This is a genomic window from Agrobacterium tumefaciens, assembly GCF_031801495.1.
In the GTDB taxonomy this organism is placed as follows: Bacteria; Pseudomonadota; Alphaproteobacteria; order Rhizobiales; family Rhizobiaceae; genus Agrobacterium; species Agrobacterium tumefaciens_K.
On record NZ_JAOEGC010000002.1, the window covers coordinates 57,672 to 115,342 of the forward strand.

General features: G+C 58.5%; 51 protein-coding genes and 1 tRNA gene (2 of these 52 cut by a window edge). 32 read left to right on the top strand and 20 right to left on the bottom strand.

Going from position 1 to position 57,671, the window contains the following annotated elements; all coding sequences use genetic code 11:
- From polA to N7578_RS09765, 9 genes are all read left to right on the top strand, one after another.
- Positions 1-2,837, top strand: partial view of a DNA polymerase I gene (gene polA, locus N7578_RS09725; RefSeq protein WP_311112452.1) — the 3' portion only. It extends 157 nt beyond the left edge of the window; the window shows 2,837 of its 2,994 coding nt (coding positions 158-2,994); its start codon lies beyond the left edge, outside the window; the stop codon is at positions 2,835-2,837.
- A 269-nt stretch (positions 2,838-3,106) separates the two neighbouring features.
- The gene (gene rpmF, locus N7578_RS09730) at positions 3,107-3,292 is read left to right on the top strand and encodes a 50S ribosomal protein L32 (protein WP_003514347.1); all 186 of its coding nucleotides are present in this window, start codon (positions 3,107-3,109) and stop codon (positions 3,290-3,292) included.
- Positions 3,293-3,444: 152 nt separating this feature from the next.
- A complete protein-coding gene (locus N7578_RS09735; protein ID WP_311110156.1) occupies positions 3,445-5,271 on the top strand; it encodes a sensor histidine kinase in 1,827 nt (608 codons plus the stop codon).
- Positions 5,268-6,614 (top strand): sigma-54 dependent transcriptional regulator, encoded by a 1,347-nt coding sequence (locus N7578_RS09740; protein WP_311110157.1) that lies wholly within the window; start codon positions 5,268-5,270, stop codon positions 6,612-6,614. Before N7578_RS09735 ends, N7578_RS09740 begins: the two co-directional genes overlap by 4 nt.
- A gap of 197 nt (positions 6,615-6,811) precedes the next feature.
- Positions 6,812-7,795: a tripartite tricarboxylate transporter substrate-binding protein gene (locus N7578_RS09745; protein ID WP_311110158.1), complete on the top strand. Its 984-nt coding sequence runs from the start codon at positions 6,812-6,814 to the stop codon at positions 7,793-7,795.
- A gap of 163 nt (positions 7,796-7,958) precedes the next feature.
- Complete coding sequence (locus tag N7578_RS09750; protein ID WP_311110159.1) at positions 7,959-8,420, top strand: tripartite tricarboxylate transporter TctB family protein; 462 nt, start codon at positions 7,959-7,961, stop codon at positions 8,418-8,420.
- Between the two features lie 9 nt (positions 8,421-8,429).
- Positions 8,430-9,935, top strand: coding sequence for a tripartite tricarboxylate transporter permease (locus tag N7578_RS09755; RefSeq protein WP_311110160.1), 1,506 nt, complete (start codon positions 8,430-8,432; stop codon positions 9,933-9,935).
- A 144-nt stretch (positions 9,936-10,079) separates the two neighbouring features.
- Positions 10,080-10,292 (top strand): SlyX family protein, encoded by a 213-nt coding sequence (locus tag N7578_RS09760; protein WP_311112453.1) that lies wholly within the window; start codon positions 10,080-10,082, stop codon positions 10,290-10,292.
- Positions 10,293-10,302: 10 nt separating this feature from the next.
- Positions 10,303-10,857: a DUF924 family protein gene (locus N7578_RS09765; protein WP_311110161.1), complete on the top strand. Its 555-nt coding sequence runs from the start codon at positions 10,303-10,305 to the stop codon at positions 10,855-10,857.
- A gap of 65 nt (positions 10,858-10,922) precedes the next feature.
- On the opposite strand, the gene dnaJ is transcribed toward N7578_RS09765, so the two are convergent.
- The 3 genes from dnaJ to N7578_RS09780 all read right to left on the bottom strand — a co-directional run bounded on the left by dnaJ (position 10,923) and on the right by N7578_RS09780 (position 14,471).
- The gene (gene dnaJ, locus N7578_RS09770) at positions 10,923-12,059 is read right to left on the bottom strand and encodes a molecular chaperone DnaJ (protein WP_311110162.1); all 1,137 of its coding nucleotides are present in this window, start codon (positions 12,057-12,059) and stop codon (positions 10,923-10,925) included.
- Between the two features lie 90 nt (positions 12,060-12,149).
- Positions 12,150-14,057 carry a molecular chaperone DnaK gene (gene dnaK / locus N7578_RS09775; protein WP_311110163.1) on the bottom strand — a complete coding sequence of 636 codons (1,908 nt, stop codon included), beginning with the start codon at positions 14,055-14,057 and terminating at the stop codon, positions 12,150-12,152.
- A gap of 324 nt (positions 14,058-14,381) precedes the next feature.
- A tRNA-Ser gene (locus N7578_RS09780) sits at positions 14,382-14,471 on the bottom strand.
- A 220-nt stretch (positions 14,472-14,691) separates the two neighbouring features.
- Here N7578_RS09780 and N7578_RS09785 point away from each other — a divergent pair.
- From N7578_RS09785 to deoA, 10 genes are all read left to right on the top strand, one after another.
- The gene (locus N7578_RS09785) at positions 14,692-15,009 is read left to right on the top strand and encodes a hypothetical protein (RefSeq protein ID WP_311110164.1); all 318 of its coding nucleotides are present in this window, start codon (positions 14,692-14,694) and stop codon (positions 15,007-15,009) included.
- Between the two features lie 68 nt (positions 15,010-15,077).
- The gene (msrA, locus tag N7578_RS09790) at positions 15,078-15,728 is read left to right on the top strand and encodes a peptide-methionine (S)-S-oxide reductase MsrA (RefSeq protein WP_311110165.1); all 651 of its coding nucleotides are present in this window, start codon (positions 15,078-15,080) and stop codon (positions 15,726-15,728) included.
- A 214-nt stretch (positions 15,729-15,942) separates the two neighbouring features.
- Complete coding sequence (locus N7578_RS09795) at positions 15,943-16,935, top strand: BMP family ABC transporter substrate-binding protein (RefSeq protein WP_311110166.1); 993 nt, start codon at positions 15,943-15,945, stop codon at positions 16,933-16,935.
- 81 nt (positions 16,936-17,016) lie between these two features.
- Positions 17,017-18,522, top strand: coding sequence for an ABC transporter ATP-binding protein (locus tag N7578_RS09800; protein ID WP_311110167.1), 1,506 nt, complete (start codon positions 17,017-17,019; stop codon positions 18,520-18,522).
- Between the two features lie 7 nt (positions 18,523-18,529).
- Positions 18,530-19,633, top strand: coding sequence for an ABC transporter permease (locus N7578_RS09805; protein ID WP_311110168.1), 1,104 nt, complete (start codon positions 18,530-18,532; stop codon positions 19,631-19,633).
- 6 nt (positions 19,634-19,639) lie between these two features.
- Positions 19,640-20,611: an ABC transporter permease gene (locus N7578_RS09810; RefSeq protein ID WP_311110169.1), complete on the top strand. Its 972-nt coding sequence runs from the start codon at positions 19,640-19,642 to the stop codon at positions 20,609-20,611.
- Between the two features lie 4 nt (positions 20,612-20,615).
- On the top strand, positions 20,616-21,023 hold the full coding sequence (locus N7578_RS09815; RefSeq protein WP_311110170.1) for a cytidine deaminase: 408 nt from the start codon (positions 20,616-20,618) through the stop codon (positions 21,021-21,023).
- Positions 21,020-21,820: a purine-nucleoside phosphorylase gene (locus N7578_RS09820; RefSeq protein ID WP_311110171.1), complete on the top strand. Its 801-nt coding sequence runs from the start codon at positions 21,020-21,022 to the stop codon at positions 21,818-21,820. Before N7578_RS09815 ends, N7578_RS09820 begins: the two co-directional genes overlap by 4 nt.
- Positions 21,821-21,822: 2 nt before the next feature.
- Positions 21,823-22,596 carry a deoxyribose-phosphate aldolase gene (gene deoC / locus N7578_RS09825; protein WP_311110172.1) on the top strand — a complete coding sequence of 258 codons (774 nt, stop codon included), beginning with the start codon at positions 21,823-21,825 and terminating at the stop codon, positions 22,594-22,596.
- A 4-nt stretch (positions 22,597-22,600) separates the two neighbouring features.
- Complete coding sequence (gene deoA / locus N7578_RS09830) at positions 22,601-23,911, top strand: thymidine phosphorylase (RefSeq protein ID WP_311110173.1); 1,311 nt, start codon at positions 22,601-22,603, stop codon at positions 23,909-23,911.
- On the opposite strand, the gene N7578_RS09835 is transcribed toward deoA, so the two are convergent.
- From N7578_RS09835 to cyoA, 9 genes are all read right to left on the bottom strand, one after another.
- Positions 23,904-24,413 (bottom strand): TIGR02281 family clan AA aspartic protease, encoded by a 510-nt coding sequence (locus N7578_RS09835; RefSeq protein WP_311112454.1) that lies wholly within the window; start codon positions 24,411-24,413, stop codon positions 23,904-23,906. The genes deoA and N7578_RS09835 overlap by 8 nt on opposite strands.
- 131 nt (positions 24,414-24,544) lie before the next feature.
- Complete coding sequence (upp, locus tag N7578_RS09840) at positions 24,545-25,174, bottom strand: uracil phosphoribosyltransferase (protein ID WP_311110174.1); 630 nt, start codon at positions 25,172-25,174, stop codon at positions 24,545-24,547.
- Between the two features lie 101 nt (positions 25,175-25,275).
- The gene (locus N7578_RS09845) at positions 25,276-26,253 is read right to left on the bottom strand and encodes an adenosine deaminase (RefSeq protein ID WP_311110175.1); all 978 of its coding nucleotides are present in this window, start codon (positions 26,251-26,253) and stop codon (positions 25,276-25,278) included.
- Entirely contained in the window at positions 26,250-27,470 is a 1,221-nt protein-coding gene (locus N7578_RS09850) for a phosphopentomutase (RefSeq protein ID WP_311110176.1), read from the bottom strand. Before N7578_RS09850 ends, N7578_RS09845 begins: the two co-directional genes overlap by 4 nt.
- Before the next feature lie 101 nt (positions 27,471-27,571).
- On the bottom strand, positions 27,572-28,342 hold the full coding sequence (locus N7578_RS09855) for an SURF1 family protein (protein WP_311110177.1): 771 nt from the start codon (positions 28,340-28,342) through the stop codon (positions 27,572-27,574).
- Positions 28,343-28,464: 122 nt separating this feature from the next.
- Positions 28,465-28,875 (bottom strand): cytochrome o ubiquinol oxidase subunit IV, encoded by a 411-nt coding sequence (gene cyoD / locus N7578_RS09860; RefSeq protein WP_311110178.1) that lies wholly within the window; start codon positions 28,873-28,875, stop codon positions 28,465-28,467.
- Positions 28,875-29,501 carry a cytochrome o ubiquinol oxidase subunit III gene (gene cyoC, locus N7578_RS09865; protein WP_311110179.1) on the bottom strand — a complete coding sequence of 209 codons (627 nt, stop codon included), beginning with the start codon at positions 29,499-29,501 and terminating at the stop codon, positions 28,875-28,877. Before cyoC ends, cyoD begins: the two co-directional genes overlap by 1 nt.
- Before the next feature lie 4 nt (positions 29,502-29,505).
- The gene (gene cyoB, locus N7578_RS09870) at positions 29,506-31,512 is read right to left on the bottom strand and encodes a cytochrome o ubiquinol oxidase subunit I (RefSeq protein WP_311110180.1); all 2,007 of its coding nucleotides are present in this window, start codon (positions 31,510-31,512) and stop codon (positions 29,506-29,508) included.
- Between the two features lie 62 nt (positions 31,513-31,574).
- The gene (cyoA, locus tag N7578_RS09875; RefSeq protein WP_311112455.1) at positions 31,575-32,642 is read right to left on the bottom strand and encodes a ubiquinol oxidase subunit II; all 1,068 of its coding nucleotides are present in this window, start codon (positions 32,640-32,642) and stop codon (positions 31,575-31,577) included.
- Positions 32,643-32,971: 329 nt separating this feature from the next.
- Between cyoA and N7578_RS09880 the strand changes: the two genes are divergently transcribed.
- From N7578_RS09880 to N7578_RS09890, 3 genes are all read left to right on the top strand, one after another.
- Positions 32,972-34,297: an MFS transporter gene (locus tag N7578_RS09880; RefSeq protein ID WP_311110181.1), complete on the top strand. Its 1,326-nt coding sequence runs from the start codon at positions 32,972-32,974 to the stop codon at positions 34,295-34,297.
- A gap of 406 nt (positions 34,298-34,703) precedes the next feature.
- Positions 34,704-40,211: a glutamate synthase-related protein gene (locus N7578_RS09885; protein WP_311110182.1), complete on the top strand. Its 5,508-nt coding sequence runs from the start codon at positions 34,704-34,706 to the stop codon at positions 40,209-40,211.
- On the top strand, positions 40,208-41,977 hold the full coding sequence (locus tag N7578_RS09890; RefSeq protein ID WP_311110183.1) for a sulfite reductase subunit alpha: 1,770 nt from the start codon (positions 40,208-40,210) through the stop codon (positions 41,975-41,977). Before N7578_RS09885 ends, N7578_RS09890 begins: the two co-directional genes overlap by 4 nt.
- Before the next feature lie 59 nt (positions 41,978-42,036).
- Here N7578_RS09890 and N7578_RS09895 read toward each other — a convergent pair whose 3' ends face one another.
- From N7578_RS09895 to fabA, 5 genes are all read right to left on the bottom strand, one after another.
- Positions 42,037-42,633, bottom strand: coding sequence for a TadE/TadG family type IV pilus assembly protein (locus N7578_RS09895; RefSeq protein ID WP_311110184.1), 597 nt, complete (start codon positions 42,631-42,633; stop codon positions 42,037-42,039).
- A complete protein-coding gene (locus N7578_RS09900; protein WP_311110185.1) occupies positions 42,630-43,226 on the bottom strand; it encodes a TadE/TadG family type IV pilus assembly protein in 597 nt (198 codons plus the stop codon). Before N7578_RS09900 ends, N7578_RS09895 begins: the two co-directional genes overlap by 4 nt.
- Before the next feature lie 202 nt (positions 43,227-43,428).
- Positions 43,429-44,235 carry an enoyl-ACP reductase FabI gene (gene fabI, locus N7578_RS09905; RefSeq protein ID WP_311110186.1) on the bottom strand — a complete coding sequence of 269 codons (807 nt, stop codon included), beginning with the start codon at positions 44,233-44,235 and terminating at the stop codon, positions 43,429-43,431.
- Positions 44,236-44,241: 6 nt separating this feature from the next.
- Entirely contained in the window at positions 44,242-45,465 is a 1,224-nt protein-coding gene (fabB, locus tag N7578_RS09910; RefSeq protein WP_311110187.1) for a beta-ketoacyl-ACP synthase I, read from the bottom strand.
- A gap of 76 nt (positions 45,466-45,541) precedes the next feature.
- The gene (gene fabA / locus N7578_RS09915; RefSeq protein ID WP_138794211.1) at positions 45,542-46,057 is read right to left on the bottom strand and encodes a 3-hydroxyacyl-[acyl-carrier-protein] dehydratase FabA; all 516 of its coding nucleotides are present in this window, start codon (positions 46,055-46,057) and stop codon (positions 45,542-45,544) included.
- 304 nt (positions 46,058-46,361) lie between these two features.
- On the opposite strand from fabA, the gene irrA reads away from it, so the two are divergent.
- Positions 46,362-46,781, top strand: coding sequence for an iron response transcriptional regulator IrrA (gene irrA / locus N7578_RS09920; protein WP_311110188.1), 420 nt, complete (start codon positions 46,362-46,364; stop codon positions 46,779-46,781).
- A 55-nt stretch (positions 46,782-46,836) separates the two neighbouring features.
- Here irrA and N7578_RS09925 read toward each other — a convergent pair whose 3' ends face one another.
- Positions 46,837-47,475 carry a trimeric intracellular cation channel family protein gene (locus tag N7578_RS09925; RefSeq protein WP_311110189.1) on the bottom strand — a complete coding sequence of 213 codons (639 nt, stop codon included), beginning with the start codon at positions 47,473-47,475 and terminating at the stop codon, positions 46,837-46,839.
- 77 nt (positions 47,476-47,552) lie between these two features.
- Between N7578_RS09925 and N7578_RS09930 the strand changes: the two genes are divergently transcribed.
- Positions 47,553-48,071, top strand: a complete 519-nt coding sequence (locus tag N7578_RS09930) for a hypothetical protein (protein ID WP_311112456.1) — start codon at positions 47,553-47,555, stop codon at positions 48,069-48,071.
- A gap of 17 nt (positions 48,072-48,088) precedes the next feature.
- On the opposite strand, the gene N7578_RS09935 is transcribed toward N7578_RS09930, so the two are convergent.
- Positions 48,089-48,793: a YoaK family protein gene (locus N7578_RS09935; RefSeq protein ID WP_311110190.1), complete on the bottom strand. Its 705-nt coding sequence runs from the start codon at positions 48,791-48,793 to the stop codon at positions 48,089-48,091.
- A 225-nt stretch (positions 48,794-49,018) separates the two neighbouring features.
- Here N7578_RS09935 and N7578_RS09940 point away from each other — a divergent pair, with 225 nt between their 5' ends.
- From N7578_RS09940 to N7578_RS09975, 8 genes are all read left to right on the top strand, one after another.
- On the top strand, positions 49,019-49,960 hold the full coding sequence (locus N7578_RS09940) for an ABC transporter substrate-binding protein (RefSeq protein WP_311110191.1): 942 nt from the start codon (positions 49,019-49,021) through the stop codon (positions 49,958-49,960).
- Between the two features lie 66 nt (positions 49,961-50,026).
- Positions 50,027-50,800 carry an ABC transporter permease gene (locus tag N7578_RS09945; protein ID WP_311110192.1) on the top strand — a complete coding sequence of 258 codons (774 nt, stop codon included), beginning with the start codon at positions 50,027-50,029 and terminating at the stop codon, positions 50,798-50,800.
- Positions 50,800-51,585, top strand: coding sequence for an ABC transporter ATP-binding protein (locus N7578_RS09950; protein WP_311110193.1), 786 nt, complete (start codon positions 50,800-50,802; stop codon positions 51,583-51,585). Before N7578_RS09945 ends, N7578_RS09950 begins: the two co-directional genes overlap by 1 nt.
- A 59-nt stretch (positions 51,586-51,644) precedes the next feature.
- Positions 51,645-52,382: a histidine utilization repressor gene (gene hutC, locus N7578_RS09955; RefSeq protein WP_311110194.1), complete on the top strand. Its 738-nt coding sequence runs from the start codon at positions 51,645-51,647 to the stop codon at positions 52,380-52,382.
- Between the two features lie 193 nt (positions 52,383-52,575).
- A complete protein-coding gene (gene exbB, locus N7578_RS09960) occupies positions 52,576-53,730 on the top strand; it encodes a tonB-system energizer ExbB (RefSeq protein ID WP_311110195.1) in 1,155 nt (384 codons plus the stop codon).
- Positions 53,731-53,736: 6 nt separating this feature from the next.
- On the top strand, positions 53,737-54,222 hold the full coding sequence (gene exbD, locus N7578_RS09965) for a TonB system transport protein ExbD (RefSeq protein WP_311110196.1): 486 nt from the start codon (positions 53,737-53,739) through the stop codon (positions 54,220-54,222).
- Positions 54,219-55,148, top strand: coding sequence for a TonB family protein (locus N7578_RS09970; protein WP_311110197.1), 930 nt, complete (start codon positions 54,219-54,221; stop codon positions 55,146-55,148). The genes exbD and N7578_RS09970 overlap by 4 nt, the downstream gene beginning before the upstream one ends.
- 138 nt (positions 55,149-55,286) lie before the next feature.
- A complete protein-coding gene (locus N7578_RS09975; RefSeq protein WP_311110198.1) occupies positions 55,287-56,276 on the top strand; it encodes an Ldh family oxidoreductase in 990 nt (329 codons plus the stop codon).
- 740 nt (positions 56,277-57,016) lie between these two features.
- On the opposite strand, the gene N7578_RS09985 is transcribed toward N7578_RS09975, so the two are convergent.
- Positions 57,017-57,671 carry the 3' portion of an AraC family transcriptional regulator ligand-binding domain-containing protein gene (locus N7578_RS09985; protein ID WP_311110200.1) on the bottom strand. It continues 386 nt past the right edge of the window, so 655 of the gene's 1,041 nt are visible here — the last part of the coding sequence; the start codon falls outside the window, past its right edge; its stop codon occupies positions 57,017-57,019.

The following is a 57,671-nucleotide window of genomic DNA, read 5'->3' on the forward strand; positions in this document are numbered from 1 at the left end:
GCAACACCGACGTTGGCGTCACGCCAACCCACTTTGCTGTCATCTTCGACTATTCGTCTAAAACCTTCCGCAACGAGCTGTACGATCAATATAAGGCCAACCGCACAGCTCCGCCGGAAGACCTCGTGCCGCAGTTCGGTCTCATCCGCGAGGCCACGCGTGCCTTCAATCTCCCCTGCATTGAAACGGAAGGCTTCGAGGCTGACGATATCATCGCGACCTATGCCCGGCAGGCAGAGGCCGTCGGCGCGGATGTGACCATCATCTCGTCCGACAAGGATCTGATGCAGCTCGTCACGCCCAACGTCCATATGTACGATGCGATGAAGGACAAGCAGATCGGCATTCCCGATGTCATCGAAAAATGGGGCGTGCCGCCGGAAAAGATGATCGACCTTCAGGCGATGACCGGCGACTCCACGGATAATGTTCCGGGCATCCCCGGCATCGGTCCGAAGACTGCGGCGCAGCTTCTGGAGGAATATGGCGATCTCGATACGCTTTTGTCGCGTGCTGGCGAAATCAAGCAGCAGAAACGCCGCGAAAACATAATCGCCAATGCTGAACTCGCCCGTCTTTCCCGGCAGCTTGTAGCGCTCAGGACCGATGTGCCACTCGATCAGGCGCTGGAGCAGCTGGTTCTGGAGCCGCAGAACGGCCCCAAGCTGATCGCCTTCCTGAAGGCCATGGAATTCACGACGCTGACGCGCCGCGTTGCCGAGGCAACCGACACCGATGCGTCCGCCGTCGAGGCTGCCGATGTCCCGGTGCAGCGGGGCGACGATGCCCACGGCCCCGATCTTGATGCGCCAGTAACGGCAGAAGCAGACACCAAAGCCGGGCCGCAGCAGCCGTCAACCTCCGCACCGGCAAAGAAGGCCGCTGGCGAAGGCAGCACGCCGCAGGAACTCTCGGAAGCGCGAGCGACGATTTTCACAGGCGTGAAGATCAATACGGAATCCTACACGACGATCCGCGATCTCGCTGAACTCGATCACTGGATTGCTGCTGCCCGTGAAACGGGTCTGGTCGCCTTCGATACGGAAACGACCTCGCTCGATCCCATGCAGGCGGAGCTGGTCGGATTTTCGCTGGCGATTGCCGATAACGGCAAGGACGCATCTGGTGCGGATATCCGTGCGGCATATGTGCCGCTGACGCACAAGACTGGCTCCGGCGGCGATCTCTTCAGCGACGGTATCAAGCTCGTTGAGGGGCAGATTCCGGTTGCCGAAGCGCTGCCGCGTTTGAAGGCACTGCTGGAAGATCCGTCCGTTTTGAAAATCGCACAGAACCTGAAGTACGATTACCTGCTCATGAAGCGCCACGGCGTCGTCATGCAGGGGTTCGACGATACGATGCTGATCTCCTATGTCCTTGAGGCCGGCAAGGCGACGCATGGCATGGACTCGCTGTCTGAGCGCTGGCTTGGTCATACGCCCATCGCCTACAAGGACGTGGCGGGATCGGGTAAATCTGGCGTCACCTTCGATTTTGTCGACATTGGCAGGGCAACCGCTTATGCGGCCGAAGATGCAGATGTGACGCTGCGGCTCTGGATGGTGCTGAAACCACGCCTCGTTGCCGAAGGGCTGACCAAGGTTTACGAGCGGCTGGAGCGTCCGCTGGTGCCTGTTCTGGCGCATATGGAAGAGCGCGGCATCACGGTGGACCGGCAGATCCTGTCGCGTCTTTCCGGAGAACTGGCGCAGAAAGCGGCCGCCTTCGAGGAAGAAATCTACGAGCTGGCCGGTGAGCGTTTCAACGTCGGTTCGCCAAAGCAGCTCGGCGACATTCTTTTCGGCAAGATGGGACTGCCGGGCGGTTCGAAGACCAAGACCGGCCAGTGGTCGACATCGGCTCAGGTTCTGGAAGATCTTGCTGCCGAGGGTGCGGAACTGCCACGCAAGATCGTTGATTGGCGCCAGCTTACGAAGTTGAAGTCGACCTATACGGATGCGCTGCCGGGTTACATCCACCCTCAGACCAAGCGCGTACACACGTCCTATGCGCTGGCCTCCACCACGACAGGTCGGCTTTCCTCTTCCGAACCGAACTTGCAGAACATTCCGGTCCGTACCGCCGAAGGCCGCAAGATCCGGACGGCGTTCATCTCGACACCGGGCCACAAGCTTCTGTCGGCGGACTACAGTCAGATCGAACTGCGCGTGCTCGCCCATGTCGCTGACATTCCGCAGCTTCGCAACGCCTTTGAGAATGGCATCGATATCCACGCCATGACGGCATCCGAAATGTTCGGCGTGCCGGTGGAAGGCATGCCCTCGGAAGTGCGTCGACGCGCCAAGGCCATCAATTTCGGTATCATCTACGGTATTTCCGCTTTCGGTCTGGCTAACCAGCTCAGCATCGCCCGCTCGGAGGCCGGTGAATACATCAAGAAGTATTTCGAACGTTTCCCTGGCATCCGTGATTACATGGAGCAGACCAAGGCATTTGCGCGCGAAAACGGCTATGTCGAAACCATCTTCGGACGCCGTGCCTATTATCCCGAAATCCGTTCGTCCAATCCCTCCGTAAAGGCATTCAACGAACGTGCGGCGATCAACGCCCCCATTCAGGGATCGGCGGCGGATATCATTCGCCGTGCGATGGTGCGTATGGATGGCGCGCTTGCCGAAGCGGGCCTGGCTGAACAGGCACGCATGCTGTTGCAGGTCCATGACGAACTGATCTTCGAGGTGGAGGATCAGGTGGTCGAGGCGACGTTGAAGACGGTCACGCACACAATGGAGAATGCGGCCATGCCGGCGATTTCCATGAGGGTGCCGCTGCAGGTGGATGCGCGTGCGGCCGACAACTGGGACGAGGCGCACTGACCCTGCACTTCGTTATTTTTCGGGGCGCGGACATTCGCTTTCAGTGAATTCCCGTGTTATGCGCCACTTCATGCAACGGAAAAGCGTGGAGGGTGATTTGCTATGTGGTACGCCGGATTCTGCTGAATCCGAAAAAATGCGCGTTAGGGCTGGTCAAAGCCCTGAGAGGCATGTATAAGCGCGCCAAATTTCCGATATCGAGACACCCGACATTCGGCCTTTGGTTCTGGCCGGTTCCGTTGTTTCGCCGCTAAAGTGGAGTAACACAAATGGCAGTACCTAAAAGAAAAACGAGCCCTTCCAAGCGTGGTATGCGCCGTTCGGCTGATGGCCTCAAGGCTTCTACCTACGTCGAAGACAAGAACTCCGGCGAACTGCGCCGCCCGCACCATATCGATCTGAAGACCGGTATGTACCGTGGTCGTCAGGTTCTGACGCCGAAGGAAAGCGCATAAGCTTTCTGACGTCGAGAATTTACGAAAACCGGCCCATTCGGCCGGTTTTAGTTTTTGTGCGTCCAGGCCGCTCACTTGGAAAAATCCGGCACACCTCATAAAATCCTTTCTGGAGGCCGGGCATAGAGCCCGAAATGGGAGGGTGGTGGCCGTTGAGATACCGCTGGATAGCGCTGGTGCTTTTGGCTTTTGGTGTGGGTTATGGAGCCTTCACCAAAGGCAGCGATATTATTGCCGAACAATATTTTGCCGAAGTGTCAGATCAGGGACAGACGACGCTGAGGCTGGCGGTATCCGCGCTTGGCGGGCTTCTCAGTCGCTACGAGCCTCTGCCAGCGCTTATCGCCGATCACGATGACATCGAGGAACTTGTCGTGCATCCGCAGGATCTGGCGATGCGTCAGCGCGCCAACGTTTATCTTAAATCCATCAACATCCTGCTGGAATCCTCCGACATTTACATCATGACGCTGGATGGCGAGACGATTGCCGCCAGCAACTATGATGGGCCGGCGAGCTTCGTCGGTCAGAACTTCAGCTACCGCCCCTATTTTCAGGATGCCGCCAAAGGTTTGCAGTCCCGGTTTTTCGCACTTGGCACCACATCCAACAAGCGCGGTTACTATTTCTCCGCGCCCATTCTCTTTGACGAGCAGATCAAGGGCGTCATTGTCTTCAAGGTCGATATCGAGGGCATAGAGGCATCGTTCGGGGATGGTGAGAACCGCATTCTCGTGTCTGATCCCGAAGGCATCATCTTCATGACCGGGACGCCGCAATGGCTGTATTCCAGCCTGATGCCGCTGACGCCGGAACGACTGGCGCGCACTAGTGCGTCGCGTCGTTACTCCGATGCCCAACTCAAGGAACTTCCGCAGAGGACGGGCAGTTTCGGCACGCATCAGCTTATGACCATCCGCCAGAACGAGGACGAAAGGGAGTATCTGGTCCTGTCCCAGTCCATGCCGGAAGCAGGATGGACGGTCAACGTGCTGATCGATACGGGGTCATTGCGGACCCAGGTCAAGACGACGATGGCCGCTATCGTCCTGTGCCTGTGCCTTGCGATCGCGCTCATTGCCGCCATGCTCCAGCGCCGACGACGCATGCGGGAGCGTCTCGTCCATCAGGCCGAGGCACAGGCCGAGCTTGAACGCAGGGTGGAGGAGCGTACCGCTGACCTCGCCCGCGTCAATCGCGAAATCGAGCATGAAGTTGCCGAGCGGCGGCAAACAGAAAAGCAGCTTCGCAAGATGCAGAATGATCTTGTCCAGGCGGGCAAACTTGCCGCGCTTGGCCAGATGTCGGCAGCCCTGTCACATGAGTTCAACCAGCCGCTTGCAGCAGCCAAGAACTATGCGGAGAACGCCGCGCTCCTTGTAGAACGGGGCAGGGTGGATGACGTCACGGAAAATCTCAAACGCATCTCGGGTCTGATCGACCGCATGGCATCGATCAGCAGGCATCTGCGTAACTTCGCCCGCAAGCCCAATGAAAAAACCAGTGCTGTCCTGCTGGAAACTGTTCTTCGCGATACGTTGGAAATTGTCGGCGCAAGGCTGAAGGCTGCGGACGCGGTGCTGGATATCGATCTGGGGGAAATGCCGCTGGCGGTGAAGGCCGGTCCGGTCCGCTTGCAGCAGGTTCTGGTCAACATCATTTCCAATGCCGCCGATGCGGTGGAAGGTCGTAAAGATAGAAAGATCGCATGTGTGGCACGTTTGAATGGCCCTACGGTTTCGATTTTCATTCGGGATCATGGACCGGGCGTGCCTCCGGCAATCGCCGAGCGTATCTTCGATCCTTTTTTCACGACAAAGGGTGTGGGGCGCGGTCTGGGCCTTGGCCTTTCGATATCCTACAACATCATCAAGGATTTCGGTGGTCAGCTCCGTGTCCGCAACCATGATGAGGGTGGGGCGGAATTCGAAATCGAGCTGCCTGCCGCTGTGTATGTCGCGGAGGCCGCTGCCGAATGAATGTCTCCCGCGTTCTGTTGATCGATGACGAAGAGGAGTTGCGTTTTTCGACGGCGCAGGCCCTGGAGCTTTCCGGCTTCAACGTCACCATGCTCACCAGTGCCGAACACGCGCTGGAACTGATCGGTTACAGCTTCGATGGCGTGGTCGTCAGCGATATCCGCATGCCCGGCATGGATGGCATGACACTGTTGCAGAAGGTCCGCGAACTGGATCCGGAGATTCCGGTGATCCTGATGACAGGCCATGGTGACGTCCAGCTTGCCGTCAGTGCCATGCGCAACGGTGCTTACGACTTCATCGAAAAGCCTTTCACGCCGCAATACCTCGCAGGCGTCATCAAGCGGGCGGAGGACAGACGCGCACTTGTGCTGGAAAACCGGCGGCTGAAGGCTGTTGCGGGTAAACGTGACGATCTGGAGACGCGCCTGCCCGGAAGAACGCAGGTCATGGTCGACCTGCGCTACCGGATCCGCGCCATCGGCGCGACGGATGCCGATACGTTGATCGTGGGCGATACGGGAGCCGGAAAGGAGGTCGTGGCGCGGGCGCTGCACGACGTCAGCGCCAGAAGCAACCGGCCTTTTGTAGCGATCAATTGCGCTGCTCTGCCGCAGACCCTGATCGAGAGCGAACTGTTCGGTCACGAGGCGGGGGCTTTCCCCGGCGCGCTTCGGCCCCGATACGGCAAATTCGAACATGCTCGCGGCGGAACGATCCTGCTCGATGAAATCGGCTCCATGCCTTTCGAGCTTCAGGGCCGTTTCCTGCGCGTTCTGCAGGAGAGGGTGATAACCCGGTTGGGGTCCAACGAAATGGTGGAGCTCGATGTGCGTTTCATCGCCACCAGCAAGGTCGATCTCGAGCGGGAGGTGGCTGCCGGACGCTTCCGTGCCGATCTCTTGTATCGTCTGAATGTCGCGACATTGCTCGTGCCGTCGCTGTCGCAGCGCAGCGCGGATATTCCGCTTCTGTTTCTGCATCTGGTGCGCGAGGCTGCTGCCCGTTATGGGCGGGAGGATGTGGACGTTCCGCAGGATCTGTTGTCCACGATGTCGTTGCGCGAATGGCCGGGAAATGTCCGTGAGCTGCGCAACGCCGCGGATCGTTTCGTTCTCGGTCTGGACGGTGAGGGGGGCGACACATCACCGTCAATGTCGGCTGGCGAGATCGGTGGGCTTGCGGCCAGGGTGGCCGCTTACGAAAAAAGCCTGATTGCACGGGCGATTGCCGCTCATAAGGGTAACCTGAAATCGGTATATGAGAACCTCGGCATTTCCCGCAAAACGCTTTACGAAAAAATGCAGAAATACGAGCTGCACAGGCACATGACCGAGATGTGATGGGTGGAATTCCACCCATGTATTTTCTGGAATGTGTCGAAATCCACCCATTACAGCGCGATGTGATAACAAAAGCGTACTGCACGGTGACAGCATCGTTGATGTGCAGCCGTTCCGGATCGCAAATGGATTACCCCGGTCGCCATGGAGGAGCATGCGCGGCTGAAGTGGCGAACATTTTCATCCGGGAGGAATCGATGAAAATACTGAAGACAGTCACCGGCCTGGCGGCCGCCGCTGCCGTTTCCCTTTTCGCTTTGGCCGCATCGGCCCAGAACTATCCCGAACGCAACATCACCATGGTCGTACCTTTTGCGGCTGGTGGTCCTACCGATACGGTTTCCCGGCTTGTCGCCGAAGCCATGTCGAAGGATCTTGGCCAGCAGATCATCATCGAGAATGTTGGCGGCGCTGGGGGCACGCTGGGTGCCGGTCGAGTGGCCGCAGCTGATCCGGACGGCTATACGGTGCTGTTGCACCACATCGGCATGGCGACGAGCGCCACGCTCTATCGCAAGCTCGCCTACGATACACTGAATGCCTTCGAGTATGTCGGGCTGGTAACGGAAGTTCCGATGACCATCCTGTCGCGCAAGACGCTCGAGACGAACGACCTTAAAGGTCTGATCGAATACGCCAAGGCAAACAAGGACAAGGTGACGGTCGCCAATGCCGGTATCGGCGCTGCGTCACACCTGTGCGGCATGCTGTTCATGAGCGCCATCGAGACACCGCTCGTCACCGTTCCCTATAAGGGCACTGGTCCGGCCATGACCGACCTTCTTGGTGGGCAGGTCGACATTATGTGCGATCAGACGACCAACACGACGAAGCAGATCCAGGGCGGCACGGTGAAGGCTTACGCGGTCACCACGGCCAAGCGCCTTGACGTGCTGCCGGATGTGCCGACGGCCGTCGAAGCCGGTCTGCCGAACTTCGAGGTTGGTATCTGGCACGGCGTTTATACGCCGAAAGGCACGCCCGCCGAAATCAACGAGAAGCTCTCCAAGTCACTTCAGGTCGCTCTGAAGGATCCCAACGTCGCGGCCCGTTTTGCCGAGCTTGGCACCGTTCCGTCGCCTGAAGGCGATGCGACGCCAGCCGCCCTCAAGGCAAAGCTGGAAAGCGAAATCGCACGCTGGAAGCCGGTGATCGAATCGGCGGGACAATACGCCGACTGATCGTGACGGACCGTGACCGGCGGTTTGGATCGGCATGACAAAAAAGTGTACGCGGTTTTCGCCTGAAATCCCGCTCTCACATTTTGAGTCAAGCCGCCGGTTTCTTCCACGTTTCGACAGCACGGGCGCGTCTGCGACCGTCCGTTTCGGAGGGACATATCTTATGAAATCATTCATTGTTGATCCTGCGGAGGCCTTGTGTGGAGCGATTTTTATCGGTCTTGGCATTGCATTCGCATGGCAGTCTTATGAGCTCGACATCGGCACGGCTTTTCGTATGGGACCGGGATATTTCCCGCTGCTCCTGGCGCTTGTCCTGATTGTTCTTGGCGGCGTGATCTTTCTTCGGTCCACGCGTGTGCGCGGTGAGGCCGTCGGCGCCATCGCATGGCGCGGCATTTTCTTCATTTTGCCTGCCCCGATCTTTTTCGGCTTTACCGTTCGCGGCCTCGGTTTCGTCCCGGCGCTCTTTTTCAGCGCGCTTATCGCTTCGTTCGCCTCACAAAAGATGAAACCGTTGATGGCGATCCTGCTTTCGGCGGCGATTACCGTCTTTTCGGTCGCGGTCTTCAATTATGGCCTTGGCCTGCCCTTCCAGCGCTTTGGCCCCTGGCTGAAATTTTGAGGTCTGAGCATGGATCTGTTCAATAATCTTCTGCTGGGGTTCAGCACCGCGTCGTCGATAGAGAACCTGTTCTTCTGCTTGATTGGCGTGCTGCTCGGAACCCTGATCGGCGTTTTGCCGGGGATCGGTGCTACCGCGACGATTGCCATGCTGCTCCCCATTACTTTCCAGCTTGAGCCGGTATCGTCGCTCATCATGCTCGCCGGCATCTATTACGGCGCGCAGTATGGCGGCTCGACCACGGCGATCCTCATCAACATGCCGGGTGAGTCATCCTCCGCGGTGACCGCGATCGACGGCTACCAGATGGCGCGAAAGGGCAAGGCCGGTGCGGCGCTCGCCATTGCGGCAATCGGGTCGTTTTTCGCCGGAACGGTGTCCACCTTTCTCGTGGCGATCTTTGCGCCGCCGCTGACGGCGATCGCGCTGGAATTCGGCGCGGCCGAATATTTCTCGCTGATGGTGGTCGGCCTCGTTTCCTCGATTGCCCTTGCCCATGGTTCCATCGTCAAGGCGCTGGCCATGGTCGTGCTTGGGCTGCTGCTCGGTCTGGTGGGAACGGATATCTACAGCGGTGCGCCTCGCTTCACGCTCGGCATTCGGGAATATGCGGACGGCCTGAACTTCGTTGCCGTGGCGGTCGGTGTTTTCGGTATAGCCGAAATTCTCCGCAACCTCGAAAATGAGCATACGCGTTCGGTACTGATCGCCAAGGTCAGCGGCCTGATGCCGACGAAGGAGGATTTCAAGCGCATGATCGGACCCGTGCTGCGCGGCACGGCCATCGGTTCGGCGCTTGGCATCCTGCCGGGGGGCGGCGCCATCCTCGCGGCGTTCGCATCCTACACGGTGGAAAAGCGCGTCTCCAAAACACCGGAAGAATTCGGCCATGGTTCCGTTGCCGGTGTGGCCGGTCCCGAATCCGCCAACAATGCGGGCGCACAGACGTCGTTCATTCCGCTGCTGACGCTCGGCATTCCTGCCAACCCGGTGATGGCGCTGATGATCGGGGCCATGATCATTCAGGGCATCGTGCCCGGTCCGAACGTTGCGGCAGAGCAGCCAGCTCTGTTCTGGGGCATCATCGCCTCTATGTGGATCGGCAACCTGATGCTTGTCGTCCTGAACCTGCCGCTGATCGGCCTTTGGGTGAAGCTGCTGACGGTGCCTTATTACGTTCTCTTCCCCATCATCATGGCGTTCTGCGCCATCGGGGTCTACAGCGTCAATTCCAACGTGTTTGATCTTTATGCCGTCGCCTTCTTCGGCTTCATCGGTTATGTCCTGGTGAAACTGCGCTGCGAACCCGCCCCGCTTCTTCTGGGATTTGTTCTGGGGCCGCTTCTGGAGGAAAACCTGCGTCGTGCCATGATCCTGTCGCGTGGCGATCCGTCGACCTTCGTGACCCGGCCGATCAGCGCTACGCTGCTTTTGATTGCGCTAGTGGTTCTGGTCGTCGTGTTCCTGCCCAGCGTCAAGGCGAAGCGCGAAGAGGTATTCCAGGAAGAAGGCTGATATCTCGCGGCTGAAACGAAAGCCGATGAGGGAGACCTCATCGGCTTTTTGTTTTGTGGCGCATTAAATAGAGTTCGGCCGGATAAGGTTATGATTGACTTTGAAGCGGTGAGCACCAAGGAAGGACAGGAAAGAGAGGTCGCCATGACGTCACAAACCGAAAATCGCATCCTCGCCCTCGAGGAGACGATCGCGCATCAGACAAAGACCATCGAGGAACTGTCGGATCAACTGGCGGAGCAGTGGAAGGTCGTTGAGCAGACCCGTGCAAAGCTCGACCGGTTGACGGAGAGGTTTTTGAGCCTCGAGGAACAATCGCTGGAAGCGCCCGCCATCACCCGGCCACCGCATTATTGAGAGGCATATCATGAACACCGCCGTGTTGCCGGTTTCCGCCGTCGATGTTCTCACGTTCTGGAAGGATGCGGGACCGGAAAAATGGTTCGAGAAGGACGCGCATTTCGACGCCTCCTTTCACGACCGATTTCGTGAACTTCATTTCGCTGCCGCCCGTCAGGAACTGGAAAGCTGGCTTGAAGCGCCGGAAAGCAGCCTTTCTCTCATCCTTCTTCTTGATCAGTTTCCCAGGAATTGCTTCCGGGGAACGGCACATATGTACGCTACCGATCCGCTGGCACGTCATTACGCGCGTGACATTCTCAGGCGCGGCCATGACCAGGCGATAGATGCGGAGCTTCGTATTTTCGTCTATCTCCCCCTCATGCATTCAGAATCTCTAGCGGATCAGGAGCTCTGCTGCGAACTCTGCGAACCGCTGGGCGAGCGTTACCTGCCTTTTGCAATCGAGCATCGCGATATCGTCAAACGCTTCGGCCGTTTTCCGCACCGCAACGATATATTGCTGCGGGAAACGACGCCGGATGAAAGGCGATACCTGGACGATGGCGGTTTTGCCGGCTGAGACCGCAACAAAAAAGCCGCCATCCCGGAAGATGGCGGCTTCATATCTCATTTGATCCCCCACGATCAACCGTCGAAGAATTCCTTCATGCGGGCGAAGAACCCGGCCGATTCCGGATTGTTCTCCTTGGAGGAGAGCTGCTCGAATTCCTGCAGCAGTTCACGCTGACGCTTGCTGAGCTTCTGCGGCGTTTCGATCTGGATCTGGATGTAGAGATCACCCGTCTGCGCCGAGCGCAGCACAGGCATGCCCTTGCCCTTCAGACGGAACTGTTTGCCCGCCTGCGTGCCCTCAGGCACGGTCACACGAGACTTGCTTCCGTCGAGTGTCGTTACATCGAATGTGCCGCCCAGTGCCGCCGTCGTCATGGAGATCGGCACGACGCAATAGAGATCGGCGCCATCGCGCTGGAAGAACTCATGCGGACGCACGGACAGGAAGATGTAGAGATCACCCGCCGGACCGCCGCGCATACCGGCCTCGCCTTCGCCCTGCAGGCGAATGCGCGTGCCGTCTTCGATGCCCGATGGGATGTTGACGGACAGCGAACGCTCTTCCGTCACGCGTCCCTGACCATGGCACTTGCCGCAGGGGTCGGAAATCGTCTGGCCGCGACCGTGGCAGGTGGGGCAGGTGCGCTCGACGGAGAAAAAGCCCTGTGCTGCACGCACGCGACCCGAACCCTGACAGGTGCCACAGGTCTTCGGCTGCGTGCCGGGCTTCGCGCCAGAACCGGAACAGATGTCACAGGTGATCGAGGTCGGAACCCGGATCTGCGCCGTCTTGCCGGTAAAGGCTTCTTCCAGCGAAATTTCCATGTTGTAGCGCAGATCGGCGCCGCGTTCGCGACCGCCCGAAGACCGGCGCGCCCGGCCGCCGCCCATCATCTCGCCGAAGATATCTTCGAAGATGTCCGAGAAGCCGCCATTGGCGAAACCGCCGCCGCCGAAGCCGCCACCGCCGCCCATGCCGCCATTTTCAAACGCTGCGTGGCCGAAACGGTCATAGGCTGCCCGCTTCTGGGGATCCTTCAGCGTTTCATAGGCCTCATTGATTTCCTTGAATTTCTTCTCGGATTCGGCGTCGTCCGGGTTTTTGTCCGGATGATATTTCATAGCGAGCTTGCGGAAGGCGCTTTTCAGCTCTTTTTCGTCCGCGGTCTTGCTGACGCCAAGTGTTTCGTAAAAGTCTGCTTTCGCCATTAAGGTAACAAGCCCCGAAAATGGATTTCCGGCTGCCCTTTGGCAGCCGGATTTCTTTCATGCATCGGTTGGATACAGGATGCCACGCGATTAAGCGGACTTCTTGTCATCCTTGATTTCTTCATAGTCGGCATCGACGATACCGTCATCCTTGCCGCCTTCGGCGCCTGCTTCACCGGCTTCCGCCTGCTGTGCCTCGTAGATGGCCTGACCGAGCTTCATCGAAACTTCCATAAGGGTCTGGGTCTTGGCCTGGATGTCGTCGGCATCCGGCTCGGACGCTTCAACAGCCGTCTTCAGGCTCGCGATGGCATCTTCGATCGCCTTGCGGTCGGTCTCGGAAACCTTGTCGCCATATTCCTTCACCGACTTCTCGGTGGAGTGAATGAGGCTTTCAGCCTGGTTCTTGGCTTCAACCGCTGCACGGCGCTTCTTGTCGGCTTCCGCGTTGGCTTCGGCGTCCTTCACCATCTTCTCGATGTCTGCGTCAGACAGACCACCAGAAGCCTGGATGCGGATCTGCTGTTCCTTGCCAGTGCCCTTGTCCTTGGCAGAAACCTGCACGATGCCGTTGGCGTCGATATCGAAGGTGACTTCGATCTGCGGAACGCCACGCGGTGCCGGGGGCAGGCCGACGAGGTCGAACTGGCCGAGCAGCTTGTTGTCCTGAGCCATTTCGCGTTCGCCCTGCGAAACGCGGATGGTCACGGCCGACTGGTTGTCTTCGGCGGTGGAGAAGGTTTGGCTCTTCTTGGTCGGGATCGTCGTGTTGCGATCGATCAGACGGGTGAAGACGCCACCCAGCGTTTCGATGCCGAGAGACAGCGGGGTTACGTCGAGCAGCAGAACGTCCTTGACGTCGCCCTGCAGAACGCCTGCCTGAATGGCGGCGCCCATGGCAACCACTTCATCAGGGTTGACACCCTTGTGCGGCTCCTTGCCGAACAGCTGCTTCACGACTTCCTGAACCTTCGGCATGCGGCTCATACCACCGACGAGAACGACTTCATCGATCTCGGAAGCGGAAACGCCGGCATCCTTGAGGGCTGCCTTGCACGGTGCGACGGTACGCTGAACGAGGTCGTCGACCAAGCTTTCGAACTTGGCGCGCGTCAGCTTGAGCGTCAGGTGCTTCGGACCGGAGGCATCAGCCGTGATGAACGGCAGGTTGATTTCGGTCTGCTGTGCGGAGGACAGTTCGATCTTTGCTTTTTCGGCAGCTTCCTTGAGGCGCTGCAGAGCAAGCTTGTCGTTCTTCAGGTCGATGCCCTGATCCTTCTTGAATTCGTTCGCGAGGTATTCGACCAGACGCATGTCGAAGTCTTCACCACCGAGGAAGGTGTCGCCGTTCGTCGACTTCACTTCGAAGACGCCGTCGCCGATTTCCAGAACCGAAATATCGAAGGTACCGCCACCAAGGTCGTAAACGGCGATCGTCTTGCCGTCCTTCTTGTCGAGGCCGTAAGCAAGCGCAGCCGCGGTCGGCTCGTTGATGATGCGCAGAACTTCAAGGCCGGCGATGCGGCCGGCATCCTTGGTCGCCTGACGCTGTGCATCGTTGAAGTATGCCGGAACGGTGATGACGGCCTTCTCGACCTTTTCACCAAGATAGGATTCAGCGGTTTCCTTCATCTTCTGAAGGATCATCGCCGAGATCTGGGCCGGAGAATAATTCTTGTCCTGTGCCTTCACCCATGCGTCGCCGTTGTCGCCCTTGACGATTTCGAAGGGCACCAGGCCCTTGTCCTTCTCAACGGTCGGATCGTCGTAGCGACGGCCAATGAGGCGCTTCACCGCAAACAGGGTGTTGGTCGGGTTGGTGACCGCCTGACGCTTTGCAGGCTGGCCGACCAGACGCTCGCCATCGTCGCTGAACGCGACCATGGAAGGGGTCGTGCGAGCACCTTCCGCGTTTTCAATAACTTTAGTGTCCTTGCCGTCCATCACTGCGACGCAGGAGTTGGTCGTGCCAAGGTCGATACCGATTACTTTTGCCATGCTCTTCTCTCCTTGAAGCGAACCGTCGGAACCCCGGAAGGCATTCCACTGACGATTCCTTGACTTGGATTTGCAACATTCGCTGCAGTTCTGCGGCGTATATAAGGAGCGATTTTTCCTGCTGCAAGGCGCAAGACGGACAGGAACGCAGCAAAAAATGCACGATCTTCTCCGGCCACGAGCCTTTTCTCTCTTTGGTATTCAGGGGGGCTGGAATGCACAGCTTCGGCAAAATGATCCGTCTCGGCTCGATATTGCGCAAAGAGCCGACATGACACGCTTGCAGGAAGCGCATTTTGACAAGGGAAACGATCTCGATAGAAATGGCGGACAGGGTGGGATTCGAACCCACGGTACGCTTTCACGCACACACGCGTTCCAGGCGTGCGCCTTAAACCACTCGGCCACCTGTCCTTCGGGAAATCTGCATGTTTGGGTGAATGCAAATCACTGGAACGGCGCGATATATATAGATGAATTCGTGAGGATCAACCCGAATCTGACAGTTTTTTGAAATGTCGGCAATTTCCTGCGCTAAGACTTGATTGCAAAGCGCTTTTTTCGCCTTTATCGGTGCCTTATGTATTCTTGGATGAGCGCGTCGGAGCGCCGAAGCGGAGCAAAGGTGCCCTTGATGAAAGCTTTTTTGCGATTTCTGAGCTTTCTGTTCCTTGCGGCGGCGATTGTTCAGGGTGTTTTCGATTCGATCCGTTCGGTGTCGACGTCTTCGATCAATGTCACGGGCCTGCTGCCTCTCTGGAGTTATGCTTTTCCTTCATCTGCCGCCATGGTGGAAACGGCTGTGGCTCACTATATTCACCCCGAAGCGTGGCGCTGGATCGAGAATGCCCTCACGATATTGCCGGCCTTTGCTGTTCTTCTGCTTCTCTCCCTGCTTTGCTGGATGATGGGCTACAGGAAACAGAAGGCGTCGAGATATTCGGCGGTCTAGTCGGAAAAGCGCCCGCGGACATTGTGAAACCCTGAAATCGGCCTCGGTAGGCCGTAAGGAGGACAAGAATGTTCCTGTTCGATACCTTTGAAAAGAAAACCACGATGCCGACGGCGCAAACGGCCCTGCCGGGCCGCGATGAGGCGCTCATTATCCCTGAGAACCATTTCGTCAACGGCAGGCCATTGAAAGGGCCATACCCGGACGGTCTGGAAACGATCTACCTCGGAATGGGGTGCTTCTGGGGCGCCGAGCGGCTTTTCTGGAAAACGCCGGGTGTCTGGGTGACGGCGGTTGGATATGCCGGTGGTTTTACCCGCAACCCGACCTATCAGGAAACGACAACGGGCCAGACCGGACATGCCGAGGTCGTCAAGGTTGTCTACGATCCCGCCCGGATTTCACTGTCGGCGCTCCTGAAGATCTTCTTCGAGGAGCATGATCCGACACAGGGAATGCGGCAGGGCAATGATGTCGGCACAACCTATCGCTCCGTCATCTACGCGACGACGGAAGGGCAGCTTCAGCAGGCACAGAGGGTGCGCGACACTTTCCAGCAATCGTTGAGCACGGCTGGCCATGGTCGCGCCATCACCACTGAGATCGAGGAGTTGGATACGTTTTACTACGCTGAAGACTATCATCAGCAATATCTTGCCAAGAACCCGGGTGGCTACTGCGGTTTGAGGGGAACAGGCGTAACCTGCAATATTGATTAGATTTTTCGCAGTCTGCACCGGTGGAAAGATGAAAAAAACGTCAGTTTAAAGTTTTTCCACCGGGTCAAAAAAACCGGATGAATTTTTCGTTGAGCCATGCAAGGATGCGTGCCAAGCACAGCTGGAGATAACGGCTGGCGGTTCCGCAGACATTCCCGGTCAACGGGTTTGCGGGAGGACCCTATAACATCAATTGCAACAACAGGGCTGCAAAATGAAAAAATCGCTTCTGACGCTTTTCGCCATGGCGGCAATGTCGGCCTCCGCACTCGCTGCGGACATCAAGCCGGCTCTCGTCTATGGTACGGGTGGCAAGTTCGACAAGTCCTTCAACGAAGCCGCTGCGGCTGGCGCTGAAAAGTTCAAGGCGGAAACCGGTATCGAGTTCCGCGATTTCGAACCCACCAGCGACACGCAGGGCGAACAGGCAATCCGCAACTTCGCCAGCAAGGGCTTCAACCCGGTCGTGGCCGTTTCCTTCGCCTGGACTTCGGCAATGGAAAAGGTCGCTGCCGAGTTCCCGGACACCAAGTTCGTGATCGTCGATTCCGTTGTCGAGCTGCCGAACGTGCGTTCGGTCGTTTACAAGGAAGAAGAAGGCTCCTACCTCGTCGGCCTTCTGGCTGGAATGGCCTCCAAGACCGGCAAGGTCGGCTTCGTCGGCGGTATGGACATCCCGCTGATCCGCAAGTTCGCCTGCGGTTACGCACAGGGTGCCAAGGCTGCCAACGACAAGATCGAAGTCTTCCAGAACATGACCGGCACGACTGGCGCTGCCTGGAATGACCCGGTTCGCGGCGGTGAACTGACCAAGAACCAGATCGACCAGGGCGCTGACGTGATTTACGCGGCTGCCGGTGCCACCGGTCTTGGCGTTCTGCAGACCGCTGCCGACAACAAGAAGTTTTCGATCGGCGTCGACTCCAACCAGAACCACCTCCACCCGGGCTCTGTCCTCACCTCAATGGTCAAGCGCGTCGACCTTGCTGTCTACAATGCCTACAAGGATGCCAAGGACGACAAGTTCACGGGCGGCGTCACGGCTCTCGGCATCAAGGACGATGGCGTTGCCTACGCTTTGGACGACAACAACAAGGCCCTGATCTCGCCTGAAATGGCGGCTGCGGTCGACAAGGCCAAGGCTGACATCATTGCCGGCACCATCAAGGTTCACGACTACATGTCGGATAACTCCTGCCCGAAATGATGTGATATTTATCGGGGCGCATGGTGCTTGCCATCTTGCGCCCTTTTCATATCCAGTCCTCGGAGACGTTTCGGTTTAGGTATGGACCCAGCAATTGAACTCGTGGGCATCGACAAGAAATTCGGTGCCGTTCACGCTAACAAGAATATCAACCTGACGGTCGCCAAGGGGACGATTCACGGCATCATTGGTGAAAATGGTGCCGGTAAATCGACCTTGATGTCGATTCTCTACGGCTTCTATCATGCGGATTCGGGAGAAATCCGCATCAATGGTGCTCCGGTTTCTATTCGCGACAGCCAGGCCGCGATCAGCGCAGGCATTGGCATGGTGCACCAGCACTTCATGCTCGTTGAAAACTTCACCGTGCTTGAAAACGTGATGCTGGGTGCCGAAGCAGGAGCACTGCTTGCCCGCGGCACGGCGGCGGCGCGCAAGGAACTGAAACGTCTCGAAGACGACTACGGCCTGGAGGTCGATCCCGATGCGGTGATCGAGGAACTGCCGGTCGGTCTGCAGCAACGCGTCGAAATCCTCAAGGCGATGTATCGCGGTGCTGAAATTCTGATTCTGGACGAGCCGACGGGTGTTCTGACGCCCGCCGAAGCAGACCATCTGTTCAAGATTCTCGGTGTCCTGCGCGATCAGGGGAAGACCGTCATTCTCATCACGCACAAGCTGCGCGAGATCATGGCAATTACCGATTCCGTGTCCGTCATGCGCCGCGGTGAAATGGTCGCCACGCGCAAGACCTCGGAAACCACAGTCGAGGAACTGGCCGAACTGATGGTTGGCCGTCGCGTTCTGTTGCGCGTGGAGAAAGGACAGGCGACACCCGGCGATGTGTTGCTGTCGGTCCGGAACCTTACCGTCAAGGACAGCCGTGGCGTCACGATGGTGGACGACGTGTCTTTCGACGTTCGCGCTGGAGAAATCGTTGGTATCGCCGGTGTGGCGGGCAACGGGCAGTCGGAATTGCTCGAAGCAATCGCGGGTATCCGCAAACCGCATTCCGGTGACATATTCGTGGACGGCCAGAAGGTGGATCGTGTTGATCCGGCACTTCTACGCAAGCTTGGCCTGGCCCACATTCCCGAAGACCGCCATCACATGGGGCTGGTTCTGAAATTCGAGGAATACGAAAACTCGATTCTCGGCTATCACCGCGATGAACTTTACGGCAAAGGCCCGTTTCTCAATCCTGAGGCGATCCGCAAGGATGCCGTCGAGAAGATCGAAAAATACGACATTCGCCCGCCGAACCCGCGGCTGAAGACCGCCAATTTTTCCGGCGGCAACCAGCAGAAGATCGTCGTTGCCCGCGAGATCGAGCGCGATCCGAAAATGCTGATCATCGGCCAGCCGACGCGCGGCGTGGACATCGGCGCCATCGAATTCATTCATCGCCGCATCATCGAAATGCGCGATGCTGGAAAGGCCATTCTGCTCGTTTCGGTCGAACTCGATGAAATCCGTTCGCTTTCGGACCGGATTCTGGTGATGTTTGCCGGTCGCGTCGTTGGAGAAAAAACGGCGGAAGCCGAAGAACAGGTTCTGGGCCTCATGATGGCCGGTATCGCTGCATGAGGCATGAATGAGTACTGCTTCCGTACCCCTACCAAACTGGATCAGCTACGGTCTTTTGCCGTTGCTGAATGTTGTGACGGCGTTTTTCATTTCCGGCCTCGTTGTCTGGTCGATCGGTGAAAATCCGTTTGACGCGCTGCGGCTTCTGATCGAAGGCGCGCTTGGTCGCGGCGATGCCATCGGCTTCACGCTGTTCTATACGACGAGCTTTATCTTTACCGGCCTGTCGGTCGCCGTGGCTTTCCATTCGGGTCTTTTCAACATCGGTGCGGAAGGCCAGGCCTATGTCGGTGGCCTCGGTGCTGCGCTGGTGGCTCTGGCGCTCGACCGATACGTGCCATGGTACGTGACAATGCCATTTGCCGTCATCGGTGCGGCGCTTTTCGGGGCTGTCTGGGCCTTCATTCCCGCATGGCTGCAGGCAAAACGTGGTAGCCACGTCGTGATCACCACCATCATGTTCAACTTCATCGCAGCGGCCCTGATGGTCTATCTGCTGGTGAACGTGCTGATCGTGCCGGGCAAGATGGCGCCGGAAACGCGGACATTCCTAGCCGGTGGTCAATTGCCAAAACTGGACTGGCTGATGGCACTTTTCGGTCTGAAGCTCGGGCCCGCGCCGTTCAACGTCTCGTTTCTCATCGCGCTCGTCATGTGTTTCGTGGTCTGGGTGCTGATCTGGCGCACCAAGCTCGGTTATGAAATGCGCACCCTCGGCATCAGCCCGTCTGCTGCCGTTTATGCCGGCATTCCTTATGCGCGCACGGTCATCGTCGCCATGCTGATTTCCGGCGGTCTGGCGGGCATGATGGCACTGAACCCGGTTATGGGGGCATCCGCACGCCTGCAGGTGGAGTTCGTGGCTGGCGCGGGCTTTGTCGGTATCGCGGTGTCGCTGATGGGTAGAAGCCATCCGCTCGGCATCGTGTTTTCCGCGCTGCTCTTTGGCATTCTCTATCAGGGCGGCGCCGATCTTTCGTTCGAAATGCCCAATATTACCCGTGAGATGATCGTGGTCATTCAGGGTCTGGTGATCCTGTTTGCCGGTGCGCTGGAATATATGTACCGGCCTGCGATCGTTCGCATCTATCAGCGTCTGGTAAAGGGGTGATCCGCGATGGAATTCTTCGATATGCTGGTCAGCATCCTCGGCTCGACCGTCCGTCTGACCATTCCTCTGCTCTTCACCGCGCTTGCGGGGCTGTTTTCCGAGCGCGCCGGTGTTTTCGATATCGGTCTTGAGGGCAAGATGCTGGCGGCGGCCTTCGCTTCCGCCTGTGTCGCCTACCTGACTGGCAACGCATGGGCCGGCCTTGCCGCAGGCATCGGTATCTCGATCTTCTTTTCGCTGGTGCATGGCTTTGCCGTCATCACCAACCGCGGCAACCAGATCGTATCCGGCGTTGCGCTGAACTTCATCGCCGCCGGTCTGACGGTGGTGCTGGGGCAGGCATGGTTCGGACAGGGTGGGCGCACGCCGCAATTGTCGGGAGAAGGTCGCTTTACCCCGATCATCCTGCCAGGTGCAGACGCCATGCGCGAGGTTCCGTTTATCGGGCCGCTCTACGCCAACGTCATTTCCGGTAACAATATCCTGACCTACCTTGCCTTTCTAGCCGTGCCGCTGTCCTGGTGGGTACTTTACCGTACGCGTTTTGGCCTGCGTCTTCGTGCCGTGGGTGAAAATCCGGGCGCCGTCGATACCGCCGGTATCTCGGTGACATGGATGCGCTTCCGTGCCGTTATCGTCGCTGGTTTTCTGTGTGGTTTTTCGGGCGCCTATCTTGCCGTCGCGCAATCAGCTGCCTTTATCGCCAACATGTCCGCTGGCAAGGGCTACATCGCGCTGGCCGCGCTGATCTTCGCGAAGTGGAAGCCTGTGCCGGTCATGTTCGCCTGCCTGCTTTTCGGTTTTCTGGACGCCTTCGCCAACTTCATGCAGGGCAAGTCTGTGCCGGGCATCGGCGAGGTGCCGGTGCAGATCTTCCAGGCCATGCCCTATATCCTGACCTGCATTCTGCTGGCCGGTTTCATCGGTGTTGCCAAGCCGCCGAAGGCTGGCGGCGTTGCCTATTCGAAGGAGCGTTGAGCCCATGTCTCGTGATCCGATGTCCCACGCATTGTTCGAGGCGGCGAAAGACGCCATGACTTTTGCCCACGCGCCCTATTCCAAATTTCCGGTCGGTGCGGCGATCCGCGCCGATGACGGGAAGATTTACAAGGGTGCGAATATCGAGAATCTCTCGTTTCCGCAGGGCTGGTGCGCAGAACCGACGGCCATCGGCGCGATGGTCATGGGCGGCGCAAAACAGATCAGAGAAATAGCGGTGATTGCCGAAAGGCTGGCGCTTTGCCCTCCTTGTGGCGGTTGCCGCCAGAAGATTGCCGAATTCGCGACCTCCGAAACGAAGGTCTATCTGTGTGACGAAACCGGCGTGCAGAAGGTCCTGACCATGGATGAGCTTTTGCCGCTGGCTTTCAAGACCGAGGCTATCGGATGACGGACACGCTGATCGATATTCTGGTCAGGCGGCTGAACGGTCTTATGCCGCGTGTCGCCATCGTGCTCGGCTCGGGATTGGGATCGCTGGTTGAAGAAGTCGATGAGGCGATCCGTGTTCCCTACGCTGAGTTGCCGGGCTTTCCGGCAAGTGGTGTCTCCGGCCACGCGGGTGAACTGGTTGCCGGTTATCTCGGCGGTGAGCCGGTCATCATGCTGTCTGGCCGCGTGCATTATTACGAAAAGGGTGATCCGGCCGCCATGCGTGCCGTGATCGAAACACTGGCCGGGCTTGGTGTACAGACGCTGATCCTGACCAATTCCGCAGGTTCCGTAAGGGAAGACATGCCACCCGGGTCAGTGATGCAGATCACCGATCACATCAACTATTCCGGCATGAACCCGCTGATCGGCGAAGAAAGCGATCGCCGTTTTGTCGGCATGACCACGGCCTACGATGCCGATCTGATCCTTTCGATGCGCAACGCGGCCATTCGTACGACGGTGCCGTTGTTCGGCGGTGTCTACATGTGGTTTTCCGGGCCGAGTTTTGAAACTCCGGCGGAAATTCGCATGGCTCGGCTGCTGGGTGCCGATGCCGTTGGCATGTCCACCGTGCCGGAAGTCATCCTCGCGCGCTTTTTCGGGATGCGCGTTGCCGCCGCATCCGTTATTACGAATTACGGCGCGGGAATGACCGGCGCGGAACTGAGCCATGAGGAAACCAAAGACATGGCTCCGGTGGGCGGCAAAAGACTTGCAGCCATCCTTAAAGAAATGATCGCAGGAGGAGCGTGACCATGGAACTCCAGCGCCCGCGCGAAGCGGCTGCCCTTACCCTGTCCCTGCTGGACCTGACCAACCTCAAGGACGACTGCACGCCGGAGCAGATTGCCGCCCTGTGCCAGAGGGCGCATTCGGAATATGGCAGCACCGCCGCGATCTGCATCTGGCCACGTTTTGTGGCGCAGGCGCGGGCAGCCTTCGGGAAAGATCACACGATCCGCATCGCCACGGTCGTCAATTTCCCTTCGGGCGATCTTGATGTTTCAACGGTTGTTGCTGAAACCGAAGCGGCCATTCGCGACGGTGCCGATGAGATCGATCTTGTCATTCCCTATAGAAAATTCATAGCAGGCGATGAAAACTCCGTTTCGGAGATGGTGGCCGCTGTTCGCAAGGCATGCGTCGCACCGGTGCTTCTGAAGGTGATACTTGAAACCGGCGAACTGAAGGACAAGGCCCTGATCCGCCGTGCGTCTGAGCTTGCCATCGCTGAAGGCGCCGATTTCATCAAAACGTCTACCGGCAAGGTCTCGGTCAATGCGACGCTGGAAGCGGCGGATATCATGCTGCAGGCGATCCGTGACAGCAAACGGAAGGTCGGCTTCAAGCCGGCTGGTGGTATCGGCACGGTCGCCGATGCGACGCTTTATCTACGACTGGCGGAAACCATCATGCAGCCGAACTGGGCCATGCCCTCTACATTCCGCTTTGGTGCATCCAGCCTGCTGGACGATGTCTTGAACGTGCTGGCGGGTGGAGAACCCGCCAAGGCCGCCAGCGGATATTGATCCCTTGATCCCGCAGGAGATCATCCGCCGCAAGCGAGACGGACTGCACCTCGACCGGCAGGAAATTTCCGATTTCATAAAGGGCTTGTCGGCTGGGGAGATTTCCGAGGGGCAGGCGGCCGCCTTCGCCATGGCCGTCTTCTTTCGGGGCATGAGCCGGGACGAAACGGTAGCGTTGACGCTCGCCATGCGCGACAGCGGCGATGTTCTCTCATGGAACGATATCGGCAAACCCATCGCAGACAAACATTCGACCGGCGGCGTGGGTGACAATGTCTCGCTGATGCTGGCCCCCATCGTAGCGGCCTGCGGGCTTGCGGTTCCGATGATTTCGGGCAGGGGGCTCGGCCATACGGGTGGCACGCTGGACAAGCTGGAAGCCATCCCCGGCTATAACGTCATGCCGGATGAGGCGACCTTCCGCAAGACGGTGAAAGAGGCGGGATGTGCGATCATTGGCCAGACCGGTGATCTCGCTCCGGCGGATAAAAGGCTTTATGCCATTCGCGATGTGACGGCGACGGTCGATTCCGTGCCGTTGATAACTGCCTCCATCCTGTCAAAAAAGCTGGCCGCTGGTCTGCAAACGCTTGTGCTCGACGTCAAGGTCGGCAATGGCGCATTCATGCAGGACATCGCGGAGGCACGCAGCCTGGCGCGCTCGCTGGTGGATGTGGCGAATGGCGCCGGATTGCCGACAACGGCCTTGATAACCGATATGAACCAGCCGCTGGGCGACGCGGCGGGTAATGCCGTCGAAATCGTCAATTGTCTGGATTTCCTGAGCGGTCGAAAGGCCGGAACGCGTCTGGAGGATGTTGTCCTGTCTTTCGCGGCGGAGATGCTGGTGCAGGGCGGCACCGCGGTGACCATTGAAGAGGGCAGGGCGAGGGCTGAGCAGGCTTTGTCTTCCGGCCGCGCCATGGAGGACTTTTCGCGCATGGTCGCGGCGCTTGGCGGTCCTGTGGACTTCGTGGAGCGATCCGGGAGTTACCTGCCTCTGGCGCCTGTCATTCGCCCCGTTCCGGCAGATTGCGAGGGTTGGCTTACGACGTGCCAGACGCGCGACGTTGGACTGATTGTCGTAGAGCTTGGCGGCGGACGCAGAAAGCCGTCAGACACGGTCGATCATGCTGTCGGCATATCGGGCCTCCTGCCGCTGGGCAACAGGGTAGAGAAGGGCGAGCCTATAGCCTTCGTGCATGCTGCATCGGAGGATGCGGCTGCATATGCCATCGGCAGGTTGCAGAGTTCCTACGCGATTGGAGAGCTTGCGCCCGATAGTGGCCCTGTCATTTGCGAGCGGATTATCTGACGAGCCGCATTTCGTCACCCGTCACCTTGAATGACGACAGCTGTTTCAGAAAGCTCATGCCGATGAGGGTTTTGCTGAGCGCGTTGTCTTTCAGCACCATGGCATCGACGTTTTGAACGCGGATAGCGCCTATTTCCACGCGATCCAGCCGCACATAAGCGGCCTTGGTTTTACCGTTGGCCGTGGAGATCGGATATTTGAAGTCGAGGCTGTTGACGCCGAAGCCGAGCCGCCGGGCAGTCGACTCATTGATCGCGACCATCGATGCGCCGGTGTCGACAAGACCATCGAGCGGCCTGCCGTTGATGCGGAAGGACGCATTGAAGTGGCCGATTGTATCGGCTTTCAGGCTGACGGTGCCAAGTGATATCGGCTGTGGCTTTGCGGGTTCGGCTTTTTCGGCGTCCGGGGCAGGCCGCGGCTGAAGCTTTTCGACAAGTCCCGGAATCTGCGTCGCGCTCACGGAAAGGCCGACAAGAAGGAAAATCGCACGCGCCAGCAATCGATGCTCCAGGAAAACGGGTTGGTTCACTGGAAGCATAGTCCGCAAAGGCTGGCGAAATCCTGAATCAAAACGCCATCCGCCGCGGTTCAGGCGGCAAATGGCGCAAAGGGTTAAGTTTCGGTGAAGTGTTACTTCGTGCCGTACATACGGTCGCCGGCGTCGCCCAGACCCGGAACGATATAGCCCTGTTCATTCAGGCGACGGTCGATGGAGGCGGTGAAGATCGGCACGTCCGGATGGGCTTCGCGGAAATTCTTGATGCCTTCCGGTGCTGCCAGCAGGCAGAGGAAACGGATGTTCTTCGCGCCGCGTTCCTTCAGCTTCTCGACCGCCGCGATCGAGGAGTTTCCGGTGGCCAGCATCGGGTCGACCACGATGATGAGACGTGCGTCCAGGCTCTCCGGTGCCTTGAAGTAATATTCGACGGCTTCCAGCGTTTCATGGTCGCGATATACGCCGATATGCGAGACGCGGGCGGAAGGAACAAGCTCCAGCATGCCTTCCAGCAGACCGTTTCCAGCACGCAGGATCGAGGCGAAAACCAGCTTCTTGCCTTCGAGGACAGGTGCCTCGATGGTTTCCAGCGGCGTGTCGATCGTTTCCGTCGTCATTTCCAGATCGCGCGTCACTTCATAGCAGAGCAGCGTCGAGATTTCGCGCAGCAGACGACGGAACCCGGCCGTGGAGGTTTCCTTCTTGCGCATGATGGTGAGTTTGTGCCGCACCAGCGGATGATCGATAACTGTAACGCCGTCCATGAAAACTGGCCTTCCCTCGTTTCTTTTAATGCTTTTCTAATTCACCGAAAGCGTGGCTTTCGCAAGTGTTGTCGGGTGTTTTTATCCCGCCATCCTGCCTGTTAAACCGAATCCAGCTTCGCTATCAGCCTTGCCCGTGTTGGTTCGTCCAGAAAGGCGCACTGAAGCGCGGTTCTGGTCATGTCGTTGATTTCGGCATCGCTGAAACCGAACGTTTCCGAGGCGAGTTCGTACTCCCGCACCAGCGATGTGAAGAAGAACGGCGGATCGTCAGAGTTGATGCAGACACGCACGCCAGCATCGCGAAGCTGCTTCAGCGGATGGCTTTCGAAATCTGGATAGACACTGAGGGCGATGTTCGAGCCCGGGCAGACTTCCAGAACAGTGCCGCTATCAGCAAGCCGGGCCACGAGATCGGCGTCTTCAATGGCGCGTACGCCGTGGCCAATGCGCGACGGCTTCACGAGGTCGAGTGCGTCCGTCACGCTGAACGGGCCGCAGACCTCGCCGGCATGGATCGTCAATCCCAAACCCGCGTCACGGGCAACGTCGAAGGCACGGGCATAATCTGCGACCCGGCCCATACGCTCTTCGCCCGCCATGTTGAAGCCGGTGACGAGGGGATGTGCCGTTCGTGCCGCATATTCGGCCGCCGCAATCACGCGGTCTGGGCCGAAATGCCGTTCGCCTGTCACGATGATGCGGGCTTCGATACCTGTCTTTTCCTTGGCCGCGCGAATGCCTTCGGCGACACCAGCAAGATAGGCGTCTGCACCAAGACCGATGCGATCGCCGTGATCGGGCGAAATGATCAGTTCGCTGTAGATTGTATTGGCGGCTGCAAGCTCGGTCAGATAGGTTTCTGTGAGGACGGCATAGTCCTCATCCGTCTTGAATACCTGCGCAACCGCATCATAGCAGCGGATGAACTCGGCAAAATCCGACCAGACGTATTCTCCGTCGCGAAGAAAGCTGCTGGTGTCGATGCCGTATTTCTGCGCCTGTTTTTCAACGAGGGCAGGCGATGCCGCCCCTTCGAGATGGCAGTGGATTTCCGCTTTCAGCAAATGCGATGTCAAATGAAGCTCCTGCCGTGAGAACCGGCGTCTATTCCAAGGTGGCGGGCAATGCTCTCGCCGATATCGGCGTAAGAAGACCGGATACCGAGATCGCGGGAACGGATGCCTGGTCCGAAGGCCATGATCGGCACACGTTCGCGGGTATGATCCGTGCCGCGCCACGTCGGGTCGCAGCCGTGATCGGCGGTGAGGATGGCGATGTCTCCCGGTTTCATCTTGCGGTGAATTTCCGGAATGCGGGCATCGAAGGCTTCGAGTGCCGCAGCATATCCCGCGACATCGCGGCGGTGGCCGTAGTTCATGTCGAAATCGACGAAGTTGGTGAAGACCAGATCGCCGTCATCGGCTTCGTCTATCGCCTGCAGGGTCGCATCCATCAGCGCGGCATTGCCGTTTGCCTTGATGACGCGGGAAATCCCCTGATGCGCATAGATGTCGCCAATCTTTCCGATGGCGTGGACCTTGCGGCCCGCTTCGACCAGCCTGTCGAGAAGCGTCGGCTCTGGCGGCGGAACGGAGAAGTCGCGGCGATTGCCGGTGCGCTCGAAGGTGGCGACTGTCTCGCCGACGAACGGCCGGGCGATGACGCGGCCTATATTCAGCGGATCGAGCAGCTTTCGAACCACCTGGCAGAAGGCGATCAGCCGCTCCAGACCGAAATGGGTTTCATGCGCCGCGATCTGGAAGACGGAATCCGAGGATGTGTAACAGATGGGCTTGCCGCTGCGGATATGTTCTTCGCCGAAACGGGCGATGATATCCGTCCCAGAGGCATGGCAGTTGCCGAGAATGCCCGGCACATTGCCCTCTTCGCAGATCGAGGCGACAAGTTCCGGCGAAAAGGCGTCGCCTTCGCTCGGGAAGTAACCCCAATCGAACGTCACGGGGGTTCCGGCGATTTCCCAATGGCCGGAGGGTGTATCCTTGCCTCTGGAAACCTCGCTGGCACAGCCATGCAGGCCGTAAATCCGTTCAGGCAACTCCATGCCCGCAGGTTGGTCACCGCTCGCCAGTTCTGCGATATTGAGAAGCCCGAGCGATGTCATGTTCGGCAGTTTGAGCGGGCCGGAGCGCAGACCGGCACGATCGGCGGCACCAGCCGCGCAGAACTCGGCGATATGGCCCAGCGTGTTCGATCCGAGGTCGCCGTACTGTTCCGCATCCGGCGCGCCACCCACGCCGAAGGAATCAAGAACCAGAAGAAAAGCACGTGCCATGTGTCACCACAAAAAAGCGCGGCAGGACATGCCGCGACGGAAAACGATTTATATAGAGCATCGCAGCCCGAACTGTGAAACGCTTTGTTGATCCGGCCGGGTCAGTCGTCCTGTGCGAACCGCTTCGGCGCGTTCAGGTTACGCTTGACGTACCAGCCCGCCGCGACCACCATCGCCGCCAGTATATACCAGGTCACGGCATAGGAGAGATGGTTGTTGGGGAAGGTCAACATGGTCTTTCCGCCGACTGGCAGGCCGCCCGGATTGGCCGCCGCGTCGGCATCGACATAGAACGGTGCGGCGTTCGCCAACCCCTTGGCGGCCGATATCTGGGCGATGTTGCGGGAATACCAGCGATTGTTGGCGGGATCGTTGGTCCGCAGGAAAAGGCCACCGGTTTCCGGAGCACGCATCAGCCCCACCACATCGACGCGGCCTGCAACCTCGCTTTCAGGGCGGGTGGAAGGATCACGCTTGTCACTGGGAACGAAACCACGATTGACGATGACGAGGGAGCCGTCGTCGCGTTGCAGCGGTGTTAGCACCCAGTAGCCGGGGCCGAGATCGGAAACGGTGTAGACCTGCACCTCGTTCTGATGGAGATACGTGCCGGAAAGGCGTACGCGGCGATATTCATATTCGGCAGGATCGGTGAGTGATGGCCATTCGCCTTGCACGGGTGCGTCAACCGGGGCGGCGTGGGCACGGTCCTCGACGCGGGCGACGAGATCGAGCTTCCACGACAGACGCTTGACCTGCCATGTGCCAAGAACCAGCAGGCAGGCGGTGAGAACGACCGTCATGAGGATGACGACGATGGCCGCCGGGCGGATGCGTTTGCTGCTGTTGCCGGTTTCTTCTCGGACGTTCATGAGCGTGGTGATCCTAAAGGAAAAGCCCACGAATCCGCTCTCCGAATTCATGGGCTTTTCTGTTTTTCGGAGAGGCAGCCCGCAGGTGCTGCGGGCTGTAGATTGTATGCGGTCCTTGCCCGTCAGGGCATGTTGCGCATCTGCTCCATGGTCATCGTCGGCATCATGTTCTTGTTCATGTTGTACATGACCCAGAGCGAGCCGACGAGAGTGATCATCACGACAACCAGCGTGAAGAGCAACGACATGAAGACCCAGCCGCCCTGCGACTTGGTGTTCATGTGCAGGAAGTAGATCATGTGCACGAAAACCTGGATCATGCCGAGGACCATGATGACGAGCACCGTCGTCGTGCGGTTGTCGAGGACGTCGCCCATGACCAGCCAGAACGGAATGGCCGTCAGGATGACCGAAAGAATGAAGCCGATCATGTAGCTCTTGAAGGAGCCGTGATCTTCTCCGCTGTCGTGGTGATGATCGTGGCCATGGTCATGCGAATGACCGTGGTCGTGTGCGTGTGTGTTCGAACCCATCACAGAACTCCAACCAGATAGACGAAGGAAAAGACGCCGATCCAGATGACGTCGAGGAAGTGCCAGAACATGGAAAGGCACGTCAGGCGGCGCATGTTGGCCTCATGCAGGCCGAACTTCTTCACCTGCACCATCAGCGTCACCAGCCAGATGACACCGAAGGTGACGTGCAGACCGTGCGTGCCTACCAGCGCGAAGAACGCGGAAAGGAACGCTGAACGCTGCGGGCCAGCACCTTCATGGATCAGGTGATGGAACTCGTAGAGTTCGAGGCCGAGGAACGCCAGACCGAAGAGGCCGGTGATGCCGAGCCAGATCAGGGTCGAATTGACCTTCTTCTTCTGCGCTTCCAGCATGGCGAAGCCATAGGTGATGGACGAGAACAGCAGGAAGCCGGTGTTGATGGCGACCAGTTTGAGGTCGAACAGATCCGCGCCGGATGGACCGGCCGCATAGCTGCGACCGACCACGGCATAGGTTGCGAAGAGCGTTGCGAAGATAAGGCAGTCGCTCATCAGATACAGCCAGAAACCTAGCGACGTGCCGTTTTCCGGATGGTGGTCTTCCTTCAGGTAGAAGACCGGCTTTTCCGCGCCATCGGCGGTTTGGACAGGTGCTTGAGACATTCTGTTACGCCTGATTTGCGAGCAGCTTCGTACGTTCTGCTTCTACTTCCGTTACATCCGATGCCGGAATGTAATAGTCGCGATTGTAGTTGAAGGTGTGAGCGATCGAGGCCGCGATGATGGCGAGCAGGCTCAATGCCGCAAGCCACCAGATATGCCACACCAGAGCGAAGCCGAGCACGACGTTGATAGCGCTGATTATGACGCCCGCGCCGGTGTTCTTCGGCATGTGGATGGAGATGAAGCCGTCCACAGGACGCTCTGCGCCGCGTTTTTTCATGTCCGCGAACGCATCGACGTCATGCACGACAGGCGTGAAGGCGAAGTTGTAGGCCGGCGGAGGAGAAGACGTCGACCATTCCAGCGTGCGACCGTTGTAGGGGTCGCCCGTCAGGTCGCGCAGCTGTTCGCGCTTGAAGAAGCTGACAATGAGCTGGATGACGAAGCAGGCGATACCCAGAGCGATGAGGAAGGCACCGAATGCCGCGATGACGAACCAGATCTGCAGCGAGGTATCTTCGAACTGGCTGAGGCGGCGGGTAACCCCCATCAGGCCGAGCGCGTAGAGCGGCATGAAGGCGACGTAGAAGCCGATGAACCAGAACCAGAAGGACAGCTTGCCCCAGAAAGGATCCAGACGATAACCGAAAGCCTTGGGGAACCAGTAGACGATGCCGGCCAGCACGCCGAAGACCACACCGCCGATGATGGTGTTGTGGAAGTGGGCGATCAGGAACAGCGAGTTGTGCAGTACGAAGTCCGCCGGAGGAACGGCCAGCAGAACGCCGGTCATGCCGCCGATGACGAAGGTGATCATGAAGCCGACGGTCCACAGCATCGGCACATCGAACTTGATGCGGCCCTTGTACATCGTGAACAGCCAGTTGAAGATTTTCGCACCGGTGGGGATCGAGATGATCATCGTCGTGATGCCGAAGAAGGCATTGACACTGGCGCCCGAACCCATGGTGAAGAAGTGGTGCAGCCAGACGATGTAGGCGAGAATGGTGATGACCACCGTCGCGTAGACCATCGAGGCATAACCGAAGAGGCGCTTCTGCGAGAACGTCGAGACGATTTCCGAGAAGATGCCGAATGCCGGCAGAACCAGGATGTAAACTTCCGGATGACCCCAGATCCAGATGAGGTTGACGTACATCATCGGGTTGCCGCCGAGATCGTTGGTGAAGAAGTTCGTACCAACGTAACGGTCAAGCGTGAGGAGGGCGAGCGTGCCGGTCAGGATCGGGAACGATGCCACGATCAGGATGTTCGAACACAGCGAGGTCCAGACGAAGATCGGCAGACGCATCATGGTCATGCCCGGCGCGCGCATCTTGATGATGGTCACGATCAGGTTGATGCCCGATAGCGTCGTTCCCACACCGGCGATCTGAAGGCCCCATATGTAGTAGTCCACACCCACGCTCGGGCTTCCCTGAATACCGGAAAGCGGCGGATAGGCAAGCCAGCCCGTCTGGGCATATTCGCCGATGAAGAGCGAGATCATCGTGATCACCGCGCCAGCCGTCGTCATCCAGAACGAGAAGTTGTTGAGGAACGGGAAGGAAACGTCACGTGCGCCGATCTGCAGCGGAATGACGTAGTTCATCAGACCCGTGATCATCGGCATCGCCATGAAGAAAATCATGATGACGCCATGCGCCGTGAAGATCTGGTCATAGTGATGCGGGTTCAGATACCCTTCGGAACCACCGGAGGAAATCGCCTGCTGCAGACGCATCATGATGGCGTCGGCAAAGCCGCGGAACAGCATGACCAGAGCGAGAATGATGTACATGATACCGATCTTCTTGTGATCGATAGAGGTAAACCATTCTTTCCAGAGATAGCCCCAGAGCCGGAAATAGGTAATGAGCCCGAGGAGGGCGATGCCGCCGACGGCGACGCCCGCGAAGGTGGCAATGAGAATGGGCTCATGCAGAGGGATGGATTCCCACGTCAGCTTTCCAAGAAGGAACGACGACGTTTGATCGGTGGTAGCGACCATTTTAGCCTCTTGATTCAAATCATAAAGCGGCGCGAAAGCGCGCCGCAGATAATCGGTTTGTGTTAGCCGGCGTTGCCGGAATGCGGCGTCATTTCCGCCTTGATCTGTGGCATTGCGGCAGGTTCGAAAGTCTGGCCTTCGATGGCAGCCGGTGTGGATTGCGGGCCGCTGGCAACGCCATAAGGCGAAAGCGGGGTGCAGACCACGGAATTCAGTGCCTTGGCGATGTCGATGCCTTCCTTGCCACCGCCGCCATTGGCGTCGATGTGCATCATGTCACGCATGCAGAGCTTGTTGGGTTCGACGCAACGGTTGAGGATGGCGTCGTAGAGCTCCGGGTCCACGTTGGCGAAATACTGCACCGGCTCACGCTCGGAAGGCTTCGCGAAATCCAGGTACTCCATCCGGCCGAACGGCTTGCCGCCGTCCTTGATCTTGGCAACCCACTGGTCGAAGCCGCCCTGGCTCAGGCCATGGAACTTGAAACGCATGTGCGAGAAGCCCGGTCCGGAGAAGTTGGCCGAGAAACCGTCGTAGACGCCTTCCTTGTTGATGACCGCGTGCAGCTTGGTCTGCATGCCGCCCATGGCGTAGATCTGGCCTGCAAGTGCAGGAACGAAGAACGAGTTCATCGCCGTGGTACCGGTGATCTTGAAATTGATCGGAACGTCGACAGGCGCGGCGAATTCGTTGACGCTGCCGATGCCAAGCTCCGGATAGAAGAACAGCCACTTCCAGTCCATCGCGACGACTTCGACCGTGATCGGCTTCACGTCAGCCGTGACTTCACGGTTTTCATCGATGCGGTCGATGGGACGGTAGGGATCCAGACGGTGTGTGGCGATCCAGGTGACGGTGCCGAGCATCAGGATGATGGCGACGGGCGCCGACCAGATGATCATTTCCAGGCGCGTCGAATGATGCCACTCTGGATCATAGTCCTCAGCCTTGGCAGATTCGCGGTATTTCCATGCGAAAAACAGCGTCAGTGCCAGAACCGGAACGATGATCAGCAACATCAGAACGGTGGAGGTGATGATAAGGTCCGCCTGCTGGCGGGCGACATCCCCCGAGGGGTTCATCACGACGAGATTACAGCCGCTGAGCAGCAGCAGCGACGATAGGCCCATAAGGGCCGCGGATAATTTCTTGATCGTGCGCACGTTCTTGAACTCGATTATTTCATTGTGTCTCGGGGTTAGTTGCCAAACGTCATTTAATAAATGCGTAATTTTGTCGCGCCGCAGCGAATTTTCGCAGTGCGGCAAGAAAAGCACAGAACCCTTTTAGGACGCGGATGCCGGGGGATTATCGCATAGAGCCCCCGTGGGGCAAGTCCTTTTGGGGATTCTGTTTGACCGCCCTCAAGGCCTGTGTGACAATCCGTCGCATGTAACGTGAACGGAAGAGGAGCCGTTGGCGTTACCGACATAGTTCGCGATACGCAGGAGGGAATATCATGAGTTATATCGATGCGGCCTCATCCTATACCGGGCCGAATGGATCACAAGGACAGGCAACGCCGGTCGCCGTTGATCCGGATCGCATTACGATCGCAGTCATCCTGGCGCGGATGACCGAGTTCTTCGACTTTTTCGTCTACGCCATCGCCTCGGCGCTTGTATTTCCTTATGTGTTATTTTCGTTCGCGGACCCGCTGACGGCAACGCTATACTCTTTTGCGGTCTTCTCGCTTGCCTTCGTCGCAAGACCCATAGGTTCCCTCATCTTCCTCCAGATCGACCGCAAGTTCGGTCGTGCCGTGAAGCTGACAGCGGCGCTTTTCACACTCTGTGGCTCCACGATGGCGATCAGCTTTCTGCCTTCCTATGCAGAGGCGGGCGTGGTCGCACCGGTCCTGCTGGCCTGTTTTCGCATCGGCCAGGGCGCTGGCCTTGGTGGTGCCTGGGATGGGCTGACATCGCTTCTAGCCATGAATGCGCCTGAAAAGCAGCGCGGCTGGTATGCGATGATGCCTCAGGTCGGTGCTGCCATGGGGTTCGGCCTCGCCAGCGCATTCTTCATCATCTTCGTGACCCAGCTGTCCAATCCGGAATTCCTGGCCTGGGGCTGGCGTTTTCCGTTCTTTGTGGCGCTTGCGCTGAACGTTCTGGCGCTGTTTGCCCGTCTTCGCCTGATCGTCACTCCGGAATTCCAGGCCATGCTCGAGCAGCATGAGCTGGAACCCAAGCCGATGTTCGAAATGCTGCGCCATCAGTCGCGCGTGGTTTTCACCGGCGCCTTCGTGCCGCTGGCAAGCTTTGCGCTGTTCCATCTGGTGACGGTTTTTCCGATCAGCTGGGTGACGCTGAATACGAACCAGAGGCTTTCGGATTTCCTTTTCGTGCAGTTCATAAGCGCCATTATCGGTGGCGGTATGATCGTGGTATCCGGTGCGCTTGCCGATCGGATCGGCCGCCGCAAGCTGCTGGCGATCGCCGCGGTGTTGATCGCGCTCTTCAGCTTTGCCGCGCCTGTCCTGCTGGATGGGGGTGATATCGGCCGCTATCTCTTCGTGCTGATCGGTTTCTCGCTCCTCGGCCTGTCCTTCGGTCAGGCGGGTGGCGCGTTGGCGTCCCGTTTCAGTCGAGAGTATCGTTATACCGGTGCATCGCTCACCTCTGATATCTCCTGGCTGATCGGTGCCGGTTTCGCTCCGCTTGTGGCCCTCGGATTTTCGTCCGAATTCGGCCTCTTTGCGGTAGGCATCTATCTGCTATCCGGCGCGATCTGTACCCTCGTGGCGCTGGGTTTCAGCCGCACCCTCGACATGCCGTCGGAGTGATCCGGGAAATTTAAAAATATCTTTAGCGCAAGCGCCGCGGAATCCTGTCGGATTTCGCGGCGTTTTTGTTTTTTTATTGCGCGAAGCCATTTTAATCTTGACTAGATGCATCATAAAATATTATGTAAGTAATACTGACGTAATTCGGTGAATTTTATCCCGGCAACCGGTCATCAGGAATGGCAATGCGAACGACGAAAACGATTATTTGCGAAAAAGCGGCATCCGCCGCCGCGCTGATTGGCGCGCGCAAAGTGACCGTTCGCAACATTAAACGCCGCTAAGCATAAAACATGAGGAGCAGCCAGGTCGCCTGCGGCTCCGTCCGCAGAGGGGATGGCCGTGTCAGCCGCCCTCTTGGGAAAAGATGGCGATGCAGGGGAATGCGCAACGAGAGGAGACGCCCGTGGCAATGACTGAGCAGAACACCGGTCTTTACGATGCAGCTTTTGAAAAAAGCAGCTGTGGCGTCGGTTTCATTACCCGCAAGGACACAGCCCAGACGCACGACGTTCTCAAACGTGGACATGAAGCTCTCTGTGCGGTGCCGCATCGCGGCGGCATGTCGGCCGAAGGTGTCGGTGACGGCGCGGGTATCTCGGTAGACCTGTCTCTTTCATTTTTCCGGACGCTGACCGGAGATGACACGCTTGCTGCCGGACGTTTCGGTGTCGGCAACTTTTTCCTCCCGCAGAATCCGGCCTTTCACGATCGTGCTGTCGAGATCATCGGCGACGCGTTGCAGGAGCAGGGTTTCTCCGTTCTTCTGGTCCGCGATGTGCCTGTCGATGACACGGCTATCCGCCCTGCAGCGGTTCGCTATCAGCTGCCGATCCGCCAGTGGGTGTTTTCCGCACCCGCGGACAACAAGACCCTGGGCGAATTCGACTGGCGCATTCACAAGGCGTTGCTGGCCATCGAGGCCGTTGCCTACACCGCGCCGGAGCTTGCCGGTTTTTACCCGCTGTCGCTGAGCGCCCGCACGCAGGTCTTCAAAGGGCGCCTCAACTCCAATGAGGTCATGCCCTATTTCTGCGATCTGGTGGACCCGCGCCATGAAGTGCATACGATGTACTTCCATACGCGCTTCTCCACCAACACCGATCCGCATCCGTCGATGGCTCAGCCTTTCCGCCTGATGGCGCACAATGGCGAACTCAACACGGACAAGAAGAACCGGCTCTCGGAAGCGGCTGTTGCCCTGGCACGCAACGCCAGCATCATCCGGCCGAAGGGCCAGTCGGACAGCTGCCGTCTGGACCAGAGGCTGCAGGCGCGCGTGATGGAGGATGGCCTCGATCTCGTCACGGCCGTGGTGTCGATGATGCCGCCAGCCTGGGAAAACGACGACACCCTGTCGCCCGAGGTAAAGGCGATGCTGGAATATTTCTCACTGTACGAGGAAAAGAACGATGGACCGGCTGCGCTGATCTTCGGTGACGGCACCATCATCGGTGCGCGTCTCGATCGTCTCGGTCTGCGTCCGCTCCGCACGGTGGAGACGCAAGACTACCTCTGTGTCATGTCGGAAGCCGGTCAGATCGCGTTCCCGGCGGAAAGCGTCATTCGTCGCGGCCGCATCGAGGCGGGCGGCATGCTCTATTACAATCATGCCGAAGGCCGGGCGTGGTCTACCGTTGAAGCGCTGGAAATGCTGGCGTCGCGCCGGGATTACACCACCCTGTTGCGGCAGGCGCGGGTGATGCTGGAAGAACTGCCCGAGGTTCCCGCTGACAAGCAGGGCTCGCCGCTGCGCTACAATGGCGATCTGGAACGCCACCAGCGTTACGTCGCCTATTCCCACAATCAGGAGAGCTTCAAGTTCCTGATGGATCCGATGCTAGCCTCTGGCGCCGAAAAGATTTCGGCGATGGGCTATGGCAATGCCATCAACGCGCTGTCGGATCAGGAAGGCGGGGTTGCGAAGTATTTCTCGCAGCGCTTCGCACAGGTCACCAACCCGCCGCTCGACAGCATCCGCGAGGCGGACGGCATGACGTTGCGCGTGGCGCTGGGCGCAAAGCCCAATAGCGGCGCGAAAGCTGCACGTCAGATCGTCGTCCGTTCCCCGATTCTGACCCATCTCGACATGCTGCGTATCCGTGAGCAGGCAGAAACACCGGTTCGCCGTTTCGAAATGCTCTACACGCCGGTCTTTGCCGACGCGCGCGCCAATGAAGAGGCGTTGAAGCAGGCGATCGATGGCGTCTGCGAAGAGGTTGCGGCCTTTGCTGCGGCCGAAGGCGGTATCGCCGTCGTGACCGACCGGCATGTGGCGGCGGATCGCGCCGCGCTGCCGATGATCATGGTCGTCTCGGCCATCAATCAGAAGCTGATCGAGGAGGGGCTGCGCCTGCGCGTCTCGCTGATCGTCGAAAGCGGCCAGTTTTCCTCATCGCATCACATCGCCGCTGCACTCGGCTTCGGCGCTTCGGCGGTCTATCCGCTCGGCGTGCAGTTCCGTGCCGAGGAAAAGTTCGGTGCGGAAGCCGACAAGGCGTTCAAGCGTTTTGCCAAGGCTGCTGAAAAGTCGCTGATGAAGACGATGGGCAAGGTCGGGCTCTGCACGGCGGAAAGCTACATCGGTGGCGAGTTCTTCGAGCCGAACTTTCTCGATACCGAAGACCCGGTACTGAAGCGCTATTTCCCCAATGTGAAGACGCCGGTGGGTGGCGTGAACTTCGCGGTGATTGCGCAGGCTGTTGCCGACTGGCATCGCAAGGCGCTGACGGTGAAGGCCGAAAACGACATTCCGTTGCTTGGTCTTTTCAAGGAGCGCGCGGAAGGTGCGGGCCATTCCTATGGCACCATCGCGGTTCGCGGTTTCGTGGACATGACGGAAGAAAAGATCGGTTTCGACAACGCCGAAACCGAAAACGAGGACATGTTGCGCCTCCTACCGCTCAACAGGCTGGAGGATGCCTTCGGTCTGGATGACAAGGCATATTTCCACAGCAGCTTCGATCGGCTGACGCCCGAGGCGATCGACAGGTTTGAAATCACGCCCGGATACCGTGCCTTCGCCCGCATGATGGCGGAAGAACGGGCACGTCGTCCCGCCGCTTTGCGCGATGTGCTCGAATTGCCTGCTGACGTTACCTTTGCCGGCTCGGCCGAAGAGTTCCGCCGTGAGATGGGACGTTTCTCGCGGCAGGGCAACAACAGCTTCATGGTCCGCGGCCTGCTGTGCAACCGCGTGAATGACGATACGTTCCGCCTGCAGCTGACCGGCCCGCAGGGCCACAATCTCGCCCGGCTTGCCGCGCTCGGCCAGTCGCTGGTTGATCGTTTCGGACAAGATATCGCCGGTCACTGGCTGGAAGGTGGCGCTCTTGCCGTACAGGCAAAGGGTGAGGCGCTCGCCTATCTCCAGCTGATCCGCACCGCGCCGGATAGCATCCCGCTCGGTTCCGTGCAGAAGGCAAGCGAGATCACCGCAACGCTCGCTTCCGGTGCGATGAGCCATGGCGCTCTGGTCGCAGCCGCGCATGAGGCGGTGGCGCACGGCACCAACATGGTCGGCGGCATGTCGAATTCCGGCGAGGGCGGAGAGCACATTTCCCGCTACGGCACGATCCGCGCCTCCCGGATCAAGCAGTTCGCATCCGGTCGCTTCGGCGTCTGGGCCGGTTATCTGGCCGACCCTATGCTGGAGGAAATCGAGATCAAGATCGGTCAGGGCGCAAAGCCCGGCGAGGGCGGGCAGCTTCCATCGCCCAAGGTCACGGTGGAGATCGCCGCTGCGCGTGGCGGCACACCGGGTGTCGAACTGGTTTCGCCGCCGCCGCATCACGATACCTATTCCATCGAGGATCTGGCTCAGCTCATCCATGACGCGAAGGCGGCCCGCGTACGTGTCATCGTCAAGCTTGTGTCGTCCGAAGGCATCGGCACGATTGCCGTCGGCGTCGCAAAGGCGGGCGCCGATGTCATCAACGTCGCCGGTAATACCGGCGGCACGGGCGCGGCGGCTGTAACCAGCCTCAAATACACCGGCCGCGCTGCGGAAATCGGTATTGCCGAAGTCCATCAGGCGCTGTGTGCCAACGGCCTGCGCGCCAAGGTACTGCTGCGCTGCTCCGGCGCGCACCAGACGGCAAGCGATGTCGTGAAGTCCGCACTTCTCGGTGGCGACAGCTTCGAGTTCGGAACCACGGCGCTGATGATGCTGAAATGCGTCATGGCGAAGAACTGCAACATCAAGTGCCCGGCGGGTCTGACCACCAATCAGGAAGCCTTCAATGGCGATCCGCGTGCACTGGCGCAGTACCTCATGAACATCGCCCATGAGACACGCGAAATTCTGGCCGGCCTCGGGCTTCGCTCGTTGCGGGAAGCGCGTGGCCGTTCCGACCTGATGCACCTCCTTGATCATCCGGCCAGCGTCGGCCAGCTCGATCTCAGGGCAATGCTGACCGTGGTGGACGAGGTGATGATCGACAATCCTGTCTACATGGAAAAGGACTTTGCGCTGGATGATGCCTTTGTCGATCTGGTCCGCTCGGCGCTTGTCGACAGCAAGCGCGAAACCATCGAGCTTGGCGGCAATCGTTTCCTCAACAATTGCAACAAGAGTGTCGGTGGGCAGCTTGCCATCGATATCGAGCGTCTGCTCAACCATGAACTGACGGAAGAGCAGGTCGCAGGTCTGCCTGCCGTTCGTCAGGACGAACGTGGCCGCCGTTTCCTCGAGGCGGGTTCGGTGCGAATCGATACGTCCGGTTCTGCCGGCCAGTCGTTTGGTGCTTTCTGCAACGACGGCATGGTCATGGTTCACACCGGCACCTGTAATGATGGCGTAGGCAAAAGTGCTTGCGGCGGAACCATCGTCGTCCGCTCGCCGGGGGGCGGTTCGGATGAGGCAGGCGGCAATGTGCTTGTCGGCAACTTCGCGCTGTTTGGTGCCACCGGCGGCCGTACCTTCGTCGAGGGGCAGGCAGGCGACCGTTTTGCCGTGCGTAACTCCGGTGCAACCGCCGTTGTCGAAGGTGTGGGCGATTTCGCCTGCGAATACATGACCAATGGCGCGGTGCTAAACCTCGGCAGCTTCGGCAAGGGTTTCGGCAACGGCATGAGCGGCGGTTTTGTCTACCAGTACGACCCCTATGGCGATCTGCCGAAGAAGGTCAGCCACGATTCCATTCTGCTGGGATCGATCACCGGTGACGATGAACAGGCTGCCATCCATCATCAGGCCGTTCATCGCCTGCTGACCTGGCATGTCGCGGAAACCGGTTCCGCCAAGGCCGCATGGCTTCTGGAAAACTGGGAGAGCGAACGGCATAATTTCGTCTATGGCATGCCGCGCGCCCTGCTGCTTTATCAGGACAGCGACGAAATCCTGAAGGCGAAGCCACGCAAGGAGCTGCTTGAAGAGCTGGCGACCGCGCTTGCCGTCCATCAGGTGCGCAAGTTCAAGCTGGCCTATCGCGATCGCAAGGCGGTGCTGAACGGCACCGTGCCGGGTTACGGCGAAACCGATACGGAAGACATGTATGCGCTCCTCAACAACTACACCGTGTTGAACATGGCGCAGGCCATTGCCATGCAGCGCGTGCCGATGGCGAGCGGCCCTTCCGATCCGGCAATCGAAAAGGCGGTGCGTAATCTGATCCTTACGGAAGACTATGCTCTGATGCAGCGGTTGCTGAAATATGCCCGCGAGGCGCTTTCTGACCACAGCGATGAGCAGCTTGCCGTGATGATCGCAGCCAAGCGATTGGATGACTACAAGCAGGCCTTGGCGCGACGGAACATCTGGTCCGTGGATAGCCCCGGCACCTATGGCTGGATCATCCAGCAGAACCGCAAGAACATCGAAAAGATCGGCCGCCTGCCGGGTTACGAGGAGCTTTTTGCTGCCCGCGCCATTCCCGATCTTGGAATCGCCTCCTCCCAGAACAGGGCAGCATGATGAAGATACCCTATATCCCCGAAGACGCCCCCTTCAATGGCGATCAGCGTGCATGGCTTGCAGGTTTTCTGGCGGGTCTTCATTCCCGCACTGCTCTGGCTGGCGACACAGTGGTTTCCACGGCTGCGGCGCCCAAGGCCGCTCAGGCTGTTTTGAACGTGCTGTTTGGAACGCAGACGGGCAACGCCGAGGCTCTGGCAATGGATATCGCCGCCGCGGCGCGCACGCAGGGCCTGCATCCCATCGTTGCCGGTCTGGATGAGGTGACGATGGAAAGCTTTGCGACGATGAAGCGGGTGATCGTCGTCACGTCCACCTACGGCGAAGGCGAAATGCCGGACAATGCCCAGCTTTTCTGGGAGGCGCTGTCCGCCGATGCCGCGCCGCGGCTGGAAGCCATGAACTTCGCGGTGCTTGCTCTGGGAGACACCGGTTACGACGGCTTCTGCCAGGCCGGCAAGCTCATCGATACGCGACTGGAGCAACTCGGTGGCAAGCGCATTCAGACCCGCCTCGATTGCGATATCGATTTTGAGGACGCCGCCGCCGGCTGGATTGGCGAAACGCTGCCTATGGCCGTCGCCGTGGATGGTGGCGCGGCTTCCGTTGCCATCACACCAGCCGCCGCCGAACCGGAAAAATCCAAGCAGGGTTGGAACCGCAAAAATCCTTATGCCGCGAAGCTCAGCGTCAACCGCTCCCTTTCCGGCGCTTCCTCGTCCAAGGAAATCCGTCACTACGAATTCGATCTGGGAGAGAGCGGGCTGCAATATGAAGCGGGCGATGCGCTTGGTGTGGTTCCCGTCAATGATCCGAAACTGGTGGAAGCGCTGGCCGCACGGCTTGGCAGCGACACCGATGGCGTTGTCGTAGGGTTTGAGCCGCCGCTCGGCGATCTCCTGATGAAGTCGTTCGAGATATCCACGCCTTCCCGTGATCTGATCAACGAGGTCGCGAAGCGTTCGGGACACGAAGAGCTCAATCACATCCTTCTGAATGGCGACAGGGAGCAGCTTGCTGCCTTCCTCTGGAGCAAGGATATTCTCGACCTGCTTGCGCTCGGCGATGGCAAGCTCTTTGACGTGGCGGAATTCATGAAGTTTCTGAAGCCGCTTCAGCACCGCGCCTATTCCATTTCCTCGAGCCCGTTGGTTGCCGTAAACAGCGTCCATCTGACAATTGCCAGCGTCCGTTACCGTGCCGAAGGCCGCGATCGTGGTGGTGTCTGCTCGACCTATCTCGCCGACCGCATCGCGGAAGATCAGGACGCCGGTATCTTCGTCTCGCAGAACAAGGCGTTTCGTGTTCCCCAGAACGACGATGCTCCGATGATCATGGTGGGGCCGGGAACGGGCATTGCACCTTTCCGCGCTTTCCTGCAGGAGCGTCAGGCCCGAGGTGCCAAGGGCCGCAACTGGCTTTTCTTTGGCGACCAGCACCGTCAGGCCGATTTCATCTACGAGGATGAGCTTGGCGAAATGAGCCGCACGGGTGTGTTGACGCGTCTCGATCTCGCGTTTTCACGCGATCAGGCCGAAAAGATCTACGTCCAGACCCGCATGAAGGAAAACGGCAAGGCGCTTTATCAATGGCTGGAGGAGGGCGGCCATTTCTACGTCTGCGGCGATGCTACGCGTATGGCGCGGGACGTTGATGATGCGCTTCACGCAATCGTGGCCACTGAGGCGGGTATCTCTGCCGAGGCGGCGAGTGATTACGTAAACCGCCTGAAACGCGAAAAGCGTTACCTGCGCGACGTATATTGAGTGTTTCTGCCTGTAGGAGAAAAACTCGACCATTCAGGCTTCAAAAGCTCGGGCTGTCTTCAGCAGTCCGAGCAGGTAATTTCCTGATCGCGCTGTTTGAAGTAGTACTCGCGCCCGATCGGAATCTTCTGAACATCTGAGGACAGATTCGGCATGAACATCAGCAGGTTGTGGTCAACCGAAAGCTCGACGTGAACGAGGAATGTGCTCGCGATGAGCAGCCCTTTGGGAACCGTGACGCTGGATCCCGCCGTATAGGGCTTTCCTTCCGTCCCGTCCCATGACCATGACCAGGCTATTTTCGCCTGGGTCTTGTCGTCGATCTTGATGCCGCTGATCTTCAGCTTGAGGCCATTTGCATTGTGCGGCGCGAATATCGCCTGGGTTACCACCGGCGTCGTCTGCAGATAGGCTTTGTCGACCGAGTTTTTCTTCGAAATCAGGTCGTTGATAGATGCGGTTGCATGGCTCGCGCGTTTGAAGGCGCTGTAGGCCAGCGTGAGTTCAAACGAGGTCAGATAGAGCGCGACCAGGATAGGAAAGATGATTGCAAACTCGACGGCACCCACACCGCGCCGGTCTTTGCCAAACCGTGATGCGAGGCCCATCAGCCGCGTTTTCCCTGAGCCCATGACTGTCAACATACGCTCTCTCATGGGCTGCCACTCGTCACGTATTTTTCATTCATGAAGGCGTCTGTCGCGACGATCAGGAAATGTGACGGCATGGAGCCATCGGCAGGGCGTATTTTCGTCAGATACGGGCGAATGATGTCGGCGACAACCTGCCATCGGTAATAGACGCGCAGCATGTTGATCGTTTCCGGTCCGCCGGGCTTGAAACCGAACTGGCTTTGATCGAGATCGTAATACTGGCCGATCGGCTTCAGCGGAATGGTCGTGGGAACATCCTTGAAGGCGGCAAAGGTCCGCAGATCGATATAGAGTTTCTGCGGTGTTTTTATTTCGTCGGCCGAGCAGGTCATCATCACGGAAATTTCGGTACAGAAGCTCTTGCGAAAGTCCTCTTTCGTAATCGTGCTGCTGATCTGGCCGGTACGCAGACGCCGCGCCATCGTGTCCGTCGCGCTGGTAACGACCTGCTCCGCCATCAGGGCGATGAAGGTTTCGATGATGGCGAAGACGACGAGGAAATAGGGGATGGCGAGAATCGCAAATTCGATCGCCGCAGCTCCATCGCGCGAGACACGGAGTTTTCTCAGCGATGTTTTCAGATGGGCCAGTCGCATGGGGCGATGTCGATCTTTATGGTATGCGGCAAACGCCAGCGCTGCTAAAATTCATTACAGACCATAACCAGCTGGTCTTTAAATTCTCTTACCTTGAAAACTTGAAGTTTAACCGGCGTTTGCCTGTGATATTATGGTTATGGAAAACATAAAGCCCGGCGCTTGGCCGGGCTTTATTAGATTACATTTGGAAACCGTGTCTTTATTCGGCATCTGCCTTCGACAGGACTTCGAGTGTCGGCGTAGACGTAATGTTATAGCCACAATCCACGTAATGACACTCGCCTGTCACGCCGCGCGACAGGCTGGACAGCAGGTAAAGCGCCGATCCACCGATATCGTCGATATCCGCCGTCCGCCGTAGCGGAGCGTTTTTCTGGTTCCAGGAATAGATGGCGCGTGCATCCGAAATACCGGCGCCTGCCAGCGTGCGGACGGGGCCAGCCGAAATGGCATTGACGCGGATGTCGCGGGGACCGAAATCGGCGGCAAGGTAGCGAACCGATGCTTCCAGTGCTGCCTTGGCGACACCCATGACATTGTAGTTTGGAATGACGCGTTGCGAACCATTATAGGTCAGCGTCAGCATGGATCCGCCATTGGTCATCAGTTCGGCAGCGCGCTTGGCGATTTCCGTGAACGAGAAGCAGGAAATGACCATCGTGCGGCTGAAGTTTTCGCGTGTCGTATCCGCGTACAGGCCTTTCAGCTCGTTCTTGTCGGAAAAGCCGATGGCGTGCACGACGAAATCGAGTGAGCCCCACTTTTCACGGATGGCTGCAAAAAGAGCGTCTACCGATGCGATATTCTCTACATCGCAGGGTACAATGAAATCAGAACCCAGTTCTGCAGCAAGCGGCTTGACGCGCTTGCCGAGCGCTTCACCCTGATAGGTGAAGGCGAGCTCGGCACCCTGAGCTGCGAGAGCTTTGGAAATGCCCCAGGCAATAGAGTGGTTGTTTGCGACGCCCATGATGAGGCCGCGCTTTCCTTGCATGATGCCGTTCATGGGCAATTATCCGTTATAACGCTGGAAGACGAGCGTGGCGTTGGTGCCGCCGAAGCCGAAAGAATTGGAGAGGATCGTGTCGATCTTCGCGTCGTCTATGCGCTTGCGAACAATGTTCACACCCTCGAATTCAGGATCGAGCGTTTCGATGTGGGCGCTTTCACCAATGAAGCGTTCCTGCATCATCAGAAGGCCGTAGATGGACTCCTGGACGCCAGCAGCGCCAAGCGAGTGGCCCGTCAGAGACTTGGTGGACTGGATATGCGGAATCTTCGAGCCGAAGACTTCGCGGATCGCGCCGATTTCCTTGCTGTCGCCAACAGGGGTCGATGTGCCATGGGTATTGATGTAGTCGACATCGCCCTTCACGGTGGAGAGTGCCTGACGCATGCAGCGGATCGCACCTTCGCCAGAGGGAGCAACCATGTCGTAGCCATCAGACGTCGCGCCGTATCCGACGATTTCCGCGTAGATCTTCGCGCCGCGCGCCTTGGCGTGTTCCAGCTCTTCCAGAACCAGAACGCCGGCGCCGCCAGCGATGACGAAGCCGTCACGGTTCGCGTCATAAGCACGCGATGCGATACCGGGCGTCTCATTATACTTGGAAGACATGGCGCCCATGGCGTCGAACAGGTTCGACATCGACCAGTCGAGGTCTTCGTGACCACCGGCGAACATGATGTCCTGCTTGCCCCACTGGATCATTTCCGCGGCATTGCCGATGCAGTGCGCAGACGTCGAGCAGGCCGACGAGATCGAGTAATTGACGCCGTGGATCTTGAACCAGGTGGCAAGCGTGGCCGAGGCCGTCGAGGACATGGCCTTTGGAACGGCAAACGGGCCGATGCGCTTCGGGCTGGTGTTCTTCAGCGTGATGTCGGCGGCTTCAACGATGGTGCGCGTCGAAGGTCCACCGGAACCCATGATGATGCCGGTACGTTCGTTGCCGCTCACATCGCTCTCTTCCAGTCCGGAATCGGCGATCGCCTGCTTCATCGCAACATGGTTCCACGCACCGCCCTGGCTCAGGAAGCGCATGGCGCGGCGATCGACCAGATCGGTCGGGTCGAGAGACGGCTTGCCCCATACCTGGCACTTGAAGCCATGTTCGGCAAAGTCGGGTGAGAAGGAGATACCGGATTTGGCGTCGCGCAGCGATGCGGTGACTTCGGCGGCATCACCGCCGATGGAAGAAACAATACCGAGGCCGGTGACAACAACTCGTCTCATGAAAGGGACCTTTTCTTAAGAATTCGGCTGGACATTGGGCGCCGCCCGGCATCTGCCGGAACAGGCTCTGTCAGTCTCAGGCGGTCTTTTCCTTCGACAAACCTACACGAAGGTCCGTCGCTTGATAAATGGTTTCGCCATCGGCCTTCAGCCACCCGTCGGCGGTGCCCAGAACGAGGCGGCCGCGCATGACGCGCTTGAAATCGATGCCGTATTGCAGGAGCTTCGTGTGCGGACGCACCATGCCCTTGAACTTTACTTCACCCGTCGACAGAGCCATGCCGCGGCCTTCTTCACCGAGCCAGCCGAGGAAAAAGCCTGTCAGCTGCCACATGCCATCGAGGCCGAGGCAGCCCGGCATGATCGGGTTGCCTTGGAAGTGGCAGGGGAAATACCAGTCGTCTTCGCGCACATCATATTCCGCGCGGATGTAGCCTTTGTCGAAAGCGCCGCCGGTTTCCGAGATTTCGGTAATGCGGTGGACCATGAGCATGGGAGGCAGAGGAAGCTGCGCGTTGCCGGGGCCGAACAGTTCGCCGCGTCCGCACGCCAGGATTTCCTCGTAATTGTAGCTCGATTGCCTCGTTGCCATAGTGTTTCCGTTTCCCGTCTACTGGTGTTGATCGACTTCTGTAGAGCAAGTTAGGTCCAAATTGAAGCGCTGCAAGGGCAGCGAACCTCTCTGGTTCCTCAAGGCTTGTTGTCTGCAGACCGTCTTTACATGGCGCCCGCATACAGGAACCGTAAGGCCTGAACCAGAGGAAATTTGCAAATATGCCCGGTTTGCCGCCATTTGCCGCCGCCGCGGGAGCTTGAAACTATTGAAAGCGCTTTGTGTAAAAGATATATGCTAGGGTAATTGCGCGGTTTTAACCCTACGTCTGGAATGGGCTTGCATGGCATTTGACGCGACATTGGATATCGGAACGAGGCTGCGGCGCTGTGGTCTGCGCCCCACGCGGCAGCGCGTGGCTTTGGGCGATCTTCTTTTCGCGAAGGGTGACCGGCATCTGACGGTCGAAGAGCTGCATGACGAGGCCGTCTGCGCCGGAGTTCCGGTTTCCCTGGCCACTGTTTACAACACGCTGCACCAGTTCACCGAGGCCGGTCTGATCCGTGTTCTGGCTGTCGAAGGGGCACGGACCTATTTCGATACCAACATATCGGACCATCATCATTTCTTTGTTGAAGGGGAAAACGAGGTTCTCGATATCCCGATCAACAATCTGCAGATCGACAATCTTCCCGACGCTCCGGAAGGTATGGAAATCGCCCACGTCGACGTCATCATCCGCCTGCGCCGCAAGCGTGGCTGAAGAACATTCTATCACGATTGATGCGGCGCCTTCGGGCGCCGTTTTCGTTTGCACCTTATTTCAGGATATCTTCCGGAGGCCTTCCGGGCTTCGCTTTGTAAGGTGGGAAGGTCCAGCCGAAAATCAGCGCACCGGAGCGGATCCCGAAGGCTGTCGCCACACCCGCCGCGGATGCGAGATAGAGAGGCGCGCCAAGAAAATAGGCGGCGGTGAAAATCGATGCCCCTGCAAGCGCGCAGCTCACATAAACCTCCGGTCGCAGAAGGACCGATGGCTCACCAGCCAGAATATCGCGCAGAACCCCGCCGAATGTCGCCGTCAGCACACCGGTGACAATGGCGACTGTCGCTGATCCTGTGGCTGCCAGTCCCTTTGCGGCCCCCATGACGCAATAGGCGGACAGGCCGACCGCGTCGAGCCAGATCAGCAGCCGGTAGCGGGATTCGAACAGGTGCGCGGTGAAGAAGACCAGTATCGCGATTGAAACGCAGACGAGAATGTATGTCGGATTGACGACCCAGAAGACAGGTGCTCTTCCCAGAACCAGATCACGGATGGTTCCGCCGCCGATTCCCGTTGCGGCTGCAAAAAAAAGAAAGCCGATGAGGTCTAGCTGTTTTCGCGAGGCGGCAAGCGCACCGGTTGCCGCGAAAACCGCAACGCCTGCGTAGTCGAGAAAACCGAGAAGTGTCATGTATTGGTTCTCCCGAGAGAATAAACCGTCAACGCGTCAGGGTCGCGCAAGCACGGGTGTTTAAGGTCGCCGACCGGATGATCGCAACATCCATAGCCGAAACGATTGCAAAGGAAAATGCCGTGCGGAAAACCATCGTAGCAGCCCTTCACGCATTGGTTCTGTTGATGTTTCCGGCAACGCTTTCTGCGCAACAGCAACTCGTCAGCGATCCTGAAATCTACGAGAAGGATTTTTTCCGCAACGAGTGCAAAGCCGTCGATTTTGGCGATGATTTCGTCACTCGCCTCGATATCAACAATGACGGGCTGATGGATGTGGTGACCAATCGTGGTGCGTTGACCTGCGACGGCAACAGGAGCAGCGCCTGCAATGATGATGGTTGCCCTTATAATTTCTACGTGCAGGTGAAGGAGGGCGGCTACCTGATGATTGCGACCGCCACCATCTACAGCTACGATTTCGTCAAGCGTTTCGGCAACATGGTCTTCGTGCTGAAAATGCATCCGCGCTTTTGCGACCGCACTGATAGCGCGCAATGCGAAATGACGGTGCGCGTTCGTGGAACCAAGTTCGTCACCATCTCGCGGAAATAGCGGGCTACCTTTCGACCCTAGACGCGCGCAATCGTCACCTTTTGATTGTATCGTTGCCGAAGCGAGCGGGGGATGGCCAAGGTTGCGAAAGCCGTCAGATAGATGGATCCAGCCACAACCCATAATGCGGCCGACTGCAGCAAGCCTCCAAGAATGGCGCCGCAGAGGGCGCCGCTGACCATGCCGAGCCATGGCACGACCTGAATGGTCCAGTCGAAGCTGCGGTCGCCAAGGACATATCGGCCAATGCCCCGCCCGAAGCGGGAAAGAGCGCCGGTCACATAAGTCAGTCCGATTGGCAGCCCTTCAATATGTTCGACTGCGGCGTTGACCATGCCCATCGCAAACACCACCGCATAGAACTGTAGGAGTGCCCCATCCTCTCCTCCAAGCAATGCTGCGGCTGCCATCAGCGAGCCGACACAGACCAGGACGGCAAAAAGGCGGCGGCTAAATTTGTGTGCGATCACGATGCCCCCTGCGTTGCCTGCAACGAAAAACACGATTGCAAACAGCAGTTTCGCCGCGTGGCCATAGGCGCCTGTCCCGGCCGAAACCGCCGCCCGCGTCGTATTTCCGGTCATGAAGGACACGAAGTCACCGGAGATGCGAAGCCCGATCGCATCGGTCATCCCTGCGATGAAGGAAATGGCCGCAACGAGTGCGATACCCGTCCGGGTTCGTCTTGCCCTGATGATGTTGCGACGTCTCTGTCTGCTCATGAAAAACTCGACATGGGAAAGAGGGTGCAAGCCGACCGGCTGCTCGTGGATGCTGATCGGCGGAAACGTTCATTTGTAGGACGCGTGCCGCTGTCACCGCAATATCCTCTCAACCCGTCTGTTGTGATTTATTTTGTCTAGACAAGTGAGGAAATGGCACCTACCATGCCTCAAATAAGGCGGGAAACAATTTCGCTCAAAAATAAAGCAACAGGGGAACTTGTCATGAGGAAAAATCGGATGCTCGCCGCAGCCGTTGTGCTGCTTTCGTCTACTGCCGCCCACGCGGAAACGTCGGTTTCAATCGGCATGTCCGGTTGGACCGGATTTGCGCCGCTGACGCTTGCCAAGGCGGCAGGCATTTTTGAGAAAAACGGACTTAAGGTCGATATAAAGAAAATCCCGCAGGCCAGCCGTCACCTTGCGCTGGCATCCGGCGATATCCAGTGTGCCGCAACCACGGTTGAGACATGGGTTGCCTGGAACGCCAATGGCGTGAAATCCACCCAGATCTTCCAGATGGACAAGTCGCACGGTGCAGATGGCATGGCCGTCCGTACAGACGTATCGAAGATCGCCGACCTCAAGGGCAAGACTATCGCGGCGTCAGCGCCCGGCACGTCGCCATACTTTTTCCTGGCATGGATCCTCAAGGAAAACGGCCTCACGCTGAAGGACGTGAAGGTCGTCAACCTTGAGCCGGGTCCGGCCGCACAGGCTTTCGTTGCCGGTCAGAACGATGCAGCCATGACCTATGAGCCTTACCTGTCCACGGTACGCGCCGCGCCGGATCAGGGCAAGATCATCGCCACGACCCTCGATTATCCTGCTGTCATGGATACCTTCGGCTGCACGCCCGCGTTCCTGAAAGACAACCCGGAAGCGGCCAAGGCCTTGGCCAACAGTTATTTCGAGGCTCTCGAACTCATCAAGGCCGATCCCAAGAAGTCCTACGAGACGATGGGCGCGGACGTGAAGCAGTCCGGTGAGGCCTTTGCCGGTTCCGCGAAATTCCTGGAATGGCAGGACAAGGCGGCCAACCAGAAATTCTTCGAAGGAGAGTTCAAGACATTCTCCGAGAAGGCGGCGGACCTTCTGCTTGAGATCGGCGTCATCAAGTCCAAGCCGGATATGTCGACCCTCGCGGATACGTCTTTCATCCAGTAAAACCAGCGGCATTGAACGGCGCGGTGGCGAAAACACCGCGTCTGTTTCTCTTGGCTAGGCGTCACCATGCACCCTCTTCAACCGATCGGAAACGGAACGAGGATAAGCCTCGGCATCCTGTTCTTCGTACTGTTTTTCTTCGCCTGGGGCGTTGCGACCCTGGGCGGGTTTGTATCCCCGACCTTCCTTGCCGACCCGATTACCATGCTGAAGGATGGCATCTATCTGCTGACCGATCAGGGCTTTGCCGCCGATATCGGCATGACCGTCTGGCGTGTGGTCGGCGGGTTCGTTCTGGCGGCGGTCGTGGCCGTTCCCCTCGGAATTGCCATGGGTGCATATAAGCCGATCGAGGCGTTGCTTGAGCCGTTTGTGTCTTTCGCCCGCTATCTTCCGGCCTCCGCTTTTGTACCGCTCCTTATTCTCTGGGCGGGCATCGGCGAGATGCAGAAATTGCTGGTCATCTTTATCGGCGCTGTTTTCCAGATCGTCCTGATGGTGTCCGTTGCTGTTTCAGGCACGCGACGCGATCTGGTCGAGGCGGCCTACACGCTGGGGGCAAGGGACAGAGGTGTGGTGCGCCGCGTCCTCATTCCGGCAAATGCGCCGGATATCGCTGAAATCCTCCGGCTCGTACTCGGCTGGGCCTGGACCTATGTCATCGTTGCAGAACTGATCGGCGCGTCTTCGGGTATCGGTTACATGATTATCAACAGTCAGGCATTGATGGCGACCGGCCAGATCATCTTCGGCATCATCGTCATCGGTGTCATTGGCTTGATTTCGGATTTCGCTTTCAAGTTCGTGAACCGGAAGCTTTTCGCGTGGAGGCTCGCCTGATGAGCGAACTCGTTGTCAAAGGCGTCAGCCGTATTTTTCCGGGTGTGCGCGGCGGGCAGCCGACCCTTGCGCTGCAGCCGACCGATCTCGACATTCCCCGCAACGACTTCGTGACCATCCTTGGGCCCTCTGGATGCGGAAAATCCACCTTGCTGCGCATTATCGCCGGGCTGGACAGGCCGACGACGGGCAAGGTTCTGCTGTCTGGAGAAGAGGTGACCGGTCCCGGAGCGGACCGCGGCATGGTCTTTCAATCCTATACGCTTTTTCCCTGGCTGACGGTGCGAGAGAACGTCGCGTTCGGGCTGCGGGAGCGTGGTGTTGCCGAGAAGGAAAAATGGGAAATCGTCGACAGTTACATCGACAAGGTGGGGCTGCGTGGTTTTGAAAACCATTGGCCTAAACAGCTGTCGGGCGGTATGCAGCAGCGTACGGCAATTGCCCGCGCCTTGGCGAACGGTCCTAAAATCCTGCTGCTCGACGAACCCTTCGGCGCGCTCGACAATCAGACCAGAGGACTGATGCAGGAGCTGCTGCTGGGCATATGGGAGCGCGAACAGAAGACGGTGATCTTCGTGACGCACGACATCGAGGAAGCCGTTTTCATGGCATCGCGTGTTGTTACCATGTCGGCGCGTCCCGGCCGGATCAAGTCGATCACGCCCGTCAATCTGCCGCATCCGCGCCACTACACCGTCAAGGCAAGCCCCGAGTTTTCCGAGCTGCGGGCCGTTCTGACGGAGGAGATCCGCAGCGAGGCGATCGCGGCGGCCGCGCATGGATGAGGCAGTTCCAGCAGGACCGTGTTGGCTGACGCATCTGTCTGGCAGGAGGGTACACAGGTATGGCCAGCACTGAGACCGTTCATCAGGAGAAATCGTTGCACGAGCGGATTCGCGACGATGTCGAAACCCGTATCATGACCGGCGAGTGGCCACCCGGTCACCGCATTCCGTTTGAACATGAAATAACCCGCCAATACGCATGCTCCCGCATGACGGTGAACAAGGCGCTTGCCGAACTCGTGCAACGCGGCCTTATCGAACGGCGCAGGCGTCTTGGCACATTCGTCAGGCAGCCTCACGTCCAGTCCGCCGTTCTTGAAATCCACGACATAGAGCGGGAAGTGCAGGCCCTGGGGCTTGTTTACGGCTATCGGCTGGACAGGCGGGTTCTGCGTGGCGCCAACGAAAAGGACAGGGCAGCGATGGAGTTGCCGGAAGGTGCGAATGTGGTGGAGCTGACTTCCACGCATTTTGCTGGCGGCCGTCCTTTTTGCCTCGAAGAACGTGTCATCAATGTCGATGCCGTGCCGGGGTCGGAATCGGCCGATTTCTCAGAGATCGGTCCGGGCACCTGGTTGCTGAAAATGGTGCCGTGGAGTGCGGCGGAACATCGTATCACCGCTGTCGCTGCCGATCGGCGCATCGCGACAGCACTTGGCATTGCGGTCGGTGCCGCCTGCCTCGTCATCCACCGACGGACGTGGCATGGGCCGGATTACATTACGGATGTTCATGTTACCTACCCGGGCGAGCGGCACAGCCTTGTTGCCCAGTTTTCTCCTTCTCAGAAGAATTAGGACCGATCAAATGGTCACTTTTTCGTAAAGAAGAGTTTACGACTCCGCTATTGATAATATAATAGTTGTCAAAGGAACTCATGTTTATTATCGGAACGGCGTGCACGCACGACGTAATCCGTGATGACCCGGTTTAAGAGAAGCTGGCCAAGTTTGCGGATGGGTTCATCGACGGAAATCCGGGATAAAATTCATGTCATTTGAGACCTCCACCTCCCTCGCCATCCTTGAAACGGCAAGCAGGAAGCCACGTATTGCTAAGGTCGCGGCGATCGCGTTGCTGGCCGGGCTTCATGCCGGTTCGGTTTTTGCGCAGGCAACGCCCGGAACCTCGACAGAACCCGCTCCGCTATCGGAGACCAGCCCAGGCACACAGACACCGTCGACCGCACCCGTAGCCACGCCGCAGGCTCAAACGCCTGCACCAACCGCGCAGCAGACGCAGCCAGCCGCTGAAGCCAACCAGCAACCGGTAGCAGCGCCTGCACAACCTGTATCGTCTGCTCCGGCTCCGGCCAACGAAACAGCAGCCCCGCAGCTGCAGGGTGAAACGACGGCGCCAGCGACGGCAACCGGGAACTCGACGGTTCTGGAACCAATCGCCGATCCGGTTGAGCGTGCAGACATTCCGCATAATCTTTCGCCTTGGGGCATGTTCATGGCGGCCGACTGGGTCGTCAAGGGAGTGATGATCGGGCTTGCCCTCGCTTCGCTGATCACGTGGACCGTCTGGGTTGCGAAGTCGATTGAACTCGCCGGTGCCCGCGTTCGTGCCGGCAAGACCCTCAAGGTCATCCGCAAGGCAAAGACCCTCGTCGAGGCCACGGAGGCCGTCGAAAAGAGAGGCGGGCCTGCTGCCCTCATGCTGCGCATGGCAAGCCATGAAATGCATCTGTCCGACGCTGTTGTCGCGCACACCGATGGCGGCGGCATCAAGGAGCGAGTGTCCTCTGCGCTGTCGCGCATTGAAACCCATGCCGGTCGCCGCATGTCGCGAGGAACGGGTATCCTGGCAACGATCGGTTCTGTCGCTCCCTTCGTCGGCCTGTTTGGTACCGTCTGGGGCATCATGAACTCCTTCATCAGCATTTCCGAGACGCAGACGACAAATCTCGCCGTCGTCGCTCCCGGTATCGCCGAAGCGCTGCTGGCCACGGCTATCGGACTGGTCGCCGCTATTCCCGCCGTGGTGATCTACAACGTCTTTGCCCGGTCCATCACCGGCTATCGCCATCTGCTCGCGGATGCGGCGGCAGGCGTGGAACGTCTTGTCAGCCGCGACCTCGATTTCCGCCGCATTCCTCCGGGCAGCAGCAGCAAGCCCGCAGTGTCTCTGGTCGGACGGTGATCGGATATGGCTGGCGGTATTCGAGAAAACTTCGGAGATGATCTCTCCGAAAACCATGAAATCAACGTGACGCCGTTCATCGACGTCATGCTCGTCCTGCTCATCATCTTCATGGTTGCTGCACCGCTGGCGACCGTGGATGTGAACGTGGATCTGCCCGCCTCGACCGCCAAGCCGGTCGAGCGCCCTGAAGAGCCGCTTTACCTCACGGTCAAGGAGGATCTGTCGCTCAACCTCGGCAATGATGCGATTGCGCGTGAAGCGCTGGCGGCCGCCATCGACCAGCAGACGGGCGGCAAGAAGGACACGCGTATTTTCCTGCGCGCTGACAAGGCGGTGGATTACGGTCACTTCATGGAGATCATGAATCTCCTGCGTGACGCCGGTTATCTGAAGATCGCACTTGTCGGTCTGGAAAGCGCTGCCGCCGCCTCACAAACTCCCGCTGCCGCGCCACCGGCAGCGCCCACCACGCAGGGAACGGCGCCATGACCGATAACGGTTACCCGCAGTACAAGCCTTCCCGTCTCGGGGAAGTGGCGCTGTGGACCGTCGCAGCTCTGTTTATGTTCGGCGTGCATGCCGGTTTTGCCTATTATCTGATGCAGGAGCCGGTCGAACCGGATTCCGATGGTTCTCCGCCTGCCGCGATCATGATCGAGATGGCCGCCATTCCCGAAGCGGTGAATACGGAAGAAACCACGCAGGCCGATGATGTCGAGGACGCCGAGGAGGTGAAAAGCGACAACAGCCAGCCGGTGGAAGAGGTAAAGCCTCAGGAGCCTCCACCACCACCCGAGCCGGTTGCTGAAACACCGCCGCCAGAGCCGGTCATTCCCCCCGAGCCGATTGAAGAAGAAATCGTCGAGCCGCAGGAAATTCCGGAACCTGTTGAACAGGTCGATCCGGTTCAGGAGCAGATGATGGCGGCACTCGAAAATGTCGAGGTGCCTTTGCCTGTCATGCGGCCTCCGCCTCCGCCGGTCGAAAAAAAGGTCGAGAAAGAAGAACCGGTCGAGAAGAAAAAAGTCGAGCGCGAGCGTCCGAAGCCGCAGCAGGCATCGCAGCTGCGCGAAACTGCGAAGGCAGAGGCACAGCAATCAGACCGGACGGCAGCATCGCGGAATACGGGAGGCCTCTTCTCGTCGTCTTCCGTATCGCCTGCCAAATGGGGTTCGAGGGTTCGTTCGCACATTGAGCGCCGTAAACCACGCTCTTTGAAGGGCGGCTCAATGACGGCACTCGTCCGTTTTCGCGTGAACGATGCGGGGGCCATCAGCGGCGTCAGCGTCATCCAGTCGACGGGCGATTCCTCCATCGACCAGCAGATTGCCGCCTGGGTGCAGAATGCGTCCCCGGTACCGGCGCCGCCTCCGGAAGCCGGCAAGACGGTGACCGTGCCGATCAGCATCCGCTAAACACGGGCCGGGATTTTCCCGGCCTTTTTGTTGCGGCATGGATGGATGTCTTCCGGCGTGATCGGCATCGAAATGGATTTCGCTTGTTCCCGTGATGGTGTAGGTCTGGTCGTCTCCCAGAAACAAGGCATCCCATACATGAAACTATCCATTGCAGAGGCGGAGGATTTTGTTTCCTCCATCTTCGAGCGCAACGGCGTGTCGCCTGAAAATGCTCGTTCTGTCGCGCGCGCCCTCGTCGCCTCCGAAGCCGCAGGGCAGGGCGGTCACGGTTTCCGTCGTATTCCCGCATATGTGAAGCAGGCGCGGTCCGGGAAGGTTGATGGCAAGGTACGCCCCTCGTTTAAGCGCACAAGGCCCGGCGTTCTCGCTGTGGATGCTGGTTACGGTTACGCCTATCCGGCCATCGATCTTGCCTTGGGTGAGTTACCGGAGATGGCCCGCCAGCAGGGCATAGCCCTGGCGGTTATCGGCCGTTCGCACCATGCCGGCGTCATGGCGCTTACGGTGGAACGCTTTGCCGATATGGGTCTGGTTGCCCTCATGTTCGCCAATGCACCAGCCTCCATGGCGCCATGGGGTGGCACCAAGCCTCTTTACGGAACCAATCCGATTGCCTTTGCCACCCCTGTTCAGGATGCCGATCCGCTTGTGATCGATCTTGCCTTGTCCAAGGTTGCCCGCGGCAAGATCATGGCTGCCCGGCAGAAGGGCGAAACAATTCCGGGAGACTGGGCCTTTGATCGCAACGGCCGCCCGACCACGGATGCCGAGGAAGCCATGGCCGGAACGATGGCGCCGGCGGGCGAAGCGAAAGGTGCCGCGCTTGCCTTGATGGTCGAGATCATGGCTGCGGCTCTTACCGGCGGCAATTTTGCCTTCGAGGCATCGTCGCTTTTCGATGACAAGGGAGATCCACCGTCGCTCGGCCACACCATCATCGCCATCGATCCATCCAGTCCCGGCACGGGGTCGTTTACCGAGAGGCTGGGCCTGATCGTCGGTGAAATAGAAAAACAGGAAAATGTCCGCCTGCCAGGAAGACGGAGCCAGGGTATTCGTCGGCAGGCGCTGGAGAGCGGTATCTCCATCGACAGCGATATTCTCGCGGAAATACAGGCGCTTTGAAAACAAAACCCGGCGGACCGACATGGACCCGCCGGGTAAACCGCCCGCGCTTGACGCAGACAGGAAATCATTTCCTGTCTGCTTGCTGGTCCGCCGTCCGTTCGCTTGAAACGAAAGGATCATGACGCATCAAGCCGCGCATGCGGTTTTCACGTCCACGCAGAGGGGACGTTTCGCACGGACGTCATATGTTGCGATCGATAAGGCCACGAAGCAGTGCAGTGGAAACCGCATTGAGAAGGTTTGTTGCGCCCAGCTTCGTGCGCGCGCTTTCCAGAATGTCCCGGACGTCTTTTTCATCGGTTTCCGTAGCGGCGGCTATGCGCGAGGGATGCTGGCCTCGCGCGATAAGCCCCAGATATTGCCGTTCAATGTCTGAAAGAGTCCTTTCGTATGGATGATTACATCCATGCTGCACTTGCGAAGACATGTTGTGTTCTTTTCTCATCGGAAACGCGGAATGGAACCGTCCGCAGAAGGCTTATGGCTACTTCTGTCGGTTCGTCTGAATCTGTAACTGGGTAATAGGAACGACCGTTTCGCGGCCGAAGTTACGGAGCAGACGCCGTTGTCGGCTCCGAAAGATGGCCGCTATTAAGCGATATCGACTATGAATAAAATAACTTCGCACGCCACGAAACACGGTTGTGTTGTTACGTTCTGGGTCAGGTCGGGTTTATGCCCGATGTTTTATTTGCTGTTTATTTCCTGAGTAGAAAGATAATTACAAAAAGCCCGGTTTATTCGGTGGAATGATGTGTGTTTTTCTTGCGGATATCCGTCGGAGTCTGGCCAAACCACCGGGAAACGGAGCGTGAGAACGCGCCCGGCGTTGAATATCCCAGCCGATAGCCGATATCGGACACGGGAAGGTCGCTTCCGATCAGAAGTCTGTATCCGGCGTCCTTGCGAATGGCATCCCGTATTTCGTTGAGATTGGTTCCAAGCGTCGCGAGACGACGCTGAAAACTGCGCTCCGAAAGATTGAAGTGAGGGGCGATCTCGGCAAGCGAGAGTTCCGTATCGGTCAGCCGCATCTGCAGATAGCCTTTTACCTGGTCGATGAAATGGGTCGCCTCGACCGAGGTTTCCGGCCGCAACATCCGGCATTGCAGGTTCATCAAGTCGAAAAGCCGTTTGTCAGCCCGGGGATTGACAACATCGAGCAACGCCGCTGGCACCCTCAGGGTATTGATTGATTGGGAGAATCCTGTACGTCGCGTCAGGCGATCTTTAAATAGCTGGATATTATGGGGTTTAGGGCGTTCGAGGCCAACTTCGACCTGATTGATCCGCTCACCGAGAATATCGCGCAGCCGTTGAAACAGAACGGCCAGTGCCAGATCGACATACTGGTCGCGCCTGGCGATAACCGGCGCAAAAGTCCACGACAGC

Bases quoted from the DNA above. Each gene is read 5' to 3' on its own strand.
- rpmF (WP_003514347.1), top strand. From the start codon at position 3,107: ATGGCAGTACCTAAAAGAAAAACGAGCCCTTCCAAGCGTGGTATGCGC.
- N7578_RS09740 (WP_311110157.1), top strand. From the start codon at position 5,268: ATGAATGTCTCCCGCGTTCTGTTGATCGATGACGAAGAGGAGTTGCGT.
- N7578_RS09745 (WP_311110158.1), top strand. From the start codon at position 6,812: ATGAAAATACTGAAGACAGTCACCGGCCTGGCGGCCGCCGCTGCCGTT.
- N7578_RS09750 (WP_311110159.1), top strand. From the start codon at position 7,959: ATGAAATCATTCATTGTTGATCCTGCGGAGGCCTTGTGTGGAGCGATT.
- N7578_RS09755 (WP_311110160.1), top strand. From the start codon at position 8,430: ATGGATCTGTTCAATAATCTTCTGCTGGGGTTCAGCACCGCGTCGTCG.
- N7578_RS09760 (WP_311112453.1), top strand. From the start codon at position 10,080: ATGACGTCACAAACCGAAAATCGCATCCTCGCCCTCGAGGAGACGATC.
- N7578_RS09765 (WP_311110161.1), top strand. From the start codon at position 10,303: ATGAACACCGCCGTGTTGCCGGTTTCCGCCGTCGATGTTCTCACGTTC.
- dnaJ (WP_311110162.1), bottom strand. From the start codon at position 12,059: ATGGCGAAAGCAGACTTTTACGAAACACTTGGCGTCAGCAAGACCGCG.
- dnaK (WP_311110163.1), bottom strand. From the start codon at position 14,057: ATGGCAAAAGTAATCGGTATCGACCTTGGCACGACCAACTCCTGCGTC.
- N7578_RS09785 (WP_311110164.1), top strand. From the start codon at position 14,692: ATGAAAGCTTTTTTGCGATTTCTGAGCTTTCTGTTCCTTGCGGCGGCG.
- msrA (WP_311110165.1), top strand. From the start codon at position 15,078: ATGTTCCTGTTCGATACCTTTGAAAAGAAAACCACGATGCCGACGGCG.
- N7578_RS09795 (WP_311110166.1), top strand. From the start codon at position 15,943: ATGAAAAAATCGCTTCTGACGCTTTTCGCCATGGCGGCAATGTCGGCC.
- N7578_RS09800 (WP_311110167.1), top strand. From the start codon at position 17,017: ATGGACCCAGCAATTGAACTCGTGGGCATCGACAAGAAATTCGGTGCC.
- N7578_RS09805 (WP_311110168.1), top strand. From the start codon at position 18,530: ATGAGTACTGCTTCCGTACCCCTACCAAACTGGATCAGCTACGGTCTT.
- N7578_RS09810 (WP_311110169.1), top strand. From the start codon at position 19,640: ATGGAATTCTTCGATATGCTGGTCAGCATCCTCGGCTCGACCGTCCGT.
- N7578_RS09815 (WP_311110170.1), top strand. From the start codon at position 20,616: ATGTCTCGTGATCCGATGTCCCACGCATTGTTCGAGGCGGCGAAAGAC.
- N7578_RS09820 (WP_311110171.1), top strand. From the start codon at position 21,020: ATGACGGACACGCTGATCGATATTCTGGTCAGGCGGCTGAACGGTCTT.
- deoC (WP_311110172.1), top strand. From the start codon at position 21,823: ATGGAACTCCAGCGCCCGCGCGAAGCGGCTGCCCTTACCCTGTCCCTG.
- upp (WP_311110174.1), bottom strand. From the start codon at position 25,174: ATGGACGGCGTTACAGTTATCGATCATCCGCTGGTGCGGCACAAACTC.
- N7578_RS09850 (WP_311110176.1), bottom strand. From the start codon at position 27,470: ATGGCACGTGCTTTTCTTCTGGTTCTTGATTCCTTCGGCGTGGGTGGC.
- N7578_RS09855 (WP_311110177.1), bottom strand. From the start codon at position 28,342: ATGAACGTCCGAGAAGAAACCGGCAACAGCAGCAAACGCATCCGCCCG.
- cyoD (WP_311110178.1), bottom strand. From the start codon at position 28,875: ATGGGTTCGAACACACACGCACACGACCACGGTCATTCGCATGACCAT.
- cyoC (WP_311110179.1), bottom strand. From the start codon at position 29,501: ATGTCTCAAGCACCTGTCCAAACCGCCGATGGCGCGGAAAAGCCGGTC.
- cyoB (WP_311110180.1), bottom strand. From the start codon at position 31,512: ATGGTCGCTACCACCGATCAAACGTCGTCGTTCCTTCTTGGAAAGCTG.
- cyoA (WP_311112455.1), bottom strand. From the start codon at position 32,642: ATGGGCCTATCGTCGCTGCTGCTGCTCAGCGGCTGTAATCTCGTCGTG.
- N7578_RS09880 (WP_311110181.1), top strand. From the start codon at position 32,972: ATGAGTTATATCGATGCGGCCTCATCCTATACCGGGCCGAATGGATCA.
- N7578_RS09890 (WP_311110183.1), top strand. From the start codon at position 40,208: ATGATGAAGATACCCTATATCCCCGAAGACGCCCCCTTCAATGGCGAT.
- N7578_RS09895 (WP_311110184.1), bottom strand. From the start codon at position 42,633: ATGAGAGAGCGTATGTTGACAGTCATGGGCTCAGGGAAAACGCGGCTG.
- N7578_RS09900 (WP_311110185.1), bottom strand. From the start codon at position 43,226: ATGCGACTGGCCCATCTGAAAACATCGCTGAGAAAACTCCGTGTCTCG.
- fabI (WP_311110186.1), bottom strand. From the start codon at position 44,235: ATGAACGGCATCATGCAAGGAAAGCGCGGCCTCATCATGGGCGTCGCA.
- fabB (WP_311110187.1), bottom strand. From the start codon at position 45,465: ATGAGACGAGTTGTTGTCACCGGCCTCGGTATTGTTTCTTCCATCGGC.
- fabA (WP_138794211.1), bottom strand. From the start codon at position 46,057: ATGGCAACGAGGCAATCGAGCTACAATTACGAGGAAATCCTGGCGTGC.
- irrA (WP_311110188.1), top strand. From the start codon at position 46,362: ATGGCATTTGACGCGACATTGGATATCGGAACGAGGCTGCGGCGCTGT.
- N7578_RS09925 (WP_311110189.1), bottom strand. From the start codon at position 47,475: ATGACACTTCTCGGTTTTCTCGACTACGCAGGCGTTGCGGTTTTCGCG.
- N7578_RS09930 (WP_311112456.1), top strand. From the start codon at position 47,553: ATGATCGCAACATCCATAGCCGAAACGATTGCAAAGGAAAATGCCGTG.
- N7578_RS09935 (WP_311110190.1), bottom strand. From the start codon at position 48,793: ATGAGCAGACAGAGACGTCGCAACATCATCAGGGCAAGACGAACCCGG.
- N7578_RS09940 (WP_311110191.1), top strand. From the start codon at position 49,019: ATGAGGAAAAATCGGATGCTCGCCGCAGCCGTTGTGCTGCTTTCGTCT.
- N7578_RS09945 (WP_311110192.1), top strand. From the start codon at position 50,027: ATGCACCCTCTTCAACCGATCGGAAACGGAACGAGGATAAGCCTCGGC.
- N7578_RS09950 (WP_311110193.1), top strand. From the start codon at position 50,800: ATGAGCGAACTCGTTGTCAAAGGCGTCAGCCGTATTTTTCCGGGTGTG.
- hutC (WP_311110194.1), top strand. From the start codon at position 51,645: ATGGCCAGCACTGAGACCGTTCATCAGGAGAAATCGTTGCACGAGCGG.
- exbB (WP_311110195.1), top strand. From the start codon at position 52,576: ATGTCATTTGAGACCTCCACCTCCCTCGCCATCCTTGAAACGGCAAGC.
- exbD (WP_311110196.1), top strand. From the start codon at position 53,737: ATGGCTGGCGGTATTCGAGAAAACTTCGGAGATGATCTCTCCGAAAAC.
- N7578_RS09970 (WP_311110197.1), top strand. From the start codon at position 54,219: ATGACCGATAACGGTTACCCGCAGTACAAGCCTTCCCGTCTCGGGGAA.
- N7578_RS09975 (WP_311110198.1), top strand. From the start codon at position 55,287: ATGAAACTATCCATTGCAGAGGCGGAGGATTTTGTTTCCTCCATCTTC.